Source organism: Streptococcus mutans, assembly GCF_006739205.1.
Classification (GTDB): domain Bacteria; phylum Bacillota; class Bacilli; order Lactobacillales; family Streptococcaceae; genus Streptococcus; species Streptococcus mutans.
Genome location: NZ_AP019720.1, coordinates 230687 through 288357, shown reverse-complemented (window position 1 = coordinate 288357; position 57671 = coordinate 230687). Strand labels below are relative to the sequence as shown.

59 protein-coding genes and 1 pseudogene (2 of these 60 running past the window's edge) are annotated in these 57671 nt (G+C 36.4%); 8 read left to right on the top strand and 52 right to left on the bottom strand.

Features of this window, described 5'->3' with window-relative positions; all coding sequences use genetic code 11:
• Nucleotides 1–439, bottom strand: partial view of a TetR/AcrR family transcriptional regulator gene (locus tag FNL60_RS01510; RefSeq protein WP_002274867.1) — the 5' portion only. The gene continues 137 nt to the left of window position 1, outside the view; 439 of the gene's 576 nt are visible here — the first part of the coding sequence; its start codon is at nt 437–439; its stop codon lies beyond the left edge, outside the window.
• A 107-nt stretch (nt 440–546) separates the two neighbouring features.
• On the opposite strand from FNL60_RS01510, the gene FNL60_RS01505 reads away from it, so the two are divergent.
• Together FNL60_RS01505 and FNL60_RS01500 are read left to right on the top strand one after the other, a co-directional pair.
• The gene (locus FNL60_RS01505; protein WP_002265123.1) at nt 547–1254 is read left to right on the top strand and encodes an ABC transporter ATP-binding protein; all 708 of its coding nucleotides are present in this window, start codon (nt 547–549) and stop codon (nt 1252–1254) included.
• A 1-nt stretch (nt 1255) separates the two neighbouring features.
• Complete coding sequence (locus tag FNL60_RS01500) at nt 1256–3868, top strand: ABC transporter permease (protein ID WP_002280238.1); 2613 nt, start codon at nt 1256–1258, stop codon at nt 3866–3868.
• 136 nt (nt 3869–4004) lie between these two features.
• On the opposite strand, the gene htpX is transcribed toward FNL60_RS01500, so the two are convergent.
• Together htpX and FNL60_RS01490 are read right to left on the bottom strand one after the other, a co-directional pair.
• Complete coding sequence (gene htpX, locus FNL60_RS01495) at nt 4005–4904, bottom strand: zinc metalloprotease HtpX (RefSeq protein WP_002262126.1); 900 nt, start codon at nt 4902–4904, stop codon at nt 4005–4007.
• 9 nt (nt 4905–4913) lie between these two features.
• The gene (locus FNL60_RS01490; RefSeq protein ID WP_002262127.1) at nt 4914–5474 is read right to left on the bottom strand and encodes a LemA family protein; all 561 of its coding nucleotides are present in this window, start codon (nt 5472–5474) and stop codon (nt 4914–4916) included.
• An 87-nt stretch (nt 5475–5561) separates the two neighbouring features.
• On the opposite strand from FNL60_RS01490, the gene rsmG reads away from it, so the two are divergent.
• The gene (gene rsmG / locus FNL60_RS01485; protein WP_002274870.1) at nt 5562–6275 is read left to right on the top strand and encodes a 16S rRNA (guanine(527)-N(7))-methyltransferase RsmG; all 714 of its coding nucleotides are present in this window, start codon (nt 5562–5564) and stop codon (nt 6273–6275) included.
• Between the two features lie 223 nt (nt 6276–6498).
• Here the strand turns inward: rsmG and FNL60_RS01480 are convergent, their stop codons facing one another.
• The 11 genes from FNL60_RS01480 to leuS form a co-directional block, all read right to left on the bottom strand.
• Nucleotides 6499–7332, bottom strand: a complete 834-nt coding sequence (locus FNL60_RS01480) for an energy-coupling factor transporter transmembrane component T family protein (RefSeq protein WP_002270261.1) — start codon at nt 7330–7332, stop codon at nt 6499–6501.
• Nucleotides 7325–9001, bottom strand: a complete 1677-nt coding sequence (locus tag FNL60_RS01475) for an ABC transporter ATP-binding protein (RefSeq protein WP_002265445.1) — start codon at nt 8999–9001, stop codon at nt 7325–7327. Before FNL60_RS01475 ends, FNL60_RS01480 begins: the two co-directional genes overlap by 8 nt.
• Before the next feature lie 28 nt (nt 9002–9029).
• Entirely contained in the window at nt 9030–9575 is a 546-nt protein-coding gene (locus FNL60_RS01470) for an ECF-type riboflavin transporter substrate-binding protein (protein ID WP_002265128.1), read from the bottom strand.
• A 9-nt stretch (nt 9576–9584) separates the two neighbouring features.
• Nucleotides 9585–10430 (bottom strand): SAM hydrolase/SAM-dependent halogenase family protein, encoded by an 846-nt coding sequence (locus FNL60_RS01465; RefSeq protein ID WP_002280239.1) that lies wholly within the window; start codon nt 10428–10430, stop codon nt 9585–9587.
• 123 nt (nt 10431–10553) lie between these two features.
• Complete coding sequence (locus tag FNL60_RS01460; RefSeq protein WP_002278262.1) at nt 10554–11330, bottom strand: carbon-nitrogen family hydrolase; 777 nt, start codon at nt 11328–11330, stop codon at nt 10554–10556.
• A 67-nt stretch (nt 11331–11397) separates the two neighbouring features.
• Nucleotides 11398–12087 carry a methionine ABC transporter permease gene (locus FNL60_RS01455; RefSeq protein ID WP_002280240.1) on the bottom strand — a complete coding sequence of 230 codons (690 nt, stop codon included), beginning with the start codon at nt 12085–12087 and terminating at the stop codon, nt 11398–11400.
• A 1-nt stretch (nt 12088) separates the two neighbouring features.
• The gene (locus FNL60_RS01450) at nt 12089–13153 is read right to left on the bottom strand and encodes a methionine ABC transporter ATP-binding protein (protein ID WP_002280241.1); all 1065 of its coding nucleotides are present in this window, start codon (nt 13151–13153) and stop codon (nt 12089–12091) included.
• Nucleotides 13146–14519 carry a M20/M25/M40 family metallo-hydrolase gene (locus tag FNL60_RS01445; RefSeq protein WP_002262136.1) on the bottom strand — a complete coding sequence of 458 codons (1374 nt, stop codon included), beginning with the start codon at nt 14517–14519 and terminating at the stop codon, nt 13146–13148. Before FNL60_RS01445 ends, FNL60_RS01450 begins: the two co-directional genes overlap by 8 nt.
• 194 nt (nt 14520–14713) lie before the next feature.
• Nucleotides 14714–15556, bottom strand: coding sequence for a MetQ/NlpA family ABC transporter substrate-binding protein (locus FNL60_RS01440; RefSeq protein ID WP_002267930.1), 843 nt, complete (start codon nt 15554–15556; stop codon nt 14714–14716).
• A 166-nt stretch (nt 15557–15722) separates the two neighbouring features.
• On the bottom strand, nt 15723–16526 hold the full coding sequence (locus tag FNL60_RS01435; protein WP_002265133.1) for an amino acid ABC transporter substrate-binding protein: 804 nt from the start codon (nt 16524–16526) through the stop codon (nt 15723–15725).
• Nucleotides 16527–16827: 301 nt separating this feature from the next.
• The gene (gene leuS, locus FNL60_RS01430) at nt 16828–19329 is read right to left on the bottom strand and encodes a leucine--tRNA ligase (protein WP_002280242.1); all 2502 of its coding nucleotides are present in this window, start codon (nt 19327–19329) and stop codon (nt 16828–16830) included.
• Between the two features lie 400 nt (nt 19330–19729).
• Here leuS and FNL60_RS01425 point away from each other — a divergent pair, with 400 nt between their 5' ends.
• Both FNL60_RS01425 and FNL60_RS01420 read left to right on the top strand, forming a co-directional pair.
• The gene (locus tag FNL60_RS01425; protein WP_002265135.1) at nt 19730–20494 is read left to right on the top strand and encodes a polyphosphate polymerase domain-containing protein; all 765 of its coding nucleotides are present in this window, start codon (nt 19730–19732) and stop codon (nt 20492–20494) included.
• Nucleotides 20487–21176, top strand: coding sequence for a DUF4956 domain-containing protein (locus FNL60_RS01420; RefSeq protein WP_002262141.1), 690 nt, complete (start codon nt 20487–20489; stop codon nt 21174–21176). Before FNL60_RS01425 ends, FNL60_RS01420 begins: the two co-directional genes overlap by 8 nt.
• Nucleotides 21177–21392: 216 nt before the next feature.
• On the opposite strand, the gene nusG is transcribed toward FNL60_RS01420, so the two are convergent.
• The 4 genes from nusG to pbp2a all read right to left on the bottom strand — a co-directional run bounded on the left by nusG (nt 21393) and on the right by pbp2a (nt 24754).
• Nucleotides 21393–21929 carry a transcription termination/antitermination protein NusG gene (gene nusG, locus FNL60_RS01415; protein WP_002262142.1) on the bottom strand — a complete coding sequence of 179 codons (537 nt, stop codon included), beginning with the start codon at nt 21927–21929 and terminating at the stop codon, nt 21393–21395.
• Nucleotides 21930–22086: 157 nt separating this feature from the next.
• Nucleotides 22087–22263, bottom strand: coding sequence for a preprotein translocase subunit SecE (gene secE, locus FNL60_RS01410; protein ID WP_002262143.1), 177 nt, complete (start codon nt 22261–22263; stop codon nt 22087–22089).
• 11 nt (nt 22264–22274) lie between these two features.
• Nucleotides 22275–22427 (bottom strand): 50S ribosomal protein L33, encoded by a 153-nt coding sequence (gene rpmG / locus FNL60_RS01405; protein ID WP_002262144.1) that lies wholly within the window; start codon nt 22425–22427, stop codon nt 22275–22277.
• 50 nt (nt 22428–22477) lie between these two features.
• Nucleotides 22478–24754, bottom strand: coding sequence for a penicillin-binding protein PBP2A (gene pbp2a / locus FNL60_RS01400; RefSeq protein ID WP_002280243.1), 2277 nt, complete (start codon nt 24752–24754; stop codon nt 22478–22480).
• Nucleotides 24755–24797: 43 nt separating this feature from the next.
• Here pbp2a and FNL60_RS01395 point away from each other — a divergent pair, with 43 nt between their 5' ends.
• Entirely contained in the window at nt 24798–25664 is an 867-nt protein-coding gene (locus tag FNL60_RS01395) for an RluA family pseudouridine synthase (RefSeq protein ID WP_002266909.1), read from the top strand.
• Between the two features lie 19 nt (nt 25665–25683).
• Here FNL60_RS01395 and FNL60_RS01390 read toward each other — a convergent pair whose 3' ends face one another.
• From FNL60_RS01390 to FNL60_RS01295, 19 genes and pseudogenes are all read right to left on the bottom strand, one after another.
• Nucleotides 25684–27387, bottom strand: a complete 1704-nt coding sequence (locus FNL60_RS01390) for a zinc ribbon domain-containing protein (RefSeq protein ID WP_002266910.1) — start codon at nt 27385–27387, stop codon at nt 25684–25686.
• A gap of 644 nt (nt 27388–28031) precedes the next feature.
• Nucleotides 28032–29660 carry a chaperonin GroEL gene (gene groL / locus FNL60_RS01385; RefSeq protein ID WP_002262148.1) on the bottom strand — a complete coding sequence of 543 codons (1629 nt, stop codon included), beginning with the start codon at nt 29658–29660 and terminating at the stop codon, nt 28032–28034.
• A 111-nt stretch (nt 29661–29771) separates the two neighbouring features.
• A complete protein-coding gene (groES, locus tag FNL60_RS01380) occupies nt 29772–30059 on the bottom strand; it encodes a co-chaperone GroES (RefSeq protein ID WP_002262149.1) in 288 nt (95 codons plus the stop codon).
• A 121-nt stretch (nt 30060–30180) separates the two neighbouring features.
• Nucleotides 30181–30477, bottom strand: coding sequence for a hypothetical protein (locus FNL60_RS01375; protein ID WP_002262150.1), 297 nt, complete (start codon nt 30475–30477; stop codon nt 30181–30183).
• 23 nt (nt 30478–30500) lie between these two features.
• Nucleotides 30501–31337 (bottom strand): PTS system mannose/fructose/sorbose family transporter subunit IID, encoded by an 837-nt coding sequence (locus FNL60_RS01370; protein ID WP_002262151.1) that lies wholly within the window; start codon nt 31335–31337, stop codon nt 30501–30503.
• A gap of 1 nt (nt 31338) precedes the next feature.
• On the bottom strand, nt 31339–32190 hold the full coding sequence (locus FNL60_RS01365) for a PTS mannose/fructose/sorbose/N-acetylgalactosamine transporter subunit IIC (protein ID WP_002280244.1): 852 nt from the start codon (nt 32188–32190) through the stop codon (nt 31339–31341).
• 369 nt (nt 32191–32559) lie between these two features.
• On the bottom strand, nt 32560–33054 hold the full coding sequence (locus tag FNL60_RS01355) for a PTS system mannose/fructose/N-acetylgalactosamine-transporter subunit IIB (RefSeq protein ID WP_002268888.1): 495 nt from the start codon (nt 33052–33054) through the stop codon (nt 32560–32562).
• A gap of 17 nt (nt 33055–33071) precedes the next feature.
• Nucleotides 33072–33503 carry a PTS sugar transporter subunit IIA gene (locus tag FNL60_RS01350; protein ID WP_002263998.1) on the bottom strand — a complete coding sequence of 144 codons (432 nt, stop codon included), beginning with the start codon at nt 33501–33503 and terminating at the stop codon, nt 33072–33074.
• A gap of 32 nt (nt 33504–33535) precedes the next feature.
• Nucleotides 33536–33739, bottom strand: a pseudogene (locus tag FNL60_RS01345) (hypothetical protein).
• Between the two features lie 65 nt (nt 33740–33804).
• Nucleotides 33805–35112 carry an extracellular solute-binding protein gene (locus FNL60_RS01340; RefSeq protein ID WP_002263458.1) on the bottom strand — a complete coding sequence of 436 codons (1308 nt, stop codon included), beginning with the start codon at nt 35110–35112 and terminating at the stop codon, nt 33805–33807.
• Nucleotides 35105–35785: a response regulator transcription factor gene (locus tag FNL60_RS01335; protein WP_002263457.1), complete on the bottom strand. Its 681-nt coding sequence runs from the start codon at nt 35783–35785 to the stop codon at nt 35105–35107. Before FNL60_RS01335 ends, FNL60_RS01340 begins: the two co-directional genes overlap by 8 nt.
• Nucleotides 35785–37107 carry a sensor histidine kinase gene (locus FNL60_RS01330; RefSeq protein ID WP_002263456.1) on the bottom strand — a complete coding sequence of 441 codons (1323 nt, stop codon included), beginning with the start codon at nt 37105–37107 and terminating at the stop codon, nt 35785–35787. Before FNL60_RS01330 ends, FNL60_RS01335 begins: the two co-directional genes overlap by 1 nt.
• Nucleotides 37107–38069 (bottom strand): sugar ABC transporter substrate-binding protein, encoded by a 963-nt coding sequence (locus FNL60_RS01325; protein WP_002263455.1) that lies wholly within the window; start codon nt 38067–38069, stop codon nt 37107–37109. Before FNL60_RS01325 ends, FNL60_RS01330 begins: the two co-directional genes overlap by 1 nt.
• A 415-nt stretch (nt 38070–38484) precedes the next feature.
• Nucleotides 38485–38880 (bottom strand): single-stranded DNA-binding protein, encoded by a 396-nt coding sequence (locus FNL60_RS01320; RefSeq protein WP_002263454.1) that lies wholly within the window; start codon nt 38878–38880, stop codon nt 38485–38487.
• 86 nt (nt 38881–38966) lie between these two features.
• A complete protein-coding gene (locus FNL60_RS01315) occupies nt 38967–39323 on the bottom strand; it encodes a rhodanese-like domain-containing protein (protein ID WP_002271268.1) in 357 nt (118 codons plus the stop codon).
• The gene (locus FNL60_RS01310; protein ID WP_018110218.1) at nt 39323–39754 is read right to left on the bottom strand and encodes a MarR family winged helix-turn-helix transcriptional regulator; all 432 of its coding nucleotides are present in this window, start codon (nt 39752–39754) and stop codon (nt 39323–39325) included. The genes FNL60_RS01315 and FNL60_RS01310 overlap by 1 nt, the downstream gene beginning before the upstream one ends.
• A gap of 88 nt (nt 39755–39842) precedes the next feature.
• Complete coding sequence (ytpR, locus tag FNL60_RS01305) at nt 39843–40469, bottom strand: YtpR family tRNA-binding protein (protein ID WP_002264002.1); 627 nt, start codon at nt 40467–40469, stop codon at nt 39843–39845.
• Nucleotides 40466–40795 (bottom strand): thioredoxin family protein, encoded by a 330-nt coding sequence (locus FNL60_RS01300; RefSeq protein WP_002264003.1) that lies wholly within the window; start codon nt 40793–40795, stop codon nt 40466–40468. The genes ytpR and FNL60_RS01300 overlap by 4 nt, the downstream gene beginning before the upstream one ends.
• Nucleotides 40773–41081, bottom strand: coding sequence for a DUF4651 domain-containing protein (locus FNL60_RS01295; protein ID WP_002264004.1), 309 nt, complete (start codon nt 41079–41081; stop codon nt 40773–40775). The genes FNL60_RS01300 and FNL60_RS01295 overlap by 23 nt, the downstream gene beginning before the upstream one ends.
• 59 nt (nt 41082–41140) lie before the next feature.
• Between FNL60_RS01295 and pepA the strand changes: the two genes are divergently transcribed.
• Both pepA and proC read left to right on the top strand, forming a co-directional pair.
• A complete protein-coding gene (gene pepA, locus FNL60_RS01290) occupies nt 41141–42208 on the top strand; it encodes a glutamyl aminopeptidase (protein ID WP_002264005.1) in 1068 nt (355 codons plus the stop codon).
• A gap of 55 nt (nt 42209–42263) precedes the next feature.
• Nucleotides 42264–43034, top strand: coding sequence for a pyrroline-5-carboxylate reductase (gene proC, locus FNL60_RS01285; RefSeq protein ID WP_002267840.1), 771 nt, complete (start codon nt 42264–42266; stop codon nt 43032–43034).
• 85 nt (nt 43035–43119) lie between these two features.
• Here the strand turns inward: proC and FNL60_RS01280 are convergent, their stop codons facing one another.
• The 15 genes from FNL60_RS01280 to rpoB form a co-directional block, all read right to left on the bottom strand.
• Nucleotides 43120–43782, bottom strand: a complete 663-nt coding sequence (locus FNL60_RS01280) for a CPBP family intramembrane glutamic endopeptidase (protein ID WP_002266816.1) — start codon at nt 43780–43782, stop codon at nt 43120–43122.
• Between the two features lie 52 nt (nt 43783–43834).
• Complete coding sequence (locus FNL60_RS01275; protein ID WP_002263445.1) at nt 43835–44275, bottom strand: hypothetical protein; 441 nt, start codon at nt 44273–44275, stop codon at nt 43835–43837.
• Nucleotides 44244–44489 carry a helix-turn-helix transcriptional regulator gene (locus tag FNL60_RS01270; protein ID WP_002263444.1) on the bottom strand — a complete coding sequence of 82 codons (246 nt, stop codon included), beginning with the start codon at nt 44487–44489 and terminating at the stop codon, nt 44244–44246. The genes FNL60_RS01275 and FNL60_RS01270 overlap by 32 nt, the downstream gene beginning before the upstream one ends.
• A gap of 552 nt (nt 44490–45041) precedes the next feature.
• Entirely contained in the window at nt 45042–46241 is a 1200-nt protein-coding gene (locus tag FNL60_RS01265) for an acetate kinase (RefSeq protein ID WP_002263443.1), read from the bottom strand.
• A 58-nt stretch (nt 46242–46299) separates the two neighbouring features.
• Nucleotides 46300–47253 (bottom strand): class I SAM-dependent methyltransferase, encoded by a 954-nt coding sequence (locus FNL60_RS01260; protein ID WP_002264244.1) that lies wholly within the window; start codon nt 47251–47253, stop codon nt 46300–46302.
• A 54-nt stretch (nt 47254–47307) separates the two neighbouring features.
• Complete coding sequence (gene comGG / locus FNL60_RS01255) at nt 47308–47697, bottom strand: competence type IV pilus minor pilin ComGG (RefSeq protein WP_002263441.1); 390 nt, start codon at nt 47695–47697, stop codon at nt 47308–47310.
• On the bottom strand, nt 47675–48109 hold the full coding sequence (gene comGF, locus FNL60_RS01250; protein WP_002264245.1) for a competence type IV pilus minor pilin ComGF: 435 nt from the start codon (nt 48107–48109) through the stop codon (nt 47675–47677). Before comGF ends, comGG begins: the two co-directional genes overlap by 23 nt.
• Nucleotides 48096–48389, bottom strand: a complete 294-nt coding sequence (comGE, locus tag FNL60_RS01245) for a competence type IV pilus minor pilin ComGE (protein ID WP_002263439.1) — start codon at nt 48387–48389, stop codon at nt 48096–48098. Before comGE ends, comGF begins: the two co-directional genes overlap by 14 nt.
• Nucleotides 48361–48765: a competence type IV pilus minor pilin ComGD gene (gene comGD, locus FNL60_RS01240; RefSeq protein ID WP_002264246.1), complete on the bottom strand. Its 405-nt coding sequence runs from the start codon at nt 48763–48765 to the stop codon at nt 48361–48363. The genes comGE and comGD overlap by 29 nt, the downstream gene beginning before the upstream one ends.
• Nucleotides 48752–49066 carry a competence type IV pilus major pilin ComGC gene (gene comGC / locus FNL60_RS01235; protein ID WP_002263437.1) on the bottom strand — a complete coding sequence of 105 codons (315 nt, stop codon included), beginning with the start codon at nt 49064–49066 and terminating at the stop codon, nt 48752–48754. Before comGC ends, comGD begins: the two co-directional genes overlap by 14 nt.
• The gene (gene comGB, locus FNL60_RS01230) at nt 49066–50097 is read right to left on the bottom strand and encodes a competence type IV pilus assembly protein ComGB (protein ID WP_255262721.1); all 1032 of its coding nucleotides are present in this window, start codon (nt 50095–50097) and stop codon (nt 49066–49068) included. The genes comGC and comGB overlap by 1 nt, the downstream gene beginning before the upstream one ends.
• Nucleotides 50033–50974, bottom strand: a complete 942-nt coding sequence (gene comGA, locus FNL60_RS01225; RefSeq protein ID WP_002264247.1) for a competence type IV pilus ATPase ComGA — start codon at nt 50972–50974, stop codon at nt 50033–50035. The genes comGB and comGA overlap by 65 nt, the downstream gene beginning before the upstream one ends.
• Nucleotides 50975–51103: 129 nt before the next feature.
• Nucleotides 51104–51487: a DUF1033 family protein gene (locus FNL60_RS01220; protein WP_002264248.1), complete on the bottom strand. Its 384-nt coding sequence runs from the start codon at nt 51485–51487 to the stop codon at nt 51104–51106.
• 127 nt (nt 51488–51614) lie between these two features.
• Nucleotides 51615–55244, bottom strand: coding sequence for a DNA-directed RNA polymerase subunit beta' (gene rpoC, locus FNL60_RS01215; RefSeq protein WP_002263433.1), 3630 nt, complete (start codon nt 55242–55244; stop codon nt 51615–51617).
• 235 nt (nt 55245–55479) lie between these two features.
• Nucleotides 55480–57671 carry the 3' portion of a DNA-directed RNA polymerase subunit beta gene (gene rpoB, locus FNL60_RS01210; protein ID WP_002263432.1) on the bottom strand. Its footprint extends 1372 nt past the window's final position, so the window shows 2192 of its 3564 coding nt (coding positions 1373–3564); its start codon lies beyond the right edge, outside the window — the gene reads right to left on this strand; it ends in the stop codon at nt 55480–55482.

Genomic DNA, 57671 nt, shown 5'->3' with positions numbered 1-57671 from the left:
TCAACAAATCTAAAATATAATCTTTAGGAATATTGAAATGTTGATTATTTTTATCAATATTCCCAACAATAAATTGTTTGATGAGATCAATCAAACGTTGTTCAAAATTTTTGTCTCCGTTTTTTCCGATTAAAATTTGAAAGATAGCATAATTTTTTTCAACATAAGCAATGAGATAACGAAGTTTACCTAAACCACTGTCATAAAAAAGGTCATCTTGCAAATTTTCTTCAATGACTAAAAATAAGTTCTCTTCAATTGTCTTAATAAAATCGTTTATATCCAAATAATGCAGGTAAAATGTTCCTCTAGAAACTCCTGCCTTTCGAGTTAGAGCAGACACGGTCAGTTGACTCAATGGCGTCTCTTTTAAAAGATCCACTAAGGCCTCCAGAAGATAAGATTTAGTATTTTCTTTTTTGGTTTCATAACTAGACATATTAACCTCTTGCCAAATAAACAGAATGTTTATTTTTTGTTCATTGAAATTGGTATACTGTATAGTATAATCTACTGCATCAATAAATTAACATAAAGGAGAAAGAAATGTCAAACCTTATTAGTTTAAAAGATGTTTATAAAATATACAATGAAAATAAAGAAGACGAGGTCCGTGCCAATAATAAAATCAACTTTACTATTAAAAAGGGGGAATTAACGATTATCGTCGGTAACAGCGGTGCTGGAAAATCAACCCTGCTCAACATTTTAGGCGGTATGGATCAAGCGACTCGCGGACAAGTTCAGATAGGAGAGAAAAATTTAACAGACTTATCAGAAAGAGAACTTACAACTTATCGCCGCTTGGATGTTGGTTTTGTATTTCAATTTTATAATTTAGTTCCCAATTTAACAGCTCTTGAAAACGTTGAGCTAGCCAGCGAAGTTGTTAAAGATGTCCTTGATCCGAAGGACGTCTTAGACAATGTCGGCCTTGCCAAACGAACAAACAACTTTCCAGCACAATTGTCCGGTGGTGAACAGCAGCGTGTTTCCATTGCTCGGGCAATGGCCAAGAATCCTAAATTACTATTAGCAGATGAGCCAACTGGTGCCTTGGATTATAAAACAGGTAAGCAGATTTTACAACTCTTTCAAGAATACGTCCGTACAACTGAGAAAAATGTTATTATTGTGACTCATAATTCAATGATCAAGCCGATGGCTGATCATGTTCTTGAAGTATCTGACGGGCAAATCAAGGCAGATTATTACAATGAGAAGCCAATTCCTATTAAAGATTTGGAGTGGTAATATGAAAACATTAACAAAAAATATTTTCCGTACATTTAGACGGACTTGGGCACGCTTTTTATCGGTAAGCTTATTGATTGGTCTTGCTATTTTTGTTTTTGTTGGACTCTTCTCAGCTGGGCCTGATATGCGGCAAACCGTCATTAGGCAATTTAAAAAAGAAAATTTAGCTGATGTTCAGGTTATAGCCAGTGATAAATTTACCGATGCTGATAAAAAGACACTCAATCATATCCATGGTATTCGTGCAATTTCCTATGGCAAGCAAACTGATGCTGAACTGGCTGACAAGGGTATTCATATCATCAGCAATCCTAAAAATATCTCAACTTTAAAAGTTATCAAAGGACGGCTAGCAAACTCTAATGATGAGATCGCCATTGGCGAACAGTTCCATAAAAACATTGGTGAGTACATTACGCTTAAAACGAACGATTTGAAGATAAAAAAAGTGAAAATTGTTGGTATAGTCCGTACATCTGAATTTATGTCTAAAACTAAGTTAGGACAAACAAATGTTGCCGATGGAACCTTAAGTTACTTTGCTGTTATGCCTGACTCCAATTTTACTATTTCAGACAATCTTGCACGTGCTACTTTTAAAAATACCAAATACAAAAAAGCCTATACCAAAAACTATTCAGATACTGTCTCTGAAAATATCGAAAAATTGGAACGGGTCACGCAAAAGCTGACTAAAAAGAATCAAGAACAAGCTTTAGCAGATATTTCAAAAAAAGAAGAAAACCTTAAAATGGCTGAGGTAACGCTCAAACAAAAAGAACTTCAGCTTAAAGAAAATGAGCTTCAACTCAATGTAACTGCCCAAACTGCAACTTCTTATCAAGCTCAACTTCAAATAGCTAATCAAAACGCTCAGCTTCAACAAGAAAAGGATAAATTAAAAAAGCTTAAGACAGATTTAACTCAGAAAAAAATAAACTTGAAGAAGGCAAAAAAACAAGTTAACCTTTTAAGCATTACTGTTCAAGAACGCTCTCAGTTTGCTCATGGTTACTCTGATTACGGCAGTTCGGCAACACGAATGGATGCCTTGGCACTCGTACTTCCCGTTATTTTCTTTGCTATTTCGCTTATGGTATCCTTTACCACCATGAGACGCATGGTAACAGAAAAACGTATTGAATTGGGGACATTGCGAGCTCTTGGTTTTACTAGAAAAGAGGTCATGCGGGAGTACATCCTCTATAGCACAGCAACAGCTATTTTGGGTACATTCTTTGGGAGTTTATTAGGAACCTTCTTCCTACCAAGCAGGATCTACAATATTTTTGCCGATGGTTCTTATCAGCTAGGTAACATAACCTTTGTCTATAACATCCCTCTTCTTCTAATTTCACTGGCTCTTTCTCTTGTGAGTACGCTCTTTGCAGCCTACTGGGCAGCCAGACAAGAACTCAAGGAAAAACCAAGTAGTCTTACGCTAGCTAAACCACCAGCAATCACCAACAAAATTTTTCTGGAACGCCTTACCTTTATTTGGAAAAAACTTTCCTTCTCAAATAAAGTGACACTTCGTAATGCCTTTCGTTATAAATCGCGTATGTTTATGACTATTTTTGGTGTTATGGGGTCTATTTCCCTACTGATTTTAGGAATCGGCATCAGGGATAGTTTGATAGAACTTGTCCCCAGCCAATACGAGCATATTTCAGCTTATGACATGATTGCAGTTTACAATCCTAGTTCTTCTGATGTGGTTTCTTACCAAAAGATTATTAAGAACGATGCCAATCATGAACTTGCTATCGGCTATGAGACCTTTTACGCCAAATCCAAAGAGCTTCTTGATAGCCAATCTATCCAAGTTTTCACTGCTAATAACTTTAAAGACTATATCAAGTTAGATAAAGAGCCAACTGCAGACGGTGCTATCTTGTCACAAAAATTAGCACATGCCTTCCATTTAAAAGTAGGTGACAGACTGACTGTCAAAAATAGTGAAGGAAAATCGTATCATATTAAAGTCGCAGGCTTTACAACAAATTATGTTGGCCATATGATTTACATGAAACCAAGTTACCATGAAAAAGTCTTTCATGAAAAGTACGAAAACAATGCTTATTTGATTAGAACCAAAAAGAATATTGAAAACCAAAACCTAGCAGAAAAAATCAATAAAAACAAAGCGAGTCTAACTATCGTTAAAAGCAAAGTCCTTCGTCAAACAATCAGTGATTTCCTAAATGGCTTAACTAACATTATCTTAATTATTATTTTTGTTTCTATTATGCTAGCTTTTATCGTTCTTTATACTCTAACAAGTATCAATGTCGCTGAGCGGGAAAAGGAATTAGCAACCATCAAAGTTTTGGGCTTTTATCAAAAAGAAGCTCTCATGTATATCTTTAAAGAGACCTTCCTTCTGACAGCTATCGGTATTTTATCTGGTTTAGCTCTAGGTTACTTCATTCATAAATACGTTATGACTGTTATTCCTCCTGAATATGTCATGTCAATCCCCGGTATCACTTGGACTAATATCCTTATATCATCTGGAGCTGTTCTCTTCTTTACTTTTATTGTTATGATTATTATGAATCGACACATTAGAAAAATTGATATGTTAGAGGCTTTAAAATCAGTTGATTAACAAGAAGAAACAAACTGGAAGCAATTGTTTCCAGTTTGTTTAACAATAAAGCTTTAGCGAAAACTCTAACATGAGAAACCTTCGCATCTAAAGTTAAAAACTTATAGAGTCCCTGATTTTGAACACCGATTTCTCTCTACACTTGTTCTAAACGTCTAATTCTATCAGCAATTGGCGGATGAGTATAAAAAAGGTGCTTTAAACCCGATTTTTTCTTAGGATCATTGATATATAGCGCAGCACTGGCATTATCAACAGAGTGAGCCATGGGCTGAGACTGTTCTAATTTTTGCAGAGCCCTAATCATTCCTTGCGGATTGCGTGTTAGTTCAACAGAACTGGCATCTGCCAAATATTCTCGCTGACGTGAAATAGCTAATTGAACAAGACTGGCTGCCAAAGGAGCTAAGATAATGGCCAGAAGAGAAAAAATAAGAAGGATAATTTGTAGGTAACCGCCGCCTTCATTATCATTTGAACGGCGGCTCCTGCCGCCACCAAACCACATCATTCGACCGCCTATACTCGAAATCAAGGTGACAGCACTAGCAAGAGCAACAGCAATAGTTGAAATTCGAATATCATAATTCCTGATATGACTAACCTCATGCCCAATAACGCCTTCTAATTCTTCACGATTCATAATAGCTAAGAGTCCAGTGGTTGCAGCCACTGCAGCATTTTGGGGACTGGATCCTGTAGCAAAAGCATTGAGCGAAGGATCGTCAATCACATAAACACGGGGCATAGGGATTTGTGCCACCATAGCCATATCCTCAACAATATGATAATAGTCTGGCATTTCATCTACTGTAATTTCTTTGGCATTATTCATGGCCATGACAATATTGGTTGACTGAAAAATCATACTAAAAGCATAAATAAAGCCGATAATCAAAGCAATAGCCATGCCGCCTACCAAACTATCCAACCAGAGATAACCGACTGCCGCACCAATAGCAGCTAAAAGCATAAAGAAAACAATCAGAAGAACGATTGTTTTTCTTTTATTGCTAGCAATTTGATTAAATAGCATAATACACTCCTAAGCCATATCTCCAAAGTCCACTTTTGGCACTGATTTTTCTTCTTCTGGTGTTTCTAAAAATTCCTTAGCCTTAAAACCAAATAAACCAGCAATAAGATTACTTGGAAAGGTTTCTAACTTAACATTGTAGTTAGCTGTGGTTGAATTGAAAAGTTGACGTGAATAAGAAATTTTATTTTCTGTATTTGTCAGTTCTTCTTGCAACTTAAGAAAATTTTGGTTTGCTTTGAGATCAGGATAACTTTCTGCAACTGCTAAAATACTAGCCATTTGTTTTCCGAGAGCATCACTAGCTTTCATAGCTTCATTAGGCGTACTGGCATTGGCTACCTTACTGCGCAGTTCGGTTACTTTTTCTAAAGTGCTTTGTTCATACTTAGCATAACCTTTGACTGTTTCAAGCAAATTAGGAATCAAATCATTGCGGCGTTTCAACTGAACATCAATCTGACTCCAAGCCTCTTGCGTTTGCATACGGCTTCTTACAAGGCCATTATAACCGACAGTCACCCAAATCACAAGAAGGATGACAATAACTAAAATAATCCAAATCAACATGTATTATTCTCCTTAAAAATTCTTCTTACTATTATATCAGAAAAAGAAGATTTATGTTAGAATAAGTGATAATATAAAGGAGAAATCATGACCCCTGAAGAATTTTACCAAGCTTTGGCCAAACATCACATCAACTTATCTGCTAAACAAAAAGAACAATTTGACCTTTATTTTAAATTATTGGTGGAATGGAATGATAAAATCAATCTTACTGCCATTACTGAGGAAAAAGAAGTCTATCTTAAACATTTCTATGACTCTATAGCACCACTTTTATCAGGCTATATTCCTAATGAGTCTTTAAAACTTTTGGACATTGGGGCAGGAGCTGGTTTTCCTAGTCTACCAATGAAAATTATTTATCCCCAGTTAGACGTCACTATCATTGACTCACTGAATAAGCGTATTAAATTTCTTAATTTATTAGCTGATGCTTTAGAACTTGACAAGGTTCATTTTTACCATGGCAGGGCTGAAGATTTTGGACAAGACAAGAATTTTCGAGCTCACTTTGACCTTGTTACGGCCAGAGCTGTCGCTCGTTTACAAGTGTTATCCGAACTGACCATTCCCTTTTTAAAAGTCGGCGGTCAATTGCTTGCTCTTAAAGCCAGTGCTGCTGATGAAGAATTAAAAACTGCTCAAAATGCTTTAAACTTATTGTTTAGTCAAACAACTAGCAGTGACAACTATCAACTTCCCAATGGAGACGGACGCAATCTCACTATTATCACTAAAAAGAAAGAAACACCGAATAAATATCCACGTAAGGCCGGAATGCCTAACAAAAAACCTTTGTAGTTCTTATTGTAATGAATTTCTTAAATAAAAAGGCTCTAGAATGTCTATAGTGGGATAATCCACTTGGAATTATAGAGCTTTTTGATTATATAAAAGAATTTTTAAAAAGACGATTAATGGACTGACCTCCCAAAGTTAGATCGTAAAAATCAACTTTGATAAAGTCACTCACATGAATCATCTTTTTTGTTTTTTCTATTGAAAGGAGAGTGTTTTCTCACACTTAACCTGCCCATGGGTTATAAAATCGTCCTTTATTAAGAGCAAATAAACTTAGACTGATTAGTAAAATCAAACAGGCTAGAAATATAGTAAGAAAGTCATTTTTTCTAAAAGGCTGATAAGTATACCAAGTTCTCTTCTTGTTTTTGCCAAAACGACGAAGTTCCATGGCAGTGGAAATGGTATCTATTCTATCCAAGGAGCTGAAAATGAGCGGAACAATAATTTGAACATTCCCTTTAATACGACTCATTAATCTGGCCTTTTTTGATAATTCCAATCCACGCGCTTCCTGTGAAGTTCGAATCATATAAAATTCTTCCTGAACATCAGGAATATAACGCAACGTTAAACTAACAGCGTAGGCTATTTTATAAGGAACCCCAATTTGATTGAGACTGGAAGCAAATTGACTAGGATGAGTCGTCATCAAAAATAAAATAGCCAGAGGGACTGTACAGAAATACTTGAGAACTAAATTTAAAAGATAAAAGATTTCCTGACTGCTTAAGTAAAATCCACCAAATCCTTCAAATAATAAGGTCTTTGCTCCATAAATTTTTTCTCCATAATCAGGTGCAAAAAGATAAACCATGACAACATTCAAAACCGCAAATACGGTTATGAATTTCATGACAAAAGAAATGTCGCGCCAATGAATGTTTGCCATTTTAAAGAGAAAGATTGAAAGGATACCTACTGCTGCAATCAAACGCGTATCATAGGTTGTCATACAAGCAATAGAAACAAGGAGAAAGAAAAGTAGTTTACTAGCACCTGATAGCTTGTAGAGAAAACCTTGACCATCATGATAGCCAATTAAGGGTTTATTCATCTTCTCCTCCTTGCTGATCAATATAGTAATGTGTCAGAGCAATTGGGTCACAATTCAGTCTTTGCGCCAAATCAAAAATGCTAGTTTGTTTAAGATTGGCTATTCTTAGTATGTCCGGTTGATTAAAGAGAGTAATGGGACTTTGATCAGCTAGAATTTGACCATCACTAATAACCAAGGCTCGATCAGAATATTCTAACATGAGTTGCATATCATGTGTAATCATAATAATAGTATGCCCCAAAGCATGCAAATCATTTAAGAAAGACATCATTTCTGTATAATGCTTCTTATCTTGTCCTGCTGTCGGTTCATCTAAAAGAATCACCTCTGGATTCAATACCAAAATAGAAGCAATGGTCACGCGTTTTTTCTGCCCGAAGGAAAGGGCTGAAATGGGCCACTTGCGAAACTCATAAAGACCGCAGGTCTTTAAAACCTTCAAAACGCGCTTTTCGATCTGACTGTCATCAACACCGCGTAAGCGGAGTCCCAGAGCAACTTCATCAAAAATCATCGTTTGACTAATCATTTGATTAGGATTTTGGAGAACATAGCCAATACGCTCGGAGCGTTCCTTGATAGAATCAGATGCAATATCCTGGCCTTGATAAAAGATTTGGCCAGCGTAGGAAATAAACTGACAAAGAGCTTTGGCCAGCGTTGATTTACCTGCACCATTTTTGCCAACAATAGCAAGACGTTCCCCCTTATTAAGGGTAAAAGAGAGATTCTTCAAAATGGGACGCTCTGAACTATAGGCAAAATTAAGGTGTTGAATATCAAACAAGACTTGTGGCTCTTGAGGTTCTTTTAGGGAAATATCGCCTGCAAAACTGACACCAGAGAGATCAAGCTGTTCAAGATTGGCTAAATGAGAAGTATTTTTGATATCCAAACCAAGATGACGTAAAACAGTCACATAAAGGGGCTCACGAATACCATTTTCTTGTAAAAGACTAGTCTTTAAAAGATCATTAGAACTTCCATTAAAAAGAACTTGACCTTCATTAATCAGTATAACCCGATCAACAGGTCGATAAAGAACATCTTCTAAGCGATGTTCAATAATAATAGTAGTTGTTTCTGCCGTCTGATGAAGATGATCAATCAAATCTATGGTGTCCTGACCAGATTTTGGATCTAGATTGGCTAAAGGTTCGTCAAATAATAAAACAGGGCTTTCATCAATCATAACACCTGCCAAACTGACTCTTTGCTTTTGTCCGCCTGATAAATCCTGCGGACGATGTTGGAGCAATTCTTTTAAATCTAATTTGTCTGCCCAAGTGTCCACCCTCTCAAACATTGTCTCATGGGCTACACAATCATTTTCCAAGGCAAAAGCAAGATCTTCTGCTACTGTTAAGCCAATAAATTGCCCGTCTGGATCTTGTAAAACAGTTGAAACAAGATGAGATTTTTCATAAATAGATAGGTCAAAGACATCCTTGCCATCTATTGTCAAAGAACCTTCAGCCTGCCCTTTATAAATATTAGGAATAATGCCATTTAAACAGTGCCCTATGGTTGACTTTCCACTTCCAGACGGCCCAATAATCAGTACCTTTTCCCCTTTCTCAATAGAAAGTGTGATTTCTTTCAAGGTTGACTCTGCCTGAGCATCATATTTAAAAGAAAAATCCTTGAATTCAATAAATGGTTTCATAAAAATGATTTTCCTAATCTTCTAGAGGTTAATCTTTTGATAAACTTCCTGCTTGTGTCCGACTTTTTGCATAAATAGCCAAAAGAATGGTAGCGCCAACACCAACTGTTAGAGCATTGGCAACACTAGCTAACAAACCTTGAACAAAAACCTTGCTTGCTGGCTCTTTAAAAATAATGATATCGCCAAGAGGTGCGATAACTCCCCAAGCAAGAACGTTTACCAGCACTTGAACAATATTAAAGGTAACAACATCTTTAGTTGAAAAGATTCCCTTTTCAACACGAAGACGATTTCTCAAAAAACCAATTCCAAGACCAACAAGGCCGCTTGGAATAACCCATGACCACCAAATACCATAACCAGCAAACATATCTTTTACCATATGACCGATTAAACCAATAAAGAAGCCGACAACTGGACCAAAAATAACAGCTAAAAAGGCTTGAACAGCATATTGCAGCTGAATACTTGTATTAGCAAAGAGTGGAATATTGATAAACATACCAATAATAACAAATAAGGCTGCTCCAATCCCTGTTGCGACAACTGCTTTAATTGAATTATTTTTCATTTTTTCTCCTTAATTTAATTTTTTGATTTCGATACGCCACTGAGGTCCGACACCGACATTGTAGGCATTAGCAAAAGAACCTTGGTTAATAGCAACGCCCACACGATAGAGAGAATTGATATAAATAATGGGTTGACCAATCCGAACAGCTGCAAATGATTTGCCATAGGTCACTTGATTTTGATAAACGAGCATATCATTATTGTAGATAGTTACTTCAAAGCGATCATTGAATCCTGGCTTAAGCGTGTAAAATTCTTCACGTGTAATAGACGTCCATAAAGAACCAAAACGAACATCCAGAATATCAACGGCACCACGAACAAGATTATCTTCAATAACGGTTTCAACCACTGGTAATTCTACTATAGATTCAATAGCTAATTCTGGACCAACTTCTTCAAAAGAAATATGATCACTAGCCAATTTGGCTCCTGTAAAGGCATAGACATCACGTCCATGAAAAGTGTAGGATAATTCTGTATTACGACGACGATTCTCAATTTCTGAAATCTCACGAACAGCTTTGATACCAACATGTTTCTTGATATAAGATAAAGTCCCATTATCAGGCGTCACAATATACTGATTTCTTGACGTTAAGGCCACAACGCTTTTTCTGTCTGAGCCAACTCCCGGATCAACCACTGATACAAAGGTAGTTCCTTGAGGCCAATATTCAACTGTCTGAAAGAGACGATAAGAAGCTTCAAAAATGTTGTAAGGAGTTATTTCATGAGTTAAATTGTGAATACCGAGTGTTGGGGCTTCTTGCAAAGCGACACCAATCATCGCAGATACAGCACCATCAACCAAGCCAAAATCTGACTGCAAGACTAATAAATTATTACTCATTTTTAATAATTTTGCCCTTCTTTCTTATTTACTTCTTATTTATCTTATCACAAGATTATTGTTTTTTGTAGACTGTAAAAGAGTAGAAACAGCTATAGTTATTACCTATAACTGTTTCTTCATTTAATAAAGTTCCAAACGTCTATCTTTAAAAACAGGAATCTGACCACGAACCTTTTTAACTTGGTTTAGATCTATCTGAGCACTAAAAACTCCTTCACAATCATTTGCCTCTAAAAGAATTTTTCCCAAAGGATCAATGATTAAAGAATGACCGTTGAACTGGTCCTTGAGCCCCTGTCCGACACGATTAACAGCAATGACAAAGGCCTGATTTTCAATAGCACGCGCTTGTAAAAGGATCCTCCATTGTTCAATGCGGCTGCTGGGCCACTGGGCTGAAACAAATAAAAGAGCAGCATCTTGACTCATCAAATGACGAATCCATTCAGGAAAGCGGATATCGTAACAAATAACATGGCTGGCACCAACAGTTCCAATTTGAAAATGACTTTCTCTTTGTCCAGCAGTCAAAAATTTATCTTCAGCCATTAGACCAAAAAGATGGACCTTATCATAAGTATTTATCAGCTGTCCTTTCGAAGAAAAACTGTAAGCTGTATTGTAAAATTGGCCTTTTCGTTTAGTCGCTACAGATCCAGCAACTAAAGTAACTCCATGTTTCTCAGCAAATTGACTAAGCCAAGGACGGCTGACTTTCCCATCTTCATCAGCAATTTTTTCTAATTTATCCAACGCATAACCACTGTTCCATAATTCTGGTAAAACAATGACATCCGGCTCTTCTAAGAGTGCTTCTTGTAAAAGATTTTGGACGTTTGCCTGATTAACACGAGGCTGACCATCTTTTATATCTAATTGCAAAAGACTAATTTTCAAAAAAACACCTCCTCAAGCAAGGTCACAAGAAACAAAATCGTAATCTCAATTTTTCCTACCTTAAGTATTAACGATGACTTACTTTTCGAGTTAGCGTATCTCCAATAAATTGGATTGTAAAAATAAGCAAAAGAATAAGTAAAGTTGCAACCCAAGTGACATCATTATTAAAACGATTATAGCCGTAAGAAATAGCAACATTCCCAAGTCCCCCAGCTCCGATTGCTCCGGCCATAGCCGTTTCACCAACAAGAGAAATCAAGGTTACCGTTGAGACACGAATAAGATCCGGAAAACCTTCACTGATATAGACCTTTACAATATCCCAAAAGGTAGCTCCAGAAGCTTGTGCTGCCTCAATAACACCGCGATCCAATTCAGAAAAGACAACCTGTACTTGCCGTGCAAAGAAAGGAAAAGTCGCAAAAGATAAAGGAACCAAGGCTGCTGTCGCACCTAAATTCGTTTGCATCAAAAGCATGGTTAATGGTGCTAAGACAGCAATCAAAATAACAAAAGGAATGGCGCGGAAAACAGATGTTACTTTATCAATGATCCAACAAACAACCTTATTTTCAATAACACCTTCAGGTCCCATCAATACTAAGAGAAGACCAAAAACCAGACCAACGCCTCCTCCAATAACAAAAGGAACAATAGTCATATAAAGTGTATTCAGAATTGCTGTTAACCAACCAGCATCTCCTGTCAAACCAAGCTCATAAGCATTGGGTAAATAGGTTTGAATAAAATGCATTTTAAACTCCTCTCTTCAAAACCGTTACTGTTAAATCTGAATGTGTTAAATCATTAAGTGCTTGCTCAATATTAGTAGCTGCGCCCTCTAAAATAACAATCATCTCACCAACAGGTGTCTTTTCTAAAATTTCTATATTGCCATACAGAATATTAGCAGTGACTTGATATTTTTTATAAAGGTTATTTAAAATAGGCTCATCCGTGGTTTTACCCGCGTATTTTAATTGCACCAAAGCAGCATTAGCCGGCAAGTTTTTAACGATTTCTTGCTGTTTAATCTTTATCAAAGCTTCTTCAATTCCCGTTGCTGTTTTGATGAAGTCTTTGGTTAAGTCCTCTCTAGGATTTGAAAAAATATCTAAAACAGATCCTTCTTCAATTAGAGAACCTTCCTGCATGACAGCCACACGATTGCAAATATCTTTAACAATTTGCATCTCATGAGTAATCATGACAACAGTCAATCCCAATTTTTTATTTAAATCTTGTAAAAGTGCTAAAATTTGCTTGGTTGTTTTGGGATCTAAGGCCGAAGTAGCTTCATCTGAAATCAGAATTTTAGGATCATTAGCAAGAGCTCGAGCAATCGCGACACGTTGTTTTTGACCGCCAGAAAGCTGTGAAGGGTAGTTCTCTGCACGATCAGTTAAGCCCACCAATTCTAATAATTCTGTTACTTTGCTTTCTTTTTCCGCTGCACTAAGATTGGAATGACGCAAGGCAAAAGCAACATTTTGGCGCGCAGTCTTCTGAGCCATTAAATTAAAATGCTGGAAAATCATACCAATTTCATGACGCTTCTTTCTGAGTTCCTGACTGGATAACCGCTTTTCACCATTTTCAAAAATCACATCTTGATCTACTGTAATTTTTCCTTTTGTTGGGGTCTGCAAAAGATTAATCACACGAACAAGAGTGGACTTACCGGCGCCAGAATAACCAACAATACCATAAATATCACCTTGATTAATATGTACTGTGACACCTTTAACCGCTTCAATAGTTCGCTTCTTTTGGTGAAAAGTGATATCAATATGGTCAAGTTTTATAATCGCTTTACTCATAACTTCTAATTAACTCCTTAATTAATTCAATATGGGTATAATAGTCTGCTAAATTAACATTTTCATCACCACCGTGATCGCGACTATTGGGATTGCCAAGTCCAAAAGCTAACATAGGAATGCCCAAAGCATCATAAACCGTATGCATAGGACCTGTACCAGCAGCAGTGGGCAGAACAGATACGCCAGCTTCATAAAATTGCTTAGCCAAGTCAATAATGGTCAAAATAGCCGGAGCACTCATATCACTGCGATAAGATTCTTCGCCTAAGGTATAGGTTACCTTAACATGTTCAAAGCCTAATTTTCTCAAATGACTATTAATCTTTTCAAAAACGTACTGGGGACTGAGACCGGGAACTAAACGCATTTCCATCTTAGCACTGGCAGCAGAAGGCAGAATTGTTTTCACACCTTGCCCTTGATAACCAGAAGAAAGTCCTTCTATGGATAAGGCGGGTTCAAAAAAATAGGTTTTAAGAAAATCACGACGCTCTTTTTTTAAAGTTGGTAATTTTAAACCATAAACTTTGCGCAAACCTTCACTATTTTCAAGAGCATAACGCTCTACTAAATCCAATTCACGCTCATTGGGCTCCAAGACCTGATCATAAATACCATCGATTAAAATCTGACCATCATCTGCTCGCATACTGGAAATTGCATTTAAGAGATACCATGCTGCCGATTCAATAACCGCACCATATTTTGAGTGAATATCAACCTCTGCACTGGATACAGAAAGATTAAAAGTAATAATACCTTTATTACCACCTGTAATTTCTAACTGACCCTGACTATTTTTAACACCTTGTTCCCAAATCAAAACATCTGCAGGAAGCAAACTATCCGCATATTTTTTTAAATACTTGTCAAGATCTGTTGAAGCAGATTCTTCAGCTCCTTCTATTATAAAAGTAACATTAACAGGAAGATCCCCAACCTCACGAATATACTTTCGAACAGCTGTCAAACGAGCTGTAATATGCCCTTTGTCATCATCAACACCACGGCCATACATATAACCTTTTCTTAAGGTCAGTTTAAAGGGATTATCTGTCCAAATCTGATCATTATCTGCAGGTACTGTATCATAATGGTTATAAAAAATAATGGTTTTAGCCTGAGGTTTGGAACTTTTAAATTTAGCAATAACAAAAGGAGCCGTATAGGTTTCATCAATTGTCACTTCAGCACCGACATTGGCAAAAATTTCGCCCAAATAGCCTGCAACATCCTGCAGGCCTATCTGTTGTGCAAAAATAGATTTTTTGGAAATTAAGGTCCGTAAAACCTCAAAATAATGCTGAGCAACTTCATCCTGCCAAAATTTAGCAATTTGCTCTTGTTCACTTGAAAATGCCATTTTTCTCCTTTTATATAACTAAGAGGTGAGACAAAACCATTATCTTATATAATTTTATCGCTCTCATATCTCAGAGCTAAGGAAAAAACCACTCACTGATGAGTTTTTCCACCTCTGAACTTAATTGTCATTATCTTAAAATAAGTCTGGGTAGCTTTTCTCCCAGACTCATTGTTATTTGTCTTTACCCACTCTTACCAAACAGGTTCATCAACGCCTTTAGCAGTCTTTTTAATAACTTTTTTAACAGCATCTGTATGATAAGCTTTAATCAATTTCTTAATCGCGGCTGCCTTCTTTGATTTTTTCCAATTCTTTTGAGCTGCAATGATATTAATCCATTGTTTAGAGCCTTCATTCACTTTTTCTTTATAAAGAGACGTTTTGAAATCAATTTTTGCTGGAACAGCGTAACTGTTATTAACAACAGCAGCATCAACGGATGCTAAATTACGAGCTGTTTGACTGGCATCTACTTCTTTAATATCAAGATTTTTGGGATTTGACTTAATATTTTTAACGGTAGCCAATTCATCACCAGAAACATTTAATTTAATTAAGCCAGCATCTTGAAGAACGTAAAGAGCGCGGCTTTCGTTAGTAGCATCATTAGGAATAGCAATTTGACCACCATCTGGAATTTCCTTAGCACTACTGTATTTTGCTTTACCATTTTCTGTGCCTGAGAAAAGATTAATCGGACTGATATATGTCTCAGCTACAGTAACTAAATCACCCTTGTTTTCCTTGTTCCAATTATTCAAGAAATTATAATGCTGGAAAGAATTGATGTCAATTTCACCGTTTTTTAAAGCTTTATTCGGCTGTGAGTAATCTGTAAACTCTTTAAATTTAAGTTTGATATTTTCTTTTTTAAGCAGTTCCTCAATTTTATCCCAACGTTCTTTATCAGAATCAGTCATAGTCATCACACCAACAGTTAACGTATTTTTATCATTTTTTTGACCGCAAGCCGTTAAAACAAATGCCGCAGCTAAAGCCAATCCTAAAAGACCTAATATTTTTTTAAGTTTCATCGGTTATCCACCTTTTCTATTAAAGTAAACCTATTCTCTCATATTTAATGATAGCTATCAAATTGTTATTTCAAAGATTTCCTTATAGCTAAAAACTATAGCCATATCGTTAAAACACTGGTTTTCTCAATTCCAAAAAATCAGGTAAAAACCTGATTTTAACGAATTATTTCATATCTTTTTTATCTGGAAGATAGCTTCCTCCAAGGTATTTTTTCGATAATTTTTCAAGTGTACCATTCTCGTAAAGTTTTTTGAGACGTTTATTGACAAACTTTTGTAAGTCTTTTTGGTCTTGCGCAAAAATAAAGTAAACATATGGTTTTTGGTCTGAAGGAAGATCAATAACTTTCAAATTATCAAGTCCTTGCTCTTTGATGATCGTTTCTGCTGAAATTTTTTCAAAAATTTTAAAATCATACTTACCATCACTGACATTACGGATTTGATGCGCAAGATCTTCACTGGTAAAGTTTAGTTTAACTTGATTGTTTTCATGTTTTTTATTGAATTTCTGCAGCATAGGCACTGTTGTATTCCCTTGAACAACTTGAGTGCTATGCCCAGCAATATCATTATAAGACTTAATATCACTATCTTTTGGAACCACTAATACCAATGGATTGGAAGCCGTTGGATTAGAATAAAGATATTTATTGGCACGCTCTTTAGTATAACTGATATTGTTAGCCCCGATTTGATATTTGTCGCTGTCTAGACCAGAGAAAATACTGGTCCATTCTGTTTTTTGATATTTGACATCATATTTATCAGAAGCTTTGAAAACTTCCTTAGCAACCTCGATATCATATCCCGTTAATTTTCCTTTTTTCTCATAAGAAAACGGATTTGTTGTTCCAACAGTCGCAAGGGTTACTGTTTTTTTAGATGATTTTGATCCGCAAGCAGTTAACAAAAGAATTGAGGCAAAAGCAACCGCTCCAATTCTTAAAATATGTTTCAATTTCATAATTTTCCTCCAAAAATATGGTTATATCTATCTTATCACTAATTGAAAAACTTGCCTATTATATAATTCCTATCACGGTGATAAAAGAATTCTATCACGAATATCATTGTTAAGAATTTATCTCAGATTAGACTAGGTGACAAATTATAGACAGTACTTGAGTATAACAACCTATTATCTGATTTTTAAAGAGTGTGACTAAGTTTTTACCTTGTCGTCATAAAGAAAGAGGATGGGAATATCTCACCCAATCCTCCTGAAAATCATAAAATAACAGTATTCATTTTTTTAAGTTCGAATCTCATTTAATCACGATATTAACCAATTTGTTAGGCACTGCAATAACTTTTACAATATCTTTTCCTGCAATTTCTGCTTGGATTTTGTCGTTGGCAAGAGCAATTTTTTCAAGTTCTTCACGGCTGGAATCCTTAGAAACAACAACCTTGGCACGAACTTTTCCTTTGATTTGAAGGACAATCTCGATTTCGTCTTCGACCAATTTGGATTCATCATAACTTGGCCAAGCAACATAAGTAATAGATTGTCCAGACTGCGTTAAGAATTGCCAAAGCTCTTCAGCTAAATGCGGTGCAAATGGTGCCAATAATTGGATAAATCCCTTAGCATAATCAAGAAAGAGTTGTTCTTCCTTGTTAGCGGCATTGACAAAAATCATCAATTGAGAAATAGCTGTGTTAAAGCGCATAGCTTCAAGATGCTCTGTTACGGTTTTAACCACTTCATTATAAACCTTGTCTAAGTGTCCATTGTTTTTGGCAGCTATTTCTTTTGTTGTGATAAGACGGTAGACACGGTCAAGGAACTTACGGCTGCCTTCAAGACCTTCTTCAGACCAAGCAATGGAAGCATCAAGCGGCCCCATGAACATTTCGTAAACACGAAGGGTATCAGCACCATATTGTTCGACAACATCGTCAGGATTGACAACGTTTTTGAGTGATTTGGACATCTTAGCTGGTGCTTGTTCCAACTCTTCGCCTGTTTCGATGTTGAAGAAAGAACCATCACGTTTTTCAACTTTATCTGTTGCTACTAAAGCACCACGATGATCGCGATAGCTGGTTCCCAAAATCATCCCTTGGTTAAAGAGTTTTTGGAAAGGTTCTTTGGTTGGTACAACACCAAGATCATAGAGAAACTTATGCCAAAAACGTGCATAAAGCAAGTGGAGAACGGCATGTTCAGCGCCGCCAACATAAACATCAACTGGCAACCATTGTTTCAAAAGATCCTCATCGGCCAATTTTTGGTCATTATGCGGATCAATATAGCGTAGGAAATACCAGCTAGAACCTGCCCACTGCGGCATAGTGTTGGTTTCTCGGCGACCTTTAACACCGTCTTCACGCGACACTTCCAACCAGTCTGTCAAGTTGGCAAGTGGAGATTCACCTGTGCCTGAAGGTTTGATGTCCTTGGTTACTGGTAAGACAAGTGGCAATTCATTTTCAGGAAGAGCTGTACTCGTTCCATCTTCCCAATGAATAATTGGAATAGGCTCACCCCAGTATCGTTGGCGGCTAAAGAGCCAGTCACGCAAGCGATAGGTCACTTTCTTATTACCGACACCTTCAGTTTCAAGCCAAGTCACCATCTTGTCAATAGCGGCAGCCTTGTCAAGGCCGTTTAAGAAACCAGAATTAATATGCAATCCGTCATCCGTATAAGCTGCTTCTGCTACATTTCCACCTTCAAGAACGGGAATGATATCAAGATTAAACTGTTTAGCAAATTCCCAGTCGCGTTCGTCATGAGCTGGAACGGCCATGATAGCACCTGTTCCGTAGCTAGCAAGCACGTAGTCGGCTATCCAAATTGGAATCTCCTTGCCATTGACAGGATTGATAGCATAGGCACCCGTCCAAACACCAGTCTTTTCTTTGGCAAGATCTGTACGAGCTAAGTCTGATTTGAGACTGGCTTGATGTTTATAATCAGCAACTGCTTGCGCTTGGCCAGCAGTAGTAATAATATCTACCAAATCATGCTCAGGAGCAAGAACAGCATAAGTAGCACCAAAGAGTGTATCAGGACGAGTGGTGAAAACGGTAAATTCCTCATCTGTGTCCTTGACTTTGAAAGTTACATTGGCACCAGTTGATTTACCAATCCAGTTGCGTTGCATATCTTTGATTGACTCAGGCCAGTCCAGATCTTCCAAATCTTCTAAGAGACGTTCAGCATAAGCTGTGATTTTCAACATCCATTGGCGCATAGGTTTACGGACAACAGGATAACCACCGCGTTCAGAAGTTCCGTCTGGCAGCACCTCTTCATTTGCAATAGCTGTCCCTAGTTCTTCAACCCAGTTGACAGGCACTTCAGCTTCATAAGCCAGACCTTTTTCATAAAGTTTGGTAAAAATCCACTGAGTCCATTTATAGTAGTTAGGATCTGTCGTGTTGATTTCACGGTCCCAATCATAAGAGAAACCAAGTGATTTAATTTGGCGTTTAAAAGTCGCAATATTTTGCGCTGTAAAGTCAGCAGGATCATGACCCGTGTCCATAGCATATTGCTCAGCAGGTAAACCAAAAGCATCCCAGCCCATAGGGTGAAGGACACTGTAGCCTTGCGCACGTTTGAAACGACTGAGAATATCTGTCGCTGTATAGCCCTCAGGGTGTCCAACGTGTAGGCCAGCTCCAGATGGATAAGGAAACATATCAAGGGCATAAAATTTTGGTTTTGAGGAAGCCGTTCCAGTCTTAAAAGTATGGTTATCTTCCCAGAATTTTTGCCATTTATTCTCAATTGCTTTGTGATTGTAGTAAACCATAATATTCTCCGATAAAAATATAGTCTTTATTATTATAGCATTTTTATAAGGAATGAACAGAGTCAAATAAGAAACTTGCAGAGGAAATAGCATCTAGCGACTGCTGACTGAGTCTCACTAAAAAAGCTTACCTACTCCAAATGATAATTACAAGCTGCCTACATTTTAAAGGGCATACTTTTTGGAAAAAATACTTTAGTTTAGACTTAGGAATTGACAAGAAAAAAAGACAAGTGTAGAATAGCACAAAGATATTTTACAAGCGTAATAATATCTATATGCTTAATAATGCGGCATCCCAATTCTTTACTGACTATCCCTCTACAAAAATCTTAAGATAAGAGAATAATGCCATATTTTAAGTATAATCTACAAGACAAATGCAGAAAGAAGGACTATCATGTTAAATGAAACTATCCAAAAAGAATTTCAAAGAAAAGAAATCAAATATTTAATTGAAGCTGACACCTTTGAACAATTACAAAAAGAATTTAAAGATTATCTTACTCCGGATCGCTTCACTCATTCCTCCATTACCAATATTTATTTTGATAATCCCGACTTTCAATTGATTAAGGATTCAATCAACCACCGCCATGCCAGTGAAAAAATTAGAATGCGTACCTATGACCCAAAACCTACTCAAAAAAGTCAAGCTTTTTTAGAAATCAAGAAAAAAGAATATCAGGGTGAACAAGAAATCGGTTATAAATACCGTCTGACATCCACCCCTTTGTCTCTTTGCAATTATGTTCAGCAAGGAATAATTGACAATAACATAAAACAAGATGACAGAGCTAATCATGAGCTTGCTATTTTACGAGAACGTTATAAAAAACTAGTACCAAAAATGTTCATTCACTATGAACGCTTTTCACTAAGGGGAATTGAAAATCCTAAACTTCGCGTTACTTTTGACCGCAATGTTATTTATCGCCACGAAAATGTTAACCTCACTTCGGGTTTTAATGGTTATCCACTTCTAAAAAACAATCAAATCGTTATGGAAGTCAAAGTTAAAAATGGGCTTCCTGCTTGGATGGAAAAAATATTCCATAAACACCAGCTAATTCCACAATCTTTTTCAAAGTATACCACTGCTTATTTAAAGGCTTATGGACTAACACCTGAAGATATCAGAGAGGAGCCTACGTCAATTGCTTAATCAGATTTTTAACAGTGTTTTCTCAAATCGAGATATTACTATTAGTCCCAGCATGTTCGCCTTATCTATCTTAACCAGCCTGCTTTTAGGATTGTTACTGGCTAAAATTTATAAATACAAGACTATCTATACTAAAGAATTCATTATTACCTTGGCTACTTTGCCTGTACTCATTTCCATGATTATTTTTCTTGTTAATGGTAATTTAGGAACCAGTGTCGCTGTTGCAGGAACTTTTGGTCTGATTCGTTTTCGTTCAGCTGCAGGCGGTGCTAAAGAAATTCTTTATATTTTCTTTGCAACTGCTGTTGGTATTGCAACAGGTATGGGCTTTCTTGTCCTAGCCATCCTGTTTACCTTGACCTTGACCCTTGTGCTTTGGCTTTATGAGAATTCAGGATTTTCACAGGTCAGCACAAGCAGGCGACAGGCAACTTTTATTGTTCCTAATAATGAGATTGATTATATCCCTATTCTGGAAAAAATCCTAAACAAAACTTGCCGTGAAATAAATCTCATTTCTGTTAAAAACATTAACAAAAACAACACCATTCAAATGGAATATCATTTAGACTTAAAACCAGAAATGAATGACATAGGACTTATCAATAGTATCATGACTTACAACCCTGATATTGAAGTCACTCTTGATACCAGTGCCAAAAAAAAGAAAATTTTATGACATATAACATGAAAAAGGTCTCTTGGTAACACTATCCCGAGACCTTTTTGTTTCTTCCAATTGATAATTGACTCTTTATACCCTATATCCTTCAACAAGTAAAACGATAGGTTGTCAGACTGATAATACCAGCTGTTCTGCCTTTATTTCACATTTTCTCGTTGATTAGGCGCTGACATGTAACAGGGGGTTCAGAATACAAGCCCCAAAAGTTTTTTATAGTTCTGCAATTTGATACAGTTCAAGTTCAGCTTGAGTTTCTGCTCCAAACATATTAATCATAATTTTAACTTTATTATTTTCAATTTCAACAACACGACCCTCTTGACCTACAAAGGCACCATCAATAATTTGCACTACATCTCCTTCTTTGATGTTAGTATCAATAATATCAACTGTTTGTCCCATAGACAAGAGAATGGAACGAATTTCTTCTTCAAGAAGCGGAGTTGGTTTAGAACGATTACCGTGTGAGCCGACAAAACCAGTAACGTTTGGTGTGTTACGCACAACAAACCAAGCCTCATCTGTCATAACCATCTCGACCAAAACATAGCCTGGGAAGCGATTTTCTTCAACTTCTTTAGTCTTGCCGTTTTTTTCGACATTAACAGTCTGTGTTGGAATTTCTACGCGTAAAATATTATCCAACATATTATAAGTTTGTGCCCGTTGCAACAGATTTTCCTTTACTTTATTTTCATAGCCAGAATAAGTTTGCAGCACAAACCATCCTTTATCAAATGAATCCATGATTTACCTCCAATTTTGTATATTATAAAAAAGCCTAGATGGCTTTTGGAAATTTTCGTACATTATTATATCATAAAAGCTTAAGAACCCCTAGTCTTTTTTATTAAATAAACAAATTTCTTCATAAAAAACAGCCTTTTCCAGCTGTTTTTTGCTTTTAAAAACGTTTTAATAATTCAGCCAATCCCAGAGTTAACAGCTTATCAAAAATAAAGATGACAAGAGCAAAGAATGCTGAATACTCCAGAATTGAAATAAAATCATGCCAAGATTGTTTACGTGTTGGCCATGTCGTATGCTTTAGAACTGAAAAAACGCCACCGATGAATTTCATTGTTTTTTCTCCTAACGTGTTTCCTTATGCAAGGTATATTTTTTACAATATTTACAAAATTTATTAACCTCTAGTCGATTTGGTTTAGGATTACCACTCACGCCGATAGAATAATTCCGTGAGCCGCATTCTACACAAGCTAGACTTGCTTTTTTCTGCGCCATAATGCCTCCATAACTTTTTCATTTTAACATGGTTTTCTTATTCTTGCAAGTTATTCAAAATAATTCACAACACTATCCCAAACTTTCTTGGCCTTGTCAATAATATTTGAATCATCCACTTTTTTCTTAATAGAATCCGTAGCATTTTGAGCTTTCTCGCGAATACCATCAATGATATTTTGGGAATTAGAATTAGTTTCATCCGAAGTATCATCTGAATCATAGGTAGATTTAATGCCGTCTTGGAAATAAGCATTTTTAACCTTAAATTCTGTTCCTTTAGTATAGGGTAAAATGTAACTTGCCTGAGTGCTAAAGATATTGGAAGCCGTTCCTGAACTAGAATCATTCAAATAGTGATTTTCATCAGTCTTATTAAAACCTAACCATTGACTAATAACAACATCAGGTGTATAACCAATCACCCACTGGTCACTGGCAAGATTAGAATCAAAATTCGTTTCAGTTGTTCCTGTCTTACCGGCTAAAGTATAACCATAAGCATTGGCATTGACACCAGTCCCGTTAGAAAAAGTTCCTAACATCATACTAGTCATTTTGTCTGCCACAGATTTACTGATAACACGTTTATCATTAGGTGTGAATTTTTTCAAAATTTCACCGCTGGCAGTTTCAATACGACTAATCAAGTGAGCAGTTGGCATCACGCCTCCATTAGCAAATGTTGCATAAGCCTGAGCCATCTCAAGTGGATTAGTTGTGACGCTTCCTCCCAAAGCAACACCTAATTCTTTTTTAGCAGCATCCATATTAAGACCAAACCTTTTACCATAAGAAAACGCCTTATTGATACCCAATTTATCAAGCGTATAAACAGCAGGAATGTTATAGGAATTGGCTAGTGCCTGATACATAGGAATGTCTTCTGTTTCAATATTCCCATAGTTATTGGGTTTGTAACCATCAAAATCACGGGAAGTATTGGGTAATAGTTTATCCATAGACCAGCCTGAAGCGATTGCGGGAGTATAAACAGCTAGTGGTTTAATCGTTGAACCCGGACTTCTATTAGACTGAGTCGCATAGTTATAATTTCTAAAAGTAACATTTTTTGTGCTATTAACACGTCCAACTAAGCCTCTAACACCACCTGTTTTAGGATCCAAAGCCACACTAGCAGCTTGAGCACTGGTATTATCATAAGTGGATACAGGAAAGAGACTTTCCTCATCAAAGGTTTGCTGCATGCCAGTTTGGTAATTCTGGTCTAATTCAGTGTAAATCCTATAACCATTGTTAACAATGTCTTTTTCACTGATACCATAGACAGAGCTAGCCTCACTAATAACAGCATCAAAATAAGATGGATATTGATAATCATCTGTCTTAGCAACATAAGTATCACTTATACGGTTCCCCATTCCCACTTTTTTAGCCTCATTGGCCTGTTTCTGCGATATTTTCCCCGCAGCCACCATATTTTGCAGGACAGTATCGCGTCGACTGGTCGCATTCTCAATAGAATACAGTGGATTGTAGATACCCGGACCCTTCAACATACCTGCCAAAGTAGCTGCCTCATCAAGTGTCAGCCGACTAGCAGAAGTTCCAAAATACTTTTGACTAGCATCTTCGACCCCCCAAACACCATTACCAAAGTAGGCATTGTTAAGATACATGGTTAAAATTTCTTTTTTACTATATTTTTTGGTCAATTCCAGAGCGAGGAAAAACTCGCGTGCTTTTCTTTTAACTGTTTGTTCTTGGGTTAAAAAGGCATTTTTAGCCAATTGCTGTGTAATGGTAGATCCTCCGCCCGAATAACCTAAGGTAACTATCGCTAAAAGCATCCGCTTGTAATTGATGCCACTATTTTTATAGAAGCTTCTGTCTTCTGTTGAAATCACTGCATTCTCTAAATCGTCGGAAATAGCATCAAGTTCAACATAAGTCCCCTTTTGCCCATAAAGAGTTCCAGCTTGTTTTTCATTTTTATCATAAATGACCGTTGTTGCCTTCAAAGCCTGTTTTAAATCAGAAACTTTGGTTGTCTTAGCTAGATAAAACAGGTAAGAGCCTGTCAAAAGCACAAAAATACCTACCGCAATCAGCAAAATCTTACCGACATGATAACGGCGCCAATATCTTCTAACCAAACCATTTTTAGAAAGACCTATCTTGCTCAAAATGTTGCTGAATTTACTAGCCTCTTCCTGTGCATAACGACGGTGATAATGGTTGTCAGAGGCTTGGCTAGCTTGATTATCAAGATTTTGAGGCATCCCATTTTCAACCTCTTTGGAGTCTTGATGATCAATATTTTTATTTGGAAAAAATTTCTTTTTTAACAGTTCTAATATACTCATGACCTTATTATATCAATTTTAAAGAAAATGATATAATAAAATCATGACTTTTACTGTAAAAATTATAAACCCATATCCTATAGGGACTGTCAAGGAACTATTAGAAGAGCATTTTTTAATCCCAAGAAAGATTAGGCACTTTCTAAGAATAAAAAAGAATGTCACAGTTAATAGTCAAGCCGTCAATTGGCAAAGTCTTGTCAGGCGGGGAGATATTATCCAGCTGAACTTTGATAACACAGACTATCCTATCAAGAAAATTCCTATGGGAAACAAGACTTTAATAGACTGTCTCTACCAAGATGAACATCTTATTATTGTCAATAAAATAGAAGGCATGAAAACACATGCTAATGACCCCAATGAAATCGCACTTCTCAATCATGTTTCTGCTTATGTCGGACAGACCTGCTATGTTGTTCATCGACTTGATATGAAAACCAGCGGTACTGTCATGTTTGCTAAGAATCCATTTATCCTGCCGATCCTTAATCGTCTTTTAGAAAATAAGTCTATCAAACGCGAATACTGGGCTTTAGCACAAGGTCAATTTTCTGAACGTGCAATTATTTATAGAGAGCCAATTGGACGCGATCGTCATGATCGACGTAAACGAGTTGTGGATCATAAGCATGGCCAGACAGCTATCACTCAGGTTTCACTCTTAAAGCATTTTCCCAATAATACCAGCCTGATCAAATGCCAACTTCAAACAGGACGAACCCACCAAATCCGTGTCCATCTAGCCTATCATGATCATGCCATTGTTGGCGATCCCCTATACAGTCAGCAAACAGCTGGTAGACTCATGCTGCATGCTCACCAGTTAACCTTTACTCATCCTCTTACACTTGAAAAAATTAAGGTTGAAGCTCCATCTGCAACATTTGAAAAGGGACTTCCTAAATAGGAAATCCTTTTTTTCTGACTTATTTCTTAGTTAAGCTAATGCCTGTTTTAGGACTGCCACTAGTATCGCCTGATTCCCAATAGACAGTCGTTATACTGGAGCCATTAATCTTAACACCATAAGTGTATTGATCATTAGCACCGATATCATCTAAAACGGTAAAAGCAGCACGATCTCCTGATTGATAGTAATAGCGATAAGTACCATCTGAAGTCTTTTCTGTTTTTTCAACTTTTGCTGTCTTAGTCGTATCTTCCTTTTTATCATCCTTGTAATCCGTTTTTTTGATTACTGTACCATCTTCTGAGAAGGTCATGGTAATGGTCTTATCATCCTGCTTCGTTTCCCAAGTTCCTATTAATTCTTCTGGTAATGGCATCGGACTTTTCACCTGATTGTCTTCACTGACAACTGTCGGACCACTAATAGATTTACGAATGGTATAGCCAGTCTCTGTTTTTTTAACTTGAATCTGTCCCGTAATATTTTGTAATAAATGACCTGACGTTTTCTTTTCTTGATCAGTCGCTTCATCGTAGTAATAATCATAAGTGAGAGCATAAGATAAAGTATAAGTTTTCATACCTGTTTGATGTAAGTCATTGAGACTGACCGAAGTAATGGTAAAGCTAGATGGCTTACGACTATCTACCATCATTTTTTGCTTGATACTCTCTTTTAAAGCCTTGTAAACATCATTATTAGAACCCTTTTCAAAAACCGTGTTTAAATCTGTTGGGTCTTGTTGATTACTAGCATGAACAGAAAATTTTTCAAAAGCAGTATTTAATAGTTGCTGAGCTGTATCCTGATTCAACTGATTAGGAACATCAAGCTGAACTGTGCTGCCGTCTGCAATATCCTTTAGAGATTGCTTGTTAGACTTGATTGTCCCATCTGAAAAATTTTTCTTAACATAAACCGATTTGCTTCCCATAATAGGATAATTATCAACATTATATTGTCCATTTGAGAGGGAAGAAATTTTCTTTTTACCAAAATAAAGATTTCCATCAGATAAATTGCTCTTAACTGTAAAGTTTTTGAAGGCTAAGTTCATATTAACCGTCTGATGTTTACCATCATAATTTTTACTAAATTCCACCTCTTTACCATTATGGATACCATCAAGAGTAAAGGTATAATTATCTATAGGTAGGTGCGCAACCGTAACATGATAATTATCTGAATCACTAGTAGCAATTTCTTTACCATTTAAAAGAACATCTAAGCCTGGAATATTCGTCTTTAATGTTAATTTCAATGGTTTCATGGCAAGACGATAATCAGGAAAAAAGAAAAATTTATGGCCAATACTTTTGAGATAGAGTTTATCCGAAGCTTTTGCTGATAATAGTTTCTGTCGGAGACTGCGTTTTTTTAAACTTGTCTTCAGACGTGAAAACTTTGTATATTGAGCCTCATCGTTGGTTATCAATTCATTCGTATCATCCCAAACCATATACTCTTTAATATTTTCAAAAGTATGACCAGAAGCACTTCTAGCCTTTAAATAACGATCAAGGGTAGCTGCTTTTGAATAATGAATACTTCCCCATAATCCAAAAAGAACAAAGAAGCTCCCTATAATAATTAAAGTCGTACGTATAGGTTTTCTCTTAAGAAGATCTTGCAGCTGCTGCTTTAATTTCCCCACAAGAGTAGCCACTGTTTCTTGTGCTTCTTTAAAGTATTTCTGCCACTTTTCTTTTAATCTATCCATCTTGAACTCCTTGAATCAATTAAAATTTTATAATAGACTTTAGAAAATCTATTCTTATCTGATTGACTTCTTTTTTGTCAGTCAGCTCTCAGTATTTGGTACGCAAGTAACTTTCTCAAAGAGTTCCTATGCCTATATTTTCGAGCCTTAGGATATCGAAAGTCCCCTCAATATTGTCTCTGACCTCAATAACTTTTTACCACGGCGTAAGCTATTCTTTTACTAAGACGGCGCTTATCTCATATAATAAAAATAGTTTTTTTGTGATACAGGTTCTAAATTTAACTCCTTCTGTATATCACTTCTTTTGTTGATAGGTCAAAATTAATGTATTTTTGCATTATACTTTTTTTCTTTTTTTAAATGATAACAAAATAATAACAAAACTATCAAAATCAACTGTTTTTAAACAATTAACACGCTTAAAAATTTGAAACAGCACCTTTTACTGTAACAAGGTTAACTACAAGATAAAATATCCATAAAAACTATAGCAATAACAAACAGCAAGAACTCACTTTTAACTATATGCTATCACTATTTTAGACAACACAAAGAGAACCTAGCCTTTAACCAGATTCTCTTAAAAATATTAATGACCAGCATTAAGCCGTTTCACGGACTTGCCACGATAAGAAGCTAAATTACATCATACCACCCATCATGCTTGGATCCATAGCGGGAGCTGCTGCTGGTGCTTCTGGAGCTGGATGATCCGCCACAACGGCTTCTGTTGTTAAAATGAGACTAGCTACAGATGCTGCATTTTGAAGGGCTGAACGAGTTACCTTGACAGGATCAATAATACCAGCATCAATCATGTCAACCCATTCCCCGTTAGCAGCATTGAAACCTGTACCTGCTGAACTGTTCTTCAATTTATCAATAATGACAGATCCTTCATAACCAGCATTTTTAGCAATTTGACGGACAGGCTCTTCAAGAGCACGCAGAACAAGATTGCGACCTGTTGCAGCATCATCTGTTAAATCAAGTGCTGCTACTTTTTCAATAACATTGATAAGTGCCGTTCCACCACCTGCAACAATTCCTTCTTCTACAGCTGCTCGAGTAGCATTAAGCGCATCTTCAATGCGAAGTTTCATTTCTTTCAATTCTGTTTCTGTTGCTGCGCCAACTTTGATGACGGCAACACCTCCAGATAATTTAGCCAGACGTTCTTGTAATTTTTCACGATCAAAGTCTGAAGTTGCTGTTTCAATTTGAGACTTAATGAGATTGACACGATTAGCAACAGCTTCCTTACCGCCAGAACCTTCAACAATAACAGTTGAATCTTTATCAACAGTCACACGAGCTGCTTGACCCAACGCATCAATAGTCGTATCTTTCAATTCTAGACCAAGATCTTCAGTAATAACAGTACCCCCTGTTAAAACAGCAATATCTTCAAGCATAGCCTTGCGACGATCACCAAAACCAGGAGCCTTGACTGCGACAACATTGAAAGTACCACGAATCTTATTCAAAACAAGCGTTGGGAGAGCTTCACCATCTACATCATCCGCAATAATTAAAAGAGGACGGTTTGTCTTAAGAACTTCTTCTAGAAGCGGAAGAACATCTTGAATATTTGAAATTTTCTTATCTGTAATTAACAAATAAGGATTTTCAAGATCTGCCACCATTTTTTCATTGTCAGTTACCATATATTGAGAAAGGTAGCCGCGATCAAATTGCATTCCTTCAACAACATCAAGCTCTGTTTCCATACCACGAGATTCTTCAATAGTGATAACACCATCGTTACCAACTTTTTCCATAGCTTCAGAAACGTATTCCCCAACTTTTTCAGAACGTGATGAAACGGCTGCAACCTGTGCAATAGCTTCTTTGCCAGAAACAGGCTGTGCAATAGCTTTCAACTCATCAACTGCTGTTGCAACTGCTGTTTCGATTCCTCGACGAATACCGATTGGGTTAGCTCCAGCAGTCACATTTTTCAAACCTTCACGAACAATAGCCTGAGTTAACACAGTCGCTGTCGTTGTCCCATCACCGGCAATATCATTAGTTTTAGAAGCAACTTCTGAAACTAGTTTAGCTCCCATATTTTCAAAGTGATCTTCTAATTCAATTTCCTTAGCGATGGTCACACCATCATTAGTAATGAGCGGTGAACCAAACGACTTTTCAAGAACAACATTGCGTCCTTTAGGGCCTAAGGTTACCTTAACTGTATCTGCTAAAATATCAACACCACGCACCATACTGCTTCTTGCATCTGCTGAAAATTTAATATCTTTTGCCATAATTAATCCTCTTATTTCTAAATAATATGAAACACTTTCATTCGTACTGCCGCTACAATACTAAAAGTGTATAAATAATCTCAAATGACTATAAAGTTAAACTGCTATTTATTAATCGTTTACAACTGCTAAAACATCTGCTTCACGAATGATAAGGCAATCTTTACCATCATCTTTAACAGGCGTTCCTACATGATTTTCAATTAAAATAGTATCGCCTTGTGCTAAACTGGACGCAACCAATTCCCCAGTTAAAGTACGAACACCTTCACCAACAGCTACTACTTGAGCTTTTTTAGTCTTTTCTTGACTAGCACCAGCAAGGACAAAACCACCAACTGTTTGTTCCTTTTCTTCTTTCAACTGTACGACCACTCGGTCTCCTAAGGGTTTTAACATAATATACCTCCATAGATTTTTAGCACTCCAATATACTGAGTGCTAATTACATATATTATTGTATCACTTGGTCAAAAATAGTCAAGAAAAAAACCTTACCTTTCGGTAAAGTTTTTTCAGATTATTTAGAATTGGCAAGTCGCAGTTTTTCTTCAAAATCATCAACGACTTTTTGAACATTGAGGCGACCCTTGTAAATACCATAACCAAAGACTAACATAGCTAAGAATCCTAAGGCCGTCAAAACAATTCCAATAGTAAACCCAACGAGATTAGCTGAGAATAAGTAAATCAAAACGACACCGATACTAGCAATGATAAACATTAAAGTAAACCAACGTCCTAGGTTTTCAATCATATGTTTTTGATAAGCGATTTCATTTTCATATCCTTTGATGAATTCTTTTTCTGTTAGCATAATCTCTCCAACCATTTCTAATCTTAGTATTTCAAGCCTGGATCAAAGAATCCTGTAATAACACCAACAAAAGCAATAACAACTAAAAGAAGCATAACTTTAATTGGAGACATATTTTTCTTAGCCATTAACCACCAACAAAAGACGGTAAATAGAGCGGTTAAAAGTCCTGGATAAACACCATCAAGTTGTTTTTGTAAAACCAAGAAAGCCTTCCCAGAAGAATTTTTAAGTTCCAGAGCAGTTTTGATAGGCACCCAAGTAGCTGCAACAGCCCCAACAACCATACCACCGACAATAGCAACGGCTTTACGAATGGCTTGTCCTTGTGTTCCAACTAAGACTTCAACTGCTTTATCACCAAGTTCATAACCTTTGAAATAGGCAAATCTCATACCAAAGTAGGCCAATAAGTTCCAAACAATGATATAGAAGATGGCACCAATTGGTGAGCCATCAGTAGAAAGTCCAAGAGCAATTCCCAAAATAATTGGAATTAAAGTACCAACTACAAGTGAATCACCAATACCTGCAATTGGTCCCATAAGACCTGCACGCAAGCCATTAATTGTTTCATCATCTACACCATCAGCACCATTAGAACGCGCTTCTTCAAGACCTGCTGTAATACCAACTACCAGTGAACCTAACTGTGGTTCTGTATTAAAGAAAGCTGTATAAGTTTGCATAGAACGTGCTTGATCATCTTTATTATCATAAAGTTCTTCTACAATTGGTAACATGGAAGTCAAATAACCAAATGTTTGCATATGTTCTTGTGAAAAACATGTCAAATTACCATAATACCAATGATGGAAAGATTTCGTTAAAGTTTTCTTTGAAATTTTCTTTTGAGCCATTTTAAATATCCTCCTCATCATCGTCATCGAAATCTGAAGCTTCAGCCGAAGCCGTTGCTCTCATATTCTTTATTGTTTCAAGTTCATAGAACAGTACTGCAAAAATTAAAGAAATGACTGCACATGATACTAAGTTTAAACCAAGTGAAGCTGCCAAAGTGAAACCAACAAAGAATGGAATAAAGTCAACTGCTTTTTCAACAATTTGTTTTAATAAAATAGCAATCCCTACACATGGAAGAAGTGAACCCACCGTAAAGAGAGTCTTCATTGGAATACCATCCATTGGAAGGGCATTCTTAAGGGCAGTAACGGCATCTGCACCTAATTTACACATAATCAATGTAGGAATGAATGAAAAGATGATATGCGAGATCCATGGAAGTCCCCAGTCTACAACATAGAGTCTCTTGAATTCTCTTTTTTCAACAGCTTGCCATCCAATGTGTTGCCAAACAAGATTCATTGTTGCAGTACCATAGAAAAGCACTGTACCAATAGTACCTACAAGGGTTCCCATTGATTTAGCAAGGTTGGCTGCATCTGATGAAGTTGCTGATAAACCTTGAGAATGAATCGCAACCATTGCTAATGGAATACCGATATAAGATACTGCACGCACATCAGCAGAAACAGTACCACCGGGTGTTACAAGAGCGATGTAAACAAGTTGCATAGCAACACCGCAAACAATACCTGTCTTAATGTCTCCTAGGATAAGTCCACAAACCAAGCCGCCGACTAAAGGGCGTCCCAAAGTATAGTTACCAATTGTTGTACCGCCAAGACCAGGCATTGAAGACAAACAGGCAAACAATCCTAGCAAGGCTGCTTGAAACCAAGAAATTGTCATAATAATTCTCCTTTATTTAAGATACAAAGAGCGTTCACGAGCAAAGGCAAAATAGGAGTTTTGACGAAGAGTCACAGGACTCTAGAAGAAACTACCTTTTTGACACAGCTCGTAGCTCGTGTTCAATTTATTAAGATACAAAGGTGTAAAGCGACACACCGCAAAATAGGAAAGCTGACGAAGGTGCGACAGCATCTAGGCAGTCTTTATCTTTTTGCACAGTGTCATAGCTCATGTTCTTTTTTACTTTTTGATATTTTTTTAAAGCAGTACGGACATGAGTGACCCTGTTTGGAATATCATTGCGAAAAGCCTTCGCTCAAGCTCACTCCGTTTGCCATCCTACTTAATGATAGAGTACTTCAACACTTAATAACCAAATTTACCTTTGAAATCTGACCAATAACCAATTGAAACATCAGGAAGAAGTTGGAATTTAACTTTATAGCCAGCCTTTTCAATTGCTTCAATAGCATCCGCTTCTTCTTGAGTTATAGATTGATTATTACCAAGCTTAACAGCTCCGGGGCGGTCGTTGGCAGGACCAACAATAATTTCCTTAACTTCACCCGGAACAAAACCTTGGTCAACCAAAATTTCTTTCATATCAATCGGATTTTTAGTAATTAAAAAGTAACGACTATCTGAATCCGATACCTTTTGTGATTTAGCAGCAAAGGCTTCTTTAGACCAAACAAAAGTCTTTTTATCTGAAGCACCTTTGTAAGCCTGAATTAAAACTTTATTTTTTGCTGCAGCATCATTAACAGCGATTAAACCATCGCATGGGTATTCTTTCGCCCAACGTGTTACAGTTTGTCCATGAATCATACGATCATCAATTCTTACAAATGATACAGTCATTTTCTTCTCCTTTTTTATTAAATATCATCATCATCTTCTTCATCAGAAGTTATCCTAAATTCTTGTAAGGCACTTTTAGCTTCACCCAAAACAGTGGTTACAAAATCCTGACCTTCAAGCATATCTTTCATAACAACAGCATTGACTGCCATTGGTAAGTTCATCCCCCCTAAGACAATGGCGTCATCTAACTTACCCAAATCCGCCAAAACATTGCAAGCTGTTGTCAAAGGGCTTCCCCCGACAATATCAGCTAAAACAACAACTGAATCCTCATCCTTTAGATTAGAAAGAGCTTGTCTAAAAGTTTCCGCAAAATCATCTACTGATTTACCATTTTCCAATCCGACAGCTATAACTTGACTTACTTTATCCTCAGCAAACATAGCTAAAGAAGTCTTCAAGCCCTGCGCAAAACCGCCATGGCTTACAAGCAATAGGTATTTCATGAATACACCCTACTTTCTTTTTTATTTCATTTTTATTTTACATTTTTTGAAAACGCTTTTGCAGTGTCATTTGTCATTTTCATATCCCTGACAAATGTCATTCAACAGATGACATTTGTCAGGGATTTAAATTTTTTAAACTGATCAAAGAAAATACTGTAAACACCCAAAATATAAAGAAACTGCTCAAAAAGTCTGGGAATTTTTTCCAGACTTTTTGATGTTATTGACAGCAAGTAGAACAGCCTTTGTATCTTTTAGATTTTTTTATCTAAATTCCCAGTTTTTTTATTTGTTTCACCTACTTTAATTCTTCTTCAATTTCTTTTTGAATATCAGATAAATCATTTTCTACAGTATTTCCTTCCAACGATTTGGTAATAAGATAGCCTGCTTTTTCATAAATAGTATTATAAGATTTAAATTTAGGAGTCGTTTTCGCTTTTCGCATCATATTGTCCAAGGTATTAACAGTCAAAGCTTTTGAACCAAAGCTATCATTTTGCAAAAGGTTCTTACTTGCTTGACTGTTCATTACTGATTTTAAAACAGATGCTCCTTGTGATTCTTCAAATAATTGCTGTTGTGATTTCTTATTGGCACATAAAAGTTTAAGAAACTCCCAAGCTAATTTAGACTGTGAAGTTTTGGACGACATAGCATATAAAGATGTATTAATTTGTATCTTCGCCGTATTTGGTTTTTGTGAAGGCATTTCAACACAAGACCACGAAAAGGAAGAGTATTTTGCAACATGATAAGGATAGGGTTTATAAGTACGATATTGAGCTAGAGTCATAGGGTAAAAAGCAACCTTACCCTCATCAAAATCTTTAAGAGTAACATTATAATTACCATTTAAGCTCTTTAATTTTGTGACTAATGCTAAAGCCGAACGAACTCTTTTGGTGTTAAAGTAAGCCTCTGTACCAGTTTCATTAAATAATTTAACATTGTAGGCAGCTAAAGCTTCTTCCCAACCATAACCTAGACTGCCATATTGATCAATAACACCATCACCATCTGTATCCTTAGTAACTTTTTTACAAATACTATAAAAATCGTTTAAGGTCCATGAAGAGTTTGGTAACTCTATTCCCTCTTTTTTTAAGAGATCATTATTGATGCACATCATAACAGGATTGCTTTCAAAGGGAAGGGCAAATTGTTTCCTTTCAAATTGACCTGAATTATAGGCTGAATGATAAAAGAGCGAAGGTTTCAAATCTTTTTTAATATAACTATCTAAATTAGCTAAAGTTTTTGTTGAAGCTAAAAGATTAAAATCATTTTCAGGAACCATAAAAACATCTGGTTGCTTTCCCTCAACAATTTTTTTAGACAGCCAAGAAGAATAATCTTCTTTTAAAATGCCAGTCTCATATTGAACATCAACATTTGGATGAGCCTTTTCAAACCGTTTAATGACACTATCTAAAAATTGATAATCTTTCCCACTGGGTACATCCCAGCTACTGCCAGCATAAACACCTAATCTCAAGATTTTCTTTTGCCGCGATTGCACAAGAAATAAGGTTAACAGGGCTCCTAAAAGTACCAACAAGACCAATAGGTGAAATTTATACTGGTAAAGCCGTTTTTTAATCATTTTCATCTCCAAAATGTCTAGTAGTAACACCCGTTTGGACTGCCCAAATCGCTAATTGCGTTCGATCACGCAAATTCAATTTAGATAAAATGGTCGACAGGTAATTACGGATAGTACCTTCTGACAAAAAGAGCTTAGCTGCAATTTCTTTATTTGATAAGCCAAAACCAATTTGCTGAATAATTTTCCATTCAGCCTTTGAAATATTTTCGACACTATTTCCTTGTACTTGAATAGCAGAATTAGACTGCGCCATTTGTGAAAACAGCTTAACAACCTTAGTTGCAACATCTGGATTAATCATGGCATTTCCTTTATTGACTGTTACAATAGCCTGGTATAAATCTTCCATAGAGATCCCCTTTAAAATGTAACCAGAAGCACCATATTGAAGAGCTTTAAAAATAAAATCATCATCATCAAAGGTTGTTAAAATAATAACTTTAACATTAGGGTAATTTTCCTTAACGGCCTTGGTACATAAAACGCCATCCATTTTAGGCATGCGGATATCCATCAAAACAAGGTCCGGTTGAACTTTTTTCATACTCTCTAAAACCGCAAAACCGTCATCGACTGCATCAACAACTTCAATGTCTTTATAGGATGACAAAACAATTTTTAAAGATTCTCTGATGAGTTCTTGGTCATCAGCAATCAAGACTTTAATCACTATTCTTCTCCTTTTTTCTTAGGTATTCTTACCATTGTTTGAAAACCATCATCACTTTCAAAGTCCGCATAGCCTCCAATAATAGCTAACCGTTCTTGCATTTGTGTTAAACCATACCCCAATTTAAAATCCTCACAGCCAATACCATCGTCCTTAATCTTAATAATATAGAAATCCTCATTGAGCATATCGATACTGACATGACGGGCATGTCCATGTCGAAGGGAATTGGTAATAGTCTCTTGAATAACACGGAAAATAATATCTTCCTTAGTAATGTCTAAATCAATGTTATCCCAATCATAATGCAGACTGACCTGTAGCTTGGATAATTTTTCATAATCTGCAATCATTTTTAATAAAGCCTCTTTAAGGCTTCCCTTTTCAAGGGCCCCTGGCCTCATTTTTTCTAAAGACCTTCTAACATCTTGAATACCTTCTCTAACAACATCTGACACATTTTTTAGTTGGCTTTTAGCATGATTAGGATCAAAATCAACTAACACAGTAACTGCGTCAATTCCTGCTGAAATACCCGTTAAGGCATGCCCCAAGGTATCATGAATTTCTCTGGCAATCCTCTTACGCTCTTTATCCTCAGCGATTTTCTCAGCCAAAGAAACATAATCATTTAGTTCAATATTAGCACGTGCAGCCATCCTCAGCTCTTCTTCTATCTTATGATTTTCAGCTACTGAATACATGATATAAGCCACTAAAGAAATTAGAAAAACAATGATATTGAGCGAGTAAAGAAAGTTTTTAATAAACATAACAATCAGACGACTGCCACTAGGAAAAAAGCTAATGTAAACATCTAAAGAAGGTAGTCTCATCACCAGAGATAAAAGATCGAAATTTGAGATCAAAAGCATACTAAAGCCTAGAATGATGAAAAGAAGCCAATATTTTTGCTCCTTAACATTATAAAAATTAGCATAACTATAAAAAATATCTGCAAAAACGAGGAGGAACAGCCCATTGTAAGAAAATTGCAAGGAAATAAAGGTAAGAATCATTAAGACAATTTCTGCAACAATCAACCAATCATTAATCTCTTCCTTTTTATTAAGAATACTTTCTCTATAAAACATGACAATGAGAAAGATGGCAAAAAAGAAGAGTGTTGTAAAAAAGATATTTTCAGGGGCTATAGGGACAATATCTAGTTTATCCAAAAGAACATGACTTAAATTTTTAGCCACAATATATTTGCTAGCAAAAAGATAAACAAAAACATAATAAGTAACTGCCAAAAAATTAATAAAAATTAAAGCCTGCTTAGCATATTGACTGTATTTTAAATACTTATAACTATTCATCACTGCCACCCTGTTAAATCATACTTCCCGATTGTTTTCTTTGTTATTAATTCAACGGGCACAACAATTCTCTTAGGATAAGTCTGATTCTTAGATAATTTAAGACTTGCCTTTGTAACTTCCTGTCCCATAGTATAAGGTGATTGAGCTACCGTTGCTTGCACTTCTGAAGTGGCTGAAAGCAGATTTTTCATATCTGGTGAACCATCAATACCATAAATATAAGGATTAGTTGGTAATTTTTCACCTTTTACTGCTGCTAAAGCACCTATGGCTGCTCTATCATTGAGCGCCATGACAGTATCAAATGTTAAACCATTTTCAATAAGTTTTTTTACTTTAGGCATGGCAATTTCTGTCTGTCCTAAACTATCAATTCGTGCAACAACCTGATAGTCCTTATGCGTTTTAATGGTATCAAGAAAGCCTTGTATCCTACTTGTAGCAGATAAAGCATTACGATGCTCTAAAAGAAGAATTTTAGCACCTTTTTGTTTTCGTATCATTTCTTGAGCACACAGTACACCCGCCTTATAATTATCTGAGACAATGGTCGTGTTAATAGCAGAATTATCTTTAAACTGACTATCTACTGCAATAACTTTAATACCTTGCTTTCTAGCTCTTTTAAGACTATTAATCAAGAGTTTGCTATTACCATCAACTGGATTAATAATGATAACATCAACTCTCTCCTTAATAAAAAACCGAATTTGTTCAACCTGTTTTTTAATACTAAGAGCCGGATCCCGCGTATAAAGTAAATCGTGTTGCTCATTAACATTTTTTTCCACTTCAGCATTGAGATACTTATAAAAATCATTATTCATTGTCATATAAGTAGCACCAATCTTAGTTTGCCTTGGAAAAACAGGTTCCTCTTTATAATAAAAAAACAGACTTGAAATAATTAGCACAACAAAAAGGCAGGCTAGAGACTTCACTAAACTCTGTATTTTCATTACTTCCTCCGTATTCTTTTATCTTTCAAACAAATCTTTTTCATTAGTTTAACACTTTCATTACTTCCTGGCAAACGCCCCTCTTATAAGTCAATAAAACTCTTCTCGCCTTAACCAATTTATTTAATAGTTAGAAAATAAAATCATTTATTTGAACTAAAAAAGAATGATTACAGTCCAAAAAATAAAGATTGAACTATAATCACTCTCTTACTTTAGCTAGTAACTACACAAGTTTCTTTTTCTGCTTAATTATTGTGTTTTAGAAACTCTTAAAATCTAAAATATAATATCTCCTGATCATTTAGGAATAAAATAAAACAATAGAATAACTTGCAGAGATTAGGTTTTTATCTTATTTCAATGGTAAGTCTTAGAAAATTCATAGCCTAAACCCTACTTTTGACTTGAAATTTTAAAAAGGGAGTTCCTCCTCTTCCAGAACCAAATCGGCCAAATCATTTTCAGAATTATTTTCACGCATAGCACGTTGAGCACGACTTTCCAGTAATTGAAAGGAGTGTCCCAAAACTTCAGTCACAAAATGAGTGACGCCATCTTTTTCATATTTACGGGTACGCAATTCTCCATCAAGAGAGATGAGACTTCCCTTACTACCATAGGAAGCTATTGTTTCTGCCAATCTGCCCCAAAGAACAACATTGACAAAATCAGCCTGCTTTTCCCCATCTTGACTTTTAAATCGCCGATTGACAGCCAGTGTCACGCGCGTAACAGACTTATCCTTTGGTGTTTTTACCATTTCAGGTGTCGCAACTAAACGACCAATCAAAATAACTTTATTATACATAATACATCTTTTTCCTCCTATCTTAGTATTCGCAAAAAAGAAAGAAAAACAATGCTAAAATTAAAAAAATCTACAATTATCTTATGTCAGCATTTTTCTGTTGGCAAATGCATGCCTTTCCATCCTTCAAAAGCTCCTGCTAATTCATATGCTTTAAATCCTGCCTTCAAAAGAATAAATAAGGCGTGCTTACCTAAAACACTGCCGCCATTCCAATCGTAGACAATATAGGTTTTATTTTTATCAAGCTCTGTCAAATGATTAGCTAAGTCCTTAGCTGGCATAACCTTTGCTCCTTTAATTTGCTCTTTCTTAATCTGTGATGGAGCATTTCTAATATCTAACACCACAATTTCCGGATTTTCTGCTTTCATGGCCTCCAAAACTGTAAAATAATTCCTATATAAATCAAGATACATTTCTAAAAATGCAAGTTTATCCATCAGTTCAACTCTCCTTTCCTAATTGCTTTTACCATCGTTAAAAGCGTTTCTTTTTGTTTAGCAGACAAATGCTTAAGAACGTCTTTTTCTATCTCTTTCATTTCCTGCCACATTTCTTCAACCAAAGATCGCCCTGTTTTAGTTAAAACTAGTAAATTTTGTCGTCTATCTTTTGGATTCTTTTGTCTCGCCACAAAGTCTTTTCTTTCTAATAAATCAACAAGCTGCCCAATTGTCGTACGATCAACCTTGTTCAGTTCACCAATCTTAAGCTGTGTTAACAGTGCATATTGATGAATTGTCAACAAAATACCGTATTCTCTGGAACCGATATCATATTTTGTTAGCTTCTTCGAAAATTGACTGTCCATCTCTTGAGCAATCTTACTAATCTGAAATCCCCAAGAATCTTCTAATTTCAATATAATCACCTTTTCTGATTATCAGTTAAATTGATTATATAACAAAAAAAGAATTCCTGCAAGAAAAAACCTCGTCATTTCATGACGAAGTTTTTTCTCACCCTTTCCAATGTTTCCCAGCATCAAAAGCTTGGCCTATAACAGCATCTGTACTTAATTCAATAATTCCACGCTTTTGAGGAGCTTTAGGCAAAGCTAACTCGCGAGGAGAACACAACATGCCAAAGCTCTTTTCGCCACGTAAGTTGCCTGGAAAAATGAGACCACCGCTTGGCATCATGGCACCTGGCAGAGCAACAATGGTTTTCAATCCTACTCTGGCATTTGGTGCACCAGCAACAATTTGGACAGTCTTGTCCTCAGCAATCTTAACTTGACAAATATTAAGATGATCACTATCTGGATGAGCAACCATTTCTACAATTTCACCAACAACAAACTTAGCTGCGGCATCATTTTCTAATTTTTCTTCAAAACCTTCTTTGGCAAGTTCAGCATTTAAAACCGCCAGCTCTTCATCTGTCAAAAATACCTGTCCATTGCCATTAAGATCAAGCAAATTTGATACCGCAAAAATATTCCAAGCCACTGTCTCCTTATTTTTTTCAAGAAAAATACGAGTCACCTTACCCTTGCGTTCACAGTTTAACTTGGCGCCCTTACTATCTTTAACAATAACCATAAGAACATCTCCAACGTGTTCTTTACTATATGTAAAAATCATAATTTCTCCTCTGTTAATTCAGCCAAAAAGCTGTTAATCTCTGCTTGTGTTTTACGTGATTTATTGACTAAACGGCCAATTTCTTTACCATTTTCTACGACAACAAAACTTGGAATACCAAAAATATGCCAGCGTTGCGCGATTTCCATGAAATTATCACGGTCTACACGAAGAAAAAGAAAGTCTGGATTTGCCAGCTCAATTTTAGGCATGGCTGGGTAGATAAATTGACAATCAGAGCACCAATCTGCTGTAAAGAAAAGGACAAGCTTGTCAGGCTTTTCAAGATAAGCGGCCAATTCTTCATACGTTTTTGGAACAATCACGTTTATCCTCCTCATAACTTATCTGACCATTCTCATAAGTAAAAAGATAGATAGTCTCATCATTCATGACAAGACCACCTCGTATCGTATCTTTGTTAGATTCAAATTCATTGACGTAGAGGACAGCAATCTCACCCAACTGATTAAAAAACTGGCGAAGCTCTGCCTTAATACGTTCACGCTTTCTTTCTTCCAATTGTTTTTTTACAACCGTTCCAAGCAAAACTGCTCCGCCTATTCCTATAAGACAAGCACTTGAAGCAAGTTTGAAGTTTTTACTTTCCATAACCTCTTTATTTTATCATAAAACATGCTAAAATAGAACGTATAGAATTGAGGTTAAATATGACGGAATTATTTGACAAAATCAAAGAAATCACCGAACTTGATGGCATTGCCGGTTATGAGCACAAGATCCGTGACTTTTTAGGCCAAAAAATGACGCCTTTCGTTGATGAAGTTGAAACGGACGGTCTTGGTGGCCTTTTTGGCATCAAACATAGTAAGTTGGAAAGGGCTCCTCGTGTCATGGTCGCTGCTCACATGGATGAAGTTGGTTTTATGGTCAGCGATATTAAAGAAGATGGCACTTTGCGCGCGGTGGCTATCGGTGGCTGGAATCCTCTGGTTATTAGTTCACAACGCTTCACCCTTTATACACGCACTGAACAGGCGATTCCTGTTATTTCAGGTTCTGTCCCACCACATTTTCTACGTGGTAATAACGGCGGAGCTTCTTTACCCAAGGTCGAAGATATTGTTTTTGATGGCGGTTTTGCTGATAAAACAGAAGCTGAAAGCTTTGGCATAACCCCAGGTGATATCATTATTCCTAAATCAGAAGCTATTCTGACGGCTAATCAAAAGAATGTCATTTCCAAGGCTTGGGATAATCGTTACGGTGTTCTCATGGTTACAGAACTTCTTCAAAGCCTAAAAAATGAACAGCTAGACAATACCCTCATTGCTGGTGCTAATGTTCAAGAAGAAGTCGGTCTTCGTGGTGCTCAGGTTTCAACAACCAAATTCAAGCCAGATATTTTTCTGGCAGTTGACTGCTCACCTGCTGGTGATGTCTATGACAATCAAGGTAAAATTGGTGAGGGCACTCTCATTCGCTTTTACGATCCGGGTCATGTCATGCTTAAAGACATGCGTGACTTTTTGTTGACTACTGCCCAAGAAGCTGGTGTCAAATACCAATACTATTGTGCTAAAGGGGGTACAGATGCTGGTGCTGCTCACCTCAAAAATGGCGGAATTCCTTCAACAACAATTGGCGTTTGTGCTCGTTATATTCACTCTCACCAAACACTCTATGCAATGGATGATTTCTTACAGGCTCAAGCTTTTCTGCAAACTATTGTGAAAAAACTTAATCGCTCTACAGTTGATTTAATCAAAAACTATTAGAAAGGAAAAACACAGTCAGATCTATACTATTTATCTCTGACTGTGACATTTGACTATGAAAATTGGATTTATTGGTGTTGGTAAAATGGCCAGCGCTATTATTACTGGACTCAAAAAAACCGATTTTGAATTAATCATATCAGATAGCAGTTTGAAAGCCGGTCAAGACAAAGCAGAAGCACTTGGAGTTGCTGTTGCTCAATCTCATCAAGAATTGGTTGACGAGGTTGATTTACTTGTATTGGGTGTTAAACCACAAGTTCTTGCTTCTGTTTTGAATCCTTTAATATTAACAAAACCGATTTTATCCATGGCAGCCGGTACTTCATTAGAATATCTGGATAAATTAAGTCAGGCTGATTTACCGATTATCCGCATTATGCCTAATCTTAATGCTAAGATTCTTCAAAGTAGCACTGCTATCTGCCGAAATGATAAAGTTTCTGATCAGCTTTTTGAAATTGCCAAACAGATTACGGACTCATTTGGAACAACTTTTGAAATCGCTGAAAAAGATTTTGATACTTTCACCGCACTTGCAGGGTCCAGTCCTGCTTATATTGCACTCTTTATTGAAGCTATGTCAAAAGCAGGATTGAAACACGGATTTCCCAAAGATTTAGCTTTTAAGATTGTCAGTCAAACTGTTCTAGCAACTACGAGCAATCTCATCCAAGGGCAAGAGAAGCCAAACGATCTTATTGATAAGGTATCCAGTCCCGGTGGGACAACTATCGCTGGACTTCTTGATCTAGAAAAAACCGGCTTTACAGTCAGTACCATTTCAGCCATTGATGCGACAATTGACAAATCAAAAAACATGTAAAAAAACTAGGAACTGAGTAGATTCTTAATAGTTAAATGTATCTCTGACTATTAAGAATCTACTCAGTTCCTAGTTTTTTGTCATTTTATTTAAATAATAATAGCAGAAAACCGAGACTATTGTTAAGTGCATGAGTCCAAATACTGTATTCCAAATGTTTAAGTTTATAACAAATAAAAGCTAAAATAGTACCCATTCCCACATAAAGAACAAAACTACCAATATCACTTGGACCATGAAGTAAACCAAAAAGCAAAGCTCCAAGTCCAAAACCAAGTCCTTCAAAACGTTTGGAAAATAGTTGAGGAATAAGTCCCCTAAAGATAATTTCTTCTGTTAAAGGAGCGATAATAACAATAAACATGAACATCAGCAATAACGATGAATTGTTAAACATTTGAGTGATTGTCTCTTGATTATTGGTTGTTGTTTTTCCTTCATAAGTCAAAATGATGCCAGCAATAATTTTGACAATAAAGAGAGCAACAAAACCCAAAGAAGCAATTCCCAATGTTTTCCAACTCAACCAATACTTGATTCCCGAACTAATTAACTTTCTCTTTCTAGCCAAAATATAAAAGCCAATAAGAACCATTAGTTGCAAAATCAAAATAACAATGGATTGCCATAATTCTAACTGATGTTGATTTCTCTGCCAAAGTGCCATCACAATACTTGGCAGTTGACTAACAATAAACAAACCAACAATAGCAATAACTGCTGCCGTTTTCTTTAAAATTGTTTTCATATTTCTCCTTTTTTCTTTATATAATTAATTCTAATAATTAGCATCTTTTACATCACAATAAGTGATTGAAGAACACTCTAAGTAAAACGCCACATATGATTGTCCCATAAAGAAGAATCATCAGAGTAATCAGATAGCTGAAAGCGATATGCCAAAAAGCATATAAAACTACTAAAGCTACTATCAACAATATTAAAACAGCCAAAGTTAACTGTGCTGTCAAACTACGAATTCGTTTATTACGCTCATCATAAGCTGCTATGTAGTAGCGTGTCAATGTCTTATCAGTTGTAGTTTTTGTAAAAGCTATGATTCCCAATAGGTTCATACCAATGCTAATTCCTATCAAAAATCCCGCTGCAAAATCTGACATTGATACACTTAAAGATAAAACCAGTAGTAAACCACCAATACATATCAGACAGCTGCCGATTGCCTGCTGTGATTTTTTATATTCTTCCTTACTTTTTTTCTTTCCTAAATTTTGAAACATTGTTACCATCTCCTCTATTCTCATCCTCAAAGATAAAAACATCTTCTATTGTTGTTCCAAAATATTTAGCAATTTTATATGCTAATTCCAAGGAGGCATTATAACGCCCCTTTTCCAAGGAAATAATGGTTTGCCGAGTCACACTGAGGGCATCTGCTAATTCCGATTGACTCAACTTATTAATCTTTCGTAATTCTTGAATTCTCGTCTGCATCATTGTCCTCCAAGAAAGTTTAATGGGCATTATAAAATCTAACTTAAAGTTTGACTAACTTTGTCTGATTTTTCAGGAGTCCTATCGAATAGACCCATAAAAGAGATAAACTGATACTCGCTCCTGCTAAAAGCTTGTACAACAATCTAAATAGCACTTGTATAGCTGTTATGACAATAAATAAACCAATTAATAGCAGTGTTAATTTAACTATTTGACTATTTGACTAAAGTTGTACTGAAATATTCTTGACTAAATATCTTTTTAATGATCATAGCATATCTTATCCCCCATAATTACTATTTAGTGAGAGATGTCAAATCTCTTTTACATTTATAGTCTAGTTCACTTTACATATTTTGTCAAGCTTATTTTACATTTTTTATAAAATTTATTTTAAGTCTTGTCAAAAAGCCCTTTTGATCTTCTAGATAATGATGAGTATTCACTATTGTACCACATACAGAGCGAAATGAACTAAAATCGTCAATCAAAAAAGCTGACCAATTGCTCAGCCAACTTTTCTGGTCTTATCATATTAAAATTGATAACTTATTTAGTTTTCAAACGCTCGACATCACGTGCAATAACAAGCTCTTCATCAGTGGGAATCACCAAAACTTTAACTTTAGCGGCATTCGATGATATGACCCCGTAAACTGGACGCTTTTCGTTCTTTTCGGTAACGATATCAGCTCCAAGCCAATCAAAGTGTTTCATAATTTCGCTTCGAATATGAGCATCATTTTCACCAATACCCGCCGTAAAGACAATAGCATCAACTCCATTCATCACAGCAGCGTAAGCACCAATATGCTTAATAATACGGTCAATGAACATGTTATAAGCCAAGGTAGCATTCTTATTACCAGCTGCTGTAGCCGCCTCAATTTCACGCATATCATTTGATAACTCAGAAATCCCCAGCAAACCTGACTCATTATTGAAAATACGGCGAATATCTTCTGGTGTTTTAAAATCTTCTGTATTATCCATTAAATAAGGAATAACGGCTGGATCAAGATCTCCCGTTCGTGTTCCCATCATCACACCACCCAGTGGTGTAAAGCCCATTGACGTGTCAACTGACTTTCCGCCATCAACTGCCGTAAGAGAAACCCCGTTTCCCATATGAACCGTAATCAATTTAAGTTTTTCAATCGGTTTTTCTAATATTTTGGCTGCTTCATGAGCAACATAATAATGGCTAGTTCCATGAGCTCCATATTTACGAACCTGATTTTCTGTAAAATACTTATTCGGCAATGGATAGCGGTAGGCAACCTCCGGCATCGTAGTGTGGAAAGCAGTATCAAAGACAACGACACTGGTAATATCTGGTAGAATTTTCTTAAATGCTCGAATTCCTGCAGCATTTGCTTTATTATGCAAGGGCGCTAAGAGTGCTAACTCTTCAACCTTTTTAATGACTTCTTCACTATCAACTAAAGCGGATTCATTAAAGTAAGTTCCACCAGCAACTACACGGTGCCCTACACCTGTGATTTCATCATACGATTTAATAATATCCAAATGGATTAAATCATCTAAGAGAATTTTCACTGCTGCAGTATGGTCTTTAATAGCTAAGGTTTCTGAAGCTTCTTGACCATTAAATTTTACAGTAGAAATAGCATCATCCTTGCCAATACGCTCAATTAACCCCTTTGCAAGTACTTTTTCTTCAGGCATCAAGTATAGCTGCCATTTAAGGCTAGAAGAACCTGCATTAATTGAAATAGTTTTTGACATAATATACCTCTCATGAAATCGTTTACGATAATACAAAGTTATTATAACAAATTATCTCTTAAAAGACATTATCTTCCTTCCACTTTTTAAAATTTTTCATAAATCGTCTTAAAACTTCGGGGTCTTGTAAATCTGTCAAAGGATAGACAAAACTTTCCAAACTTTGTTGCGATTGTTTCTTTAAGACAAAGATTGACTTTATATTACTTTTCTGTTTAAAAATTGCCTCAGGTAAAGAAATAACGGCTAAAATAGTTACATTGTTCTGTAACCACTTTTTAAGCAAAGGACTCTGCTCACTAGTTAAAAGATCCACTGGCGCTAAAAAAATAGCAAGTCCCTCTTTTTTTAAATACTTAAGCGATTGCTCCATCAAAAGATGATGTGCATAAGTATGTCCTAACTTGGCTGCAACCTGATAACGCTGAGCAATTTTATCATTGGGATAAAAGCCAACTGGCAGATCACTGATAATGACATCACTTTCTTTTAAAATCTGAGGCCGCACTGCATCTTCTTGAACAAAATGCACAGAAGAATCCAATACATCGGCAATACTTGCTGATAAATCAATTAACAGATCATCAACCTCAATCCCCATATAATCAATGCTTTTTGAACTGTTATTCACAATAGTCTCTGCAAGATTTCCTGTCCCAGAACCAATTTCAATGATGTCTAACTGACTCTTATTTGTTAAACCTTCCAATAAATAAAGAATAATAAAACCAATACTATCTGGTGTAAATTGGTGATTTGACTGTAATTGCTGACTTTGAGTAGCCTTAATAAAAATAAATTGAAAACTACGACGCCACTCCTCTTTACTTAGATTAAGCTGACGCAGTTTTTTATTATTTTCTTTAATAAAATCATCAGCACCTTCAGCACCTAGATAGCAAGCATTTTGCTCAATTAAGGCATCATAAAGGTGAGTATGAAGTTGAGTTTCCAGCCTTTGACAATTATCTAACAGTAAGTTATAGGCAGCTTCTATTTTTTCAAAATCCATGATTTCCTCCACGATTATCATATCAAAAATGACTTAAAGTCGCAAAGGCAGTAACTATTTTTGAAAATGACGTTTTTCTATAGATTTAGTAAAAGTTTTATTAGCCACACTAAATTTTCCTTTTTCCTTATTTTCTGTTACACAGTTAAAACGATATTGGTAGGACTGACCATCTGTCAAATGGACTTTTATCAGAAGTTCCCCCTCCTGTTTATGATAACTAGACCTTCCGTGATTAAAAGTCAACTGCCCAAAGTTGTCTTTAGCCAAATCTTGAGTTAGATCTGCTATAAGATAAGCTTTACTGGCCGATAATTGTGCCTGATTTTGTCTCTCTGTTGCTACAACACGATTAAGATAAAATTGTAAGAAAAGACTAAAGATTGCTGACATAAACAGAGCATATAGAAGTACGCCTGCTTTAATTTTTTTCATGAAAAGCATAAACAAAAGTCCTTTCTAAACCATCTTTGAAAGTAAGGTCTAATTTAATAATTTTTCCTGATTGACTAAAATTAGCAGCTTTGATCTCCGTCAACATAGGCTGATAACCACGTCCATCACTGTTAGTCTTTCTAAAATCACTTGCTTTTGATTTACCAAAGGCTAAACTTTGATTATTTTTTTGAACATAAAGCTTATTGCTATCCAATTTTTGCAAAGTCGTTCCTTCAAGTTCAGACCGAAATTGCTGACAAAAAAGTAACCAAGCATCTTCTTGATTTTTTGATAAGTAATGAATATTACTACTAATAGCTTTAGTTAGACCATTATAAACAGATACACTACCAGCAATGACAAGCAAAGCAAGGAGACACTCTAAAAGTGTGAAAGCTTTCAATTTACTTTTTAACAAGATTGATAACCTCCTCATGATCATGATAAACTATAGTTTCCCCTTGATTTTTAACAACCGTAACACTGACGCCGTTGAAGCTTAAATGATCTTGCTGAGTTTGAAGAGCCATTATTGCTAAATTCAATATTTCTTGTTTTTGTAAATTTTTAGCTGTTCTTTCCTGATAATGACTCAACTGAGTAAGAATTAAAGTTGTGATGGTTACGAAAAGTCCCAAAGCAACTAAACTTTCTAGAAGAATATAAGCTTTAACTTTCTGTTTTTTTATACTGACCACTTCCTATATATAATTGATAAGTAACTCTTTTTTCATCAGATGTTTGAAAAACAAGTTTTTCTAAAGAAGAATTTCCTCCTGCCTGATCAAAGTGCAAAGTTTTATTCCTCTCTAGTTTGACATCCTTAGGGATTTTAAGTACTTCAACACCATTTGAGATATATTCGCTTTTTAATATTAAAGTCATATCTTGTCTTTGATAAACACTAAGTTTTTGCGTGTCACGGTAAAGATGTTCAAAAGAAAGAAAAAAGAGATGCTCTTCTACTTTGGCAAACGTTTGAGTTATACTACCTGAAAAGCTTAAAATCAAAAAACTAGTAATTGCCAAAGTCACTAAACTTTCTATAAGCGTAAAAGCTTTAATTCGCGACATGCCGTGTTTTACTTGGGTGTTTTGCATAGTAATCCTTGTATGAATTTGCCTGTTCTTGTGTAATATCACCACTAGCTACTAATTTAGAAAGAGTAGCAGAATCGGTTTTATTAAGCTCATAAAGCTCAGCCTGACTTTCTACAACTTTAACCACGGCAGAACCGCCAGTATCTTTTACCTTATCTTTTTGCTTAGTTAAATTAGGAACAAATAATAGTAAAAGAATACTAATAATGAGAAGAACTACTAACATTTCTATAAGCGTAAAAGCCCGTACACTGACTCTCTTGATCTTTTTCATTATAAATTAACCTCCATATTCTGATAAATTGGCAAAAGCATGGCTGCATAAATCATAACAATAACAATAGCTACAAAAACAAAGATGAGTGGCTGAACAAACTGTGTTGCTTTTTTTAACTTTGCAAAAAAGTGTTCCCATGTTTCCTCAGCATAAATTTCCAATTCATTTCCCAATTTTGACTTTACTTCTCCATATTCAATCATAAGGCTTAGTTCTTTTAAAAAGAAAGGATAATCTAAAACTTTTTGATGAAACTCTTGACCTGATAGCAGAGCCTTCTCCATATCATAGCCAATTTCTCTAAAAAGTTGTGACTTTTGATCTTGCATCAATCTAACTATCTGAGCCATTTCTACTCCTTGCCCAATAAGATTACCCCATTCACGCGCATAATAAGCTGTTAAATAAAGTTGCAAATACTTACCAGCAAAAGGCAAATGGCTGCAAAAACCAATTAAATGCAGACGACTGATCTTTCGTGAAAAGAAAGTAAAAATGCCAACTAGTAAAATAAAAAAGCAACATCCCAGCAAGAAAAGTATTGGGAAATTAGAAATCAACCGAGTCGCAAAATTTCCCCTTTCAAGTTGTGGTAATAAATAATTCTTTAATCCCAACATAATAACGACAAGAAAAATCAATAAAATGATCGGATAAGTGATAACCTCAACTAATTTCTTTTTAACAAGTATCAGATTATTTAGATAAGATTCAATCTTTAAAAGACTTTTTTGAGTGTTTCCATGAACTTCAGAAAGTGCTAATTGAGTAACAACATCATCTGAGAATCCCAAAGAACTCATTATTTCAGCCAAATGCAGACCATTCAACAACCCTTGTCGCATTTTCTTTGTGTATATTTCTGCTAACAAGTGACTTCGTTCTAAAAAATCTATAATTTCTGTTAAATTAAAACCACTAGTAAAGAGATTATTAAAAAGCTGGATAACTTTTCTTTGCTTTTTAATCTTCAATTTCTTCTGCTTGTGCTTCTCCTTCAGTGATATATCCTGCTGTAAAAAGGTCATAAATTTGTTTGTTCCACTTTTTTGCTGAGTGGTTTTGATAATCCCCTTTGGCAAAGTCAATAATCCCTCCTCCCCCTATTAAACGTTGATAAACAATACCACGCAAAGCATTTTGTAATTCTTCTGAACTAGTACCCAATTCTAACATCCTAGCATAAACACCTGGAATGCTTTTAGCATGGATAGTTGAGAATACCATTGCCCCTGTAAGACTTGCTCTAATAACAGCTCTGGCGGTTTCTTTATCTCGAATTTCTCCAATAATTAAAATATCCGGACGATGCCTCAGAGATAATTTAATTAAATTATCATAAGTCATATCAATGCTTTCATTAAGCTGCAGTTGTAACATATTATCTTGCTTAATTTCCACAGGATCTTCAATGGTAATTACCTGTTTGGTCCCAAATCTTAGTTTTACCAATTGATACATCAAACTTGTTTTGCCACTTCCAACTGGACCTGAAAAAAGATAAAGCCCTCGCCCCTTGATTTCATTTAAAATCAAATCCATACTGTTAAACCAGAATTTTAAATCGTGACGTCCAGAAAAAAGTAAGCGAATAACCAAACTTTCATAACCACGATAATCTCCTACACTTGATAACCTTAATGAAATAACTTTCCCTTCATCATAAGAATAATCACAAGAGCCCAGCTGACTTCGTCTTTTCTCACCAACATTCATTCCTGCAACAAATTTAAAGTGACTAATAAGATTAGCCATGAAATGATGGTCATAAACATCAATGAACCTCCTTTCATTCCCTATTCTCATATAAAGCTCATAAGATTCTTTTTTAGGAATAATATAGATATCTTGTGCTTTATTTTGAACAGCTTCGGCAATGATTTTTCTACCTAATTTTTGAACCATAAAACCTCCCATCTTATCTATTCGAAAAAACCAGGAAAAAATTAGGTTTTTTATTTATTTTGAATAAAAAGAAAAAAACTGAGAACGAATCTCAGCCTAAAACGATATACAAATACTGAATTAACTTTTCTAATTTTGTCCTTGTTCATTCTTTTGCTTAATAAAACATTTGGAACGAAAAGGGGGATCATTTTGTTTAGTAAATGTTGGTCGAAACCAAGAGCTAGGGGTTTCCTGCCAGTCAGTTAAAAGCGCAAGAGAATGATACCGCTGTACATAATCACCACATTCTTCGCACCAATGTTGATCTTGTTTATTCCAAAAAGCTGTCATAATATCGCCATGACTGTTAAAGTCGGAATAACGACGACGCAATTTTGCCCACTCTTTTTGATAACACTGCAAAGCTTCATGATAATTGTCAAATTCAAGAACCTTGGTAATATCTTCTTTCCAATCATCTAAAAACCACCACGGTTCCATAGCCCCATACATTCTGATTACTTGATACATAGTTTTATTTCCTTATTGCTTTTATTATATAGGAAAATTCTCATTTTTTAAAAAATTTTGCTCGTTTATGAGAAAAATAAGAAAAAGCATACCTATCTTTTTAAGAGATAAGTATACTTTTAAATAGTTATTCTTCTACTGTGTCTTCTTGTTCTTCAGAATCTTCAATGACTTCAATTTCATTGACAGCCAATGGTTCAAGATTACGGTAACGCGCCATACCAGTACCAGCCGGAATGATCTTACCAATAATGACATTTTCTTTAAGCCCTAGAAGATGATCTTTCTTACCACGAATAGCTGCATCTGTAAGCACACGTGTTGTTTCTTGGAAGGAAGCTGCAGATAAGAATGAATTTGTTTCAAGTGATGCCTTGGTAATTCCCATAAGAACTGGACGGCTTGTTGCAGGAATACCACCAGCAATAACAATATCTCTGTTGGCATCTGTAAAATCGGCAATATCCATAAGAATGCCTGGAAGCAAACCTGTATCTCCCGGATCCATAACACGTACTTTGCGAAGCATTTGACGTACCATTACTTCAACGTGTTTATCACCGATTTCCACCCCTTGACTGCGATAAACCTTTTGCACTTCTGCAAGAAGATAAGTTTCAACAGATAAGGTATCACGAACTTCAAGTAAGTGCTTAGGTTGGATAGAACCTTCAGTCAGTGGCGCACCACGATGAACTTCATCACCTACTTGAACTTTCATACGAGCAGTAAATGGTACTGTGTATTCTCCTTCACCTGTTGCTCCTTTGACATAAACCTTCTTCGTCCGAGTAGCAGCATCTTCCTCAATATCTGTTACTTGCCCTTTGACTTCTGTAATAACGGCTTCACCTTTTGGATTACGAGCTTCAAAGATTTCTTGAATACGAGGCAAACCTTGTGTGATATCAGCATTTGAAGCCACACCTCCTGTGTGGAAAGTACGCATGGTCAACTGTGTACCCGGTTCACCAATGGATTGAGCTGCAATTGTACCAACTGCTTCACCAACCTCAACAGCATCCCCAGTAGCAAGATTTATTCCATAACAGTGACGACAAACACCATGACGCGTATTACATGTAAAGACAGAACGAATAGTCACTTCACTGACTCCAGCTTCAGCAATATAATGAGCCATATCTTCTGTAATCAATGTATCAGGACTAGCGATAATCTCTCCGGTTTCAGGATGTCTTACCGATTTTTTAGTATAACGGCCAACCAGACGTTCTTCAAGTGTTTCAGTCACTTCTTTACCGTCTGTAATAGCTGTAATAGTAAGACCGCGATCTGTACCACAATCATCTTCGCGAATAATGACATCTTGAGCGACATCAACCAAACGGCGAGTTAGATAACCTGAATCAGCAGTCTTAAGGGCTGTATCAGTCATTCCTTTACGTGCTCCGTGAGTTGAGAAGAACATTTCCAAAACAGACAGACCTTCACGGAAATTAGAAAGGATAGGCAATTCCATAATTCGTCCATTAGGAGCAGCCATCAGACCACGCATACCAGCAAGCTGAGAGAAGTTGGAAATATTACCACGAGCTCCTGAATCCATCATCATAACAATTGGATTCTTAGCATCCTGCGTTTCAACCAAACGTGCTTCCAATTGCTCCTTAGCATCACGCCATGTCGCTGTAACAGCTTCATAACGATCATCGTCAGTCATAAGACCTCGGCGGAAGGCTTTTGAAATTTCTTCAACACGATGGTGAGCAGCATCAATGATCTCTTGTTTATTATCAATGACAGGAATATCAGCAATACCAACTGTCAAACCAGCTAAAGTTGAATGATAATAACCAAGATCCTTCAACCTATCAAGGAAAGCTGATGTTTCTGTTGTACGGAAACGTTTGAAGATTTCAGCAATAATATTTCCAAGATTTTTCTTTTTAAATGGAATATTCAAATCAAGATTTTTAATAGCTTCTTGGATATTGGAGCCCGGTGCTAAGAAATACTTATCAGGTGTTTTATCCGTCAGATTAGCATTGTTTGGTTCTTGAAGGTAAGGAAGATCTGCCGGCATAATATCATTAAAGAGAATCTTACCAACAGTCGTTATCATGATCTTATGCCGTTGTTCGTCCGTCCATGGTTTATTAGGCATACTATCAACAGCGATACCTACACGACTGTGGAGATGAACATAACCATTGCGGTATGCCATAACAGCTTCATCGCGATCCTTAAAGACCATACCCTCGCCTTCACGATCAGCACCTTCCATAGTCAAATAATAATTCCCAAGAACCATATCTTGAGATGGCGTAACAACAGGTTTTCCATCTTTAGGATTCAGAATGTGCTCTGCTGCCAACATGAGAAGACGAGCTTCTGCTTGTGCTTCTTCTGACAGAGGAACATGGATAGCCATTTGGTCACCATCAAAGTCGGCATTGTAGGCTTCACAAGCAAGCGGATGAAGGCGAAGTGCCTTACCATCAATCAGAACTGGTTCGAAAGCCTGAATTCCCAAACGGTGAAGCGTTGGAGCGCGGTTAAGCAGAACAGGGTGCTCTTTAATAACTTCCTCAAGAATATCCCAAATACGATCATCGCCACGTTCAATTAAACGTTTAGCAGCTTTTACATTTTGGACAATATCCCGATCAACAATTTCACGCATCACAAATGGTTTGAAAAGTTCAATAGCCATTTCACGCGGTACACCACATTGATACATTTTAAGCGTTGGTCCAACAGCGATAACAGAGCGTCCTGAAAAGTCAACACGTTTACCCAACAAGTTTTGACGGAAACGTCCTTGCTTCCCCTTTAACATTTGACTGAGAGATTTCAGAGGACGACTACCTGGTCCAGTAATTGGGCGACCACGACGGCCATTATCAATCAAAGCATCAACTGCCTCTTGCAGCATCCGTTTTTCATTTTGGACAATAATTCCCGGTGCATTAAGTTCCAAAAGGCGAGCCAAACGATTGTTCCGATTGATCACACGACGATAAAGGTCATTAAGGTCAGATGTCGCAAAGCGGCCACCATCCAATTGCAACATTGGGCGAAGATCTGGTGGAATAACCGGTAAAATGTTTAATACCATCCATTCAGGTTTATTACCTGATTTTTGGAAGGCATCAAGCACATCTAAACGACGAATGGCCTTTACACGTTTTTGACCTGAAGCTGTTTTTAATTCTTCTTTTAATTCAGCAATTTCAGCATCAAGATCTACCCGTTTAAGCAAATCCTGAATAGCTTCAGCTCCCATCTTAGCAATAAAAGAACCTGAGCCATATTCTTGAAGTTTTTCACGATATTCGCGTTCTGTCAAAAGCGATTTCGCTTCAAGCGGTGTTTCCTTAGGATCAATAACCACATAGGCCGCAAAATAAATAACTTCTTCCAAGGCACGAGGACTCATATCAAGTGTTAAGCCCATACGAGATGGAATTCCCTTAAAGTACCAAATGTGTGATACCGGAGCCTTCAACTCAATATGGCCCATACGTTCACGGCGAACTTTAGCGCGCGTTACTTCAACACCACAACGGTCACAAACAATCCCTTTATAACGAATACGTTTGTATTTACCACAGGCACACTCCCAGTCTTTAGTAGGTCCAAAAATAACTTCGTCAAAAAGACCTTCACGTTCTGGTTTCAGTGTGCGGTAGTTGATTGTTTCAGGTTTTTTAACTTCACCATAAGACCAAGAACGGACTTTATTAGGCGAAGCTAATGTGATTTGCATACTTTTAAAACGATTTACGTCAACCACTAATTTTACCTTTCTTATAATTCTCATCAGCTAGGCTGTTCCAAAAAATCAATTCAAAGACAGCTAACTTACCATAGTGTTTTAGTTTTCTTTTAATAAAAGAGTTAACACCTTAAAAACAGTTTCTCAAGTTATTAATTACACGGTCAATAACGAAAATAAGACTTTTTCCATCAGTATCAAACGATAGTTAAGGTGTACCAATCATAAAAGATAAACTAAGTTACTAAATCACTTATTTCTCATCACTATTTGCAAATTCAGCAGCTTCAAGTGCTTGTTTTTCACGCGCCTTTTCAAGATCATCAACATGCATAACATCATCATCTTCGCCTTCATCAAGATCACGAAGATCTACTTCTTTATCATCTTTATCAAGAACGCGCATATCAAGTCCAAGTGATTGCAGTTCTTTCACAAGTACACGGAATGATTCTGGTACCCCTGGTTTTGGAATTGGCTTACCTTTTGTAATAGCTTCATAGGCTTTAAGACGACCGGTGACATCATCTGACTTATAAGTTAAAATTTCTTGAAGAACGTTTGAGGCACCATAAGCTTCCAAAGCCCAAACTTCCATTTCTCCGAAACGTTGACCACCAAATTGAGCCTTACCACCAAGCGGCTGTTGAGTAATCGTTGAATAAGGGCCAACTGAACGTGCATGCAATTTATCATCAACCATGTGGTGAAGTTTAATCATATACATAACACCAACTGATACACGATTATCAAACGGCTCCCCTGTGCGACCATCATAAAGAACAGTTTTAGCATCAGAATCCATACCGGCTTCTTTTACTGTTTCCCAAAGATCATCAGAAGTTGCTCCGTCAAAGACAGGCGTTGCAATATGAATGCCCAAATTACGAGCAGCCATACCAAGATGGAGTTCCATAACTTGCCCAATGTTCATCCGTGATGGCACCCCAAGTGGATTAAGCATGATATCAACAGGTGTTCCATCTGGAAGATATGGCATATCTTCCACTGGTACAATACGGGAAACGACACCCTTGTTACCATGACGTCCGGCCATCTTATCTCCGACCTTGATTTTACGTTTTTGAGCGATATAAACACGAACCAGCATGTTAACACCTGATTGAAGTTCATCTCCATTAGCACGTGTAAAGATTTTCACATCACAAACAACACCGTCGCCACCATGAGGTACACGAAGAGAAGTATCACGAACTTCACGTGATTTGTCACCAAAAATGGCATGCAAGAGGCGTTCTTCTGCAGAAAGATCTTTTTCTCCTTTAGGAGTCACTTTACCAACTAGAATATCACCTTCTTTAACCTCAGCACCAATGCGAATAATTCCCATTTCATCAAGGTCTTTCAGGGCATCTTCACCAACATTTGGGATTTCACGCGTAATTTCTTCAGGTCCAAGCTTTGTATCACGAGTTTCAGATTCAAATTCTTCTAAATGGACAGAAGTATAAACATCATCCTTGACAAGACGCTCGCTCATGATAACAGCATCTTCAAAGTTGTAACCCTCCCAAGTCATGTAAGCAACCACTGGATTTTGTCCAAGAGCCATCTCACCCTTTTCCATAGAAGGACCATCTGCAATAAAGTCCCCCTTCTCAACACTATCGCCTACCCTAACAAGAGTACGTTGATTGTAGGCAGTTCCAGAGTTAGAACGACGGAATTTGGTAACATGATAAACATCTAGTGAGCCATCTTCACGGCGAACTTCAATCTTATCTGCATCGGAATAAACCACTTTCCCATTATGTTGAGCGATAATAGCGGCTCCAGAATCATGGGCTGCTTGATATTCCATACCAGTTCCAACAAAAGGTGCTTTAGGATCAATCAATGGCACAGCTTGGCGCTGCATGTTAGCTCCCATAAGGGCACGGTTGGAGTCATCATTTTCAAGGAAAGGAATACATGCTGTCGCTACCGCAACTACCTGCTTAGGAGAAACATCCATATATTCAACAGAACTTGCTGGAAACTCTTGGTTATTCCCTTGATGACGTCCCATGACGATTTCTTCAGCAAAGCTTCCATCTTCATTGAGTTTTGAGTTAGCCTGAGCTACAGTGAATTCATCTTCTTCATCAGCAGTAAGCCATTCGATTTCATTGGTTACTTTACCTGTCTCACGGTCAACTTTACGGTATGGTGTTTGGATAAATCCATATTTATTAAGATGACCATAGGAAGACAAGTTATTAATCAATCCAATATTTGGTCCTTCAGGCGTTTCAATTGGACACATACGACCATAATGCGTATAGTGCACATCACGGACTTCATAACCAGCACGGTCGCGTGTTAAACCACCAGGACCTAAAGCTGACAAACGGCGTTTATGAGACAATTCAGACAGTGGATTGTGTTGGTCCATGAACTGTGACAATTGAGAAGAACCAAAAAACTCTTTAATTGCCGCTGTTA

Coding starts and splice junctions, on each gene's coding strand:
- FNL60_RS01505 (WP_002265123.1), top strand. CDS start 547: ATGTCAAACCTTATTAGTTTAAAAGATGTTTATAAAATATACAATGAA.
- FNL60_RS01500 (WP_002280238.1), top strand. CDS start 1,256: ATGAAAACATTAACAAAAAATATTTTCCGTACATTTAGACGGACTTGG.
- htpX (WP_002262126.1), bottom strand. CDS start 4,904: ATGCTATTTAATCAAATTGCTAGCAATAAAAGAAAAACAATCGTTCTT.
- FNL60_RS01490 (WP_002262127.1), bottom strand. CDS start 5,474: ATGTTGATTTGGATTATTTTAGTTATTGTCATCCTTCTTGTGATTTGG.
- rsmG (WP_002274870.1), top strand. CDS start 5,562: ATGACCCCTGAAGAATTTTACCAAGCTTTGGCCAAACATCACATCAAC.
- FNL60_RS01480 (WP_002270261.1), bottom strand. CDS start 7,332: ATGAATAAACCCTTAATTGGCTATCATGATGGTCAAGGTTTTCTCTAC.
- FNL60_RS01475 (WP_002265445.1), bottom strand. CDS start 9,001: ATGAAACCATTTATTGAATTCAAGGATTTTTCTTTTAAATATGATGCT.
- FNL60_RS01470 (WP_002265128.1), bottom strand. CDS start 9,575: ATGAAAAATAATTCAATTAAAGCAGTTGTCGCAACAGGGATTGGAGCA.
- FNL60_RS01465 (WP_002280239.1), bottom strand. CDS start 10,430: ATGAGTAATAATTTATTAGTCTTGCAGTCAGATTTTGGCTTGGTTGAT.
- FNL60_RS01455 (WP_002280240.1), bottom strand. CDS start 12,087: ATGCATTTTATTCAAACCTATTTACCCAATGCTTATGAGCTTGGTTTG.
- FNL60_RS01450 (WP_002280241.1), bottom strand. CDS start 13,153: ATGAGTAAAGCGATTATAAAACTTGACCATATTGATATCACTTTTCAC.
- FNL60_RS01445 (WP_002262136.1), bottom strand. CDS start 14,519: ATGGCATTTTCAAGTGAACAAGAGCAAATTGCTAAATTTTGGCAGGAT.
- FNL60_RS01440 (WP_002267930.1), bottom strand. CDS start 15,556: ATGAAACTTAAAAAAATATTAGGTCTTTTAGGATTGGCTTTAGCTGCG.
- FNL60_RS01435 (WP_002265133.1), bottom strand. CDS start 16,526: ATGAAATTGAAACATATTTTAAGAATTGGAGCGGTTGCTTTTGCCTCA.
- leuS (WP_002280242.1), bottom strand. CDS start 19,329: ATGGTTTACTACAATCACAAAGCAATTGAGAATAAATGGCAAAAATTC.
- FNL60_RS01425 (WP_002265135.1), top strand. CDS start 19,730: ATGTTAAATGAAACTATCCAAAAAGAATTTCAAAGAAAAGAAATCAAA.
- nusG (WP_002262142.1), bottom strand. CDS start 21,929: ATGGATTCATTTGATAAAGGATGGTTTGTGCTGCAAACTTATTCTGGC.
- secE (WP_002262143.1), bottom strand. CDS start 22,263: ATGAAATTCATCGGTGGCGTTTTTTCAGTTCTAAAGCATACGACATGG.
- rpmG (WP_002262144.1), bottom strand. CDS start 22,427: ATGGCGCAGAAAAAAGCAAGTCTAGCTTGTGTAGAATGCGGCTCACGG.
- pbp2a (WP_002280243.1), bottom strand. CDS start 24,754: ATGAGTATATTAGAACTGTTAAAAAAGAAATTTTTTCCAAATAAAAAT.
- FNL60_RS01395 (WP_002266909.1), top strand. CDS start 24,798: ATGACTTTTACTGTAAAAATTATAAACCCATATCCTATAGGGACTGTC.
- FNL60_RS01390 (WP_002266910.1), bottom strand. CDS start 27,387: ATGGATAGATTAAAAGAAAAGTGGCAGAAATACTTTAAAGAAGCACAA.
- groL (WP_002262148.1), bottom strand. CDS start 29,660: ATGGCAAAAGATATTAAATTTTCAGCAGATGCAAGAAGCAGTATGGTG.
- groES (WP_002262149.1), bottom strand. CDS start 30,059: ATGTTAAAACCCTTAGGAGACCGAGTGGTCGTACAGTTGAAAGAAGAA.
- FNL60_RS01375 (WP_002262150.1), bottom strand. CDS start 30,477: ATGCTAACAGAAAAAGAATTCATCAAAGGATATGAAAATGAAATCGCT.
- FNL60_RS01370 (WP_002262151.1), bottom strand. CDS start 31,337: ATGGCTCAAAAGAAAATTTCAAAGAAAACTTTAACGAAATCTTTCCAT.
- FNL60_RS01365 (WP_002280244.1), bottom strand. CDS start 32,190: ATGACAATTTCTTGGTTTCAAGCAGCCTTGCTAGGATTGTTTGCCTGT.
- FNL60_RS01355 (WP_002268888.1), bottom strand. CDS start 33,054: ATGACTGTATCATTTGTAAGAATTGATGATCGTATGATTCATGGACAA.
- FNL60_RS01350 (WP_002263998.1), bottom strand. CDS start 33,503: ATGAAATACCTATTGCTTGTAAGCCATGGCGGTTTTGCGCAGGGCTTG.
- FNL60_RS01340 (WP_002263458.1), bottom strand. CDS start 35,112: ATGATTAAAAAACGGCTTTACCAGTATAAATTTCACCTATTGGTCTTG.
- FNL60_RS01330 (WP_002263456.1), bottom strand. CDS start 37,107: ATGAATAGTTATAAGTATTTAAAATACAGTCAATATGCTAAGCAGGCT.
- FNL60_RS01325 (WP_002263455.1), bottom strand. CDS start 38,069: ATGAAAATACAGAGTTTAGTGAAGTCTCTAGCCTGCCTTTTTGTTGTG.
- FNL60_RS01320 (WP_002263454.1), bottom strand. CDS start 38,880: ATGTATAATAAAGTTATTTTGATTGGTCGTTTAGTTGCGACACCTGAA.
- FNL60_RS01315 (WP_002271268.1), bottom strand. CDS start 39,323: ATGGATAAACTTGCATTTTTAGAAATGTATCTTGATTTATATAGGAAT.
- ytpR (WP_002264002.1), bottom strand. CDS start 40,469: ATGATTTTTACATATAGTAAAGAACACGTTGGAGATGTTCTTATGGTT.
- FNL60_RS01295 (WP_002264004.1), bottom strand. CDS start 41,081: ATGGAAAGTAAAAACTTCAAACTTGCTTCAAGTGCTTGTCTTATAGGA.
- pepA (WP_002264005.1), top strand. CDS start 41,141: ATGACGGAATTATTTGACAAAATCAAAGAAATCACCGAACTTGATGGC.
- proC (WP_002267840.1), top strand. CDS start 42,264: ATGAAAATTGGATTTATTGGTGTTGGTAAAATGGCCAGCGCTATTATT.
- FNL60_RS01280 (WP_002266816.1), bottom strand. CDS start 43,782: ATGAAAACAATTTTAAAGAAAACGGCAGCAGTTATTGCTATTGTTGGT.
- FNL60_RS01275 (WP_002263445.1), bottom strand. CDS start 44,275: ATGTTTCAAAATTTAGGAAAGAAAAAAAGTAAGGAAGAATATAAAAAA.
- FNL60_RS01270 (WP_002263444.1), bottom strand. CDS start 44,489: ATGCAGACGAGAATTCAAGAATTACGAAAGATTAATAAGTTGAGTCAA.
- FNL60_RS01265 (WP_002263443.1), bottom strand. CDS start 46,241: ATGTCAAAAACTATTTCAATTAATGCAGGTTCTTCTAGCCTTAAATGG.
- FNL60_RS01260 (WP_002264244.1), bottom strand. CDS start 47,253: ATGGATTTTGAAAAAATAGAAGCTGCCTATAACTTACTGTTAGATAAT.
- comGG (WP_002263441.1), bottom strand. CDS start 47,697: ATGCTTTTCATGAAAAAAATTAAAGCAGGCGTACTTCTATATGCTCTG.
- comGD (WP_002264246.1), bottom strand. CDS start 48,765: ATGTCGCGAATTAAAGCTTTTACGCTTATAGAAAGTTTAGTGACTTTG.
- comGC (WP_002263437.1), bottom strand. CDS start 49,066: ATGAAAAAGATCAAGAGAGTCAGTGTACGGGCTTTTACGCTTATAGAA.
- comGB (WP_255262721.1), bottom strand. CDS start 50,097: ATGACCTTTTTACAGCAGGATATATCACTGAAGGAGAAGCACAAGCAG.
- comGA (WP_002264247.1), bottom strand. CDS start 50,974: ATGGTTCAAAAATTAGGTAGAAAAATCATTGCCGAAGCTGTTCAAAAT.
- FNL60_RS01220 (WP_002264248.1), bottom strand. CDS start 51,487: ATGTATCAAGTAATCAGAATGTATGGGGCTATGGAACCGTGGTGGTTT.